The 54,855-nt window shown below is 71.3% G+C and carries 52 protein-coding genes, 1 tRNA gene and 2 pseudogenes; 35 read left to right on the forward strand and 20 right to left on the reverse strand.

Translation table 11 applies throughout. From position 1 onward, the window contains the following. Nucleotides 1-173: 173 nt before the first annotated feature. Nucleotides 174-1,520, reverse strand: a complete 1,347-nt coding sequence (murA, locus tag ACFVYS_RS00330; RefSeq protein ID WP_020132410.1) for a UDP-N-acetylglucosamine 1-carboxyvinyltransferase — start codon at nt 1,518-1,520, stop codon at nt 174-176. Between the two features lie 278 nt (nt 1,521-1,798). Here murA and ACFVYS_RS00335 point away from each other — a divergent pair, with 278 nt between their 5' ends. The 10 genes and pseudogenes from ACFVYS_RS00335 (at nt 1,799) to ACFVYS_RS00380 (ending at nt 12,439) form a co-directional block, all read left to right on the forward strand. Beyond that, nucleotides 1,799-2,371, forward strand: coding sequence for a YqgE/AlgH family protein (locus ACFVYS_RS00335; RefSeq protein WP_057600444.1), 573 nt, complete (start codon nt 1,799-1,801; stop codon nt 2,369-2,371). Between the two features lie 42 nt (nt 2,372-2,413). Beyond that, complete coding sequence (locus tag ACFVYS_RS00340) at nt 2,414-2,713, forward strand: DUF3039 domain-containing protein (protein WP_078616040.1); 300 nt, start codon at nt 2,414-2,416, stop codon at nt 2,711-2,713. 317 nt (nt 2,714-3,030) lie between these two features. Continuing rightward, nucleotides 3,031-3,183, forward strand: a pseudogene (locus ACFVYS_RS00345) (RNA-guided endonuclease TnpB family protein); the annotation flags it as partial. Between the two features lie 153 nt (nt 3,184-3,336). Beyond that, nucleotides 3,337-4,022 (forward strand): annotated as a pseudogene (locus tag ACFVYS_RS00350) (carbohydrate ABC transporter permease); the annotation flags it as partial. Between the two features lies 1 nt (nt 4,023). Then, nucleotides 4,024-5,679 (forward strand): beta-N-acetylhexosaminidase, encoded by a 1,656-nt coding sequence (locus ACFVYS_RS00355; protein WP_389497382.1) that lies wholly within the window; start codon nt 4,024-4,026, stop codon nt 5,677-5,679. A gap of 237 nt (nt 5,680-5,916) precedes the next feature. Beyond that, nucleotides 5,917-6,810 (forward strand): FAD binding domain-containing protein, encoded by an 894-nt coding sequence (locus tag ACFVYS_RS00360; protein WP_355701659.1) that lies wholly within the window; start codon nt 5,917-5,919, stop codon nt 6,808-6,810. After that, complete coding sequence (locus ACFVYS_RS00365) at nt 6,807-8,588, forward strand: 2Fe-2S iron-sulfur cluster-binding protein (RefSeq protein ID WP_389497384.1); 1,782 nt, start codon at nt 6,807-6,809, stop codon at nt 8,586-8,588. The genes ACFVYS_RS00360 and ACFVYS_RS00365 overlap by 4 nt, the downstream gene beginning before the upstream one ends. Further along, on the forward strand, nt 8,585-10,894 hold the full coding sequence (locus ACFVYS_RS00370) for a xanthine dehydrogenase family protein molybdopterin-binding subunit (protein ID WP_389497386.1): 2,310 nt from the start codon (nt 8,585-8,587) through the stop codon (nt 10,892-10,894). The genes ACFVYS_RS00365 and ACFVYS_RS00370 overlap by 4 nt, the downstream gene beginning before the upstream one ends. Further along, a complete protein-coding gene (locus ACFVYS_RS00375) occupies nt 10,891-11,019 on the forward strand; it encodes a hypothetical protein (protein ID WP_389497388.1) in 129 nt (42 codons plus the stop codon). Before ACFVYS_RS00370 ends, ACFVYS_RS00375 begins: the two co-directional genes overlap by 4 nt. A gap of 187 nt (nt 11,020-11,206) precedes the next feature. Continuing rightward, the gene (locus tag ACFVYS_RS00380) at nt 11,207-12,439 is read left to right on the forward strand and encodes an SUKH-4 family immunity protein (RefSeq protein WP_389497390.1); all 1,233 of its coding nucleotides are present in this window, start codon (nt 11,207-11,209) and stop codon (nt 12,437-12,439) included. A gap of 34 nt (nt 12,440-12,473) precedes the next feature. On the opposite strand, the gene ACFVYS_RS00385 is transcribed toward ACFVYS_RS00380, so the two are convergent. Further along, nucleotides 12,474-14,918, reverse strand: a complete 2,445-nt coding sequence (locus tag ACFVYS_RS00385; RefSeq protein ID WP_389497392.1) for a lamin tail domain-containing protein — start codon at nt 14,916-14,918, stop codon at nt 12,474-12,476. Between the two features lie 341 nt (nt 14,919-15,259). Between ACFVYS_RS00385 and ACFVYS_RS00390 the strand changes: the two genes are divergently transcribed. Beyond that, nucleotides 15,260-16,189, forward strand: coding sequence for an alpha/beta hydrolase family protein (locus ACFVYS_RS00390; protein WP_389497394.1), 930 nt, complete (start codon nt 15,260-15,262; stop codon nt 16,187-16,189). Nucleotides 16,190-16,255: 66 nt separating this feature from the next. Continuing rightward, nucleotides 16,256-16,666 (forward strand): hypothetical protein, encoded by a 411-nt coding sequence (locus tag ACFVYS_RS00395; RefSeq protein ID WP_389497396.1) that lies wholly within the window; start codon nt 16,256-16,258, stop codon nt 16,664-16,666. Between the two features lie 66 nt (nt 16,667-16,732). Here ACFVYS_RS00395 and ACFVYS_RS00400 read toward each other — a convergent pair. Then, nucleotides 16,733-16,804: transfer RNA gene (locus ACFVYS_RS00400), tRNA-Cys, on the reverse strand. Nucleotides 16,805-17,023: 219 nt separating this feature from the next. On the opposite strand from ACFVYS_RS00400, the gene ACFVYS_RS00405 reads away from it, so the two are divergent. The 6 genes from ACFVYS_RS00405 to ACFVYS_RS00430 all read left to right on the forward strand — a co-directional run bounded on the left by ACFVYS_RS00405 (nt 17,024) and on the right by ACFVYS_RS00430 (nt 23,220). Then, nucleotides 17,024-18,523, forward strand: a complete 1,500-nt coding sequence (locus tag ACFVYS_RS00405; protein ID WP_389497398.1) for an MFS transporter — start codon at nt 17,024-17,026, stop codon at nt 18,521-18,523. A 42-nt stretch (nt 18,524-18,565) separates the two neighbouring features. Next, nucleotides 18,566-18,763: a hypothetical protein gene (locus ACFVYS_RS00410; protein ID WP_142264566.1), complete on the forward strand. Its 198-nt coding sequence runs from the start codon at nt 18,566-18,568 to the stop codon at nt 18,761-18,763. Next, on the forward strand, nt 18,763-19,131 hold the full coding sequence (locus tag ACFVYS_RS00415; protein ID WP_389497400.1) for a type II toxin-antitoxin system death-on-curing family toxin: 369 nt from the start codon (nt 18,763-18,765) through the stop codon (nt 19,129-19,131). Before ACFVYS_RS00410 ends, ACFVYS_RS00415 begins: the two co-directional genes overlap by 1 nt. Before the next feature lie 204 nt (nt 19,132-19,335). Continuing rightward, nucleotides 19,336-21,138, forward strand: a complete 1,803-nt coding sequence (locus ACFVYS_RS00420; protein WP_389497402.1) for a DEAD/DEAH box helicase — start codon at nt 19,336-19,338, stop codon at nt 21,136-21,138. 439 nt (nt 21,139-21,577) lie between these two features. Further along, nucleotides 21,578-22,228, forward strand: coding sequence for an IclR family transcriptional regulator (locus ACFVYS_RS00425; protein ID WP_020132430.1), 651 nt, complete (start codon nt 21,578-21,580; stop codon nt 22,226-22,228). A gap of 200 nt (nt 22,229-22,428) precedes the next feature. Beyond that, nucleotides 22,429-23,220, forward strand: coding sequence for a PDZ domain-containing protein (locus ACFVYS_RS00430; protein WP_389497404.1), 792 nt, complete (start codon nt 22,429-22,431; stop codon nt 23,218-23,220). A gap of 7 nt (nt 23,221-23,227) precedes the next feature. Here ACFVYS_RS00430 and ACFVYS_RS00435 read toward each other — a convergent pair whose 3' ends face one another. The 7 genes from ACFVYS_RS00435 to ACFVYS_RS00465 form a co-directional block, all read right to left on the reverse strand. Next, a complete protein-coding gene (locus ACFVYS_RS00435) occupies nt 23,228-23,416 on the reverse strand; it encodes a hypothetical protein (protein WP_389497406.1) in 189 nt (62 codons plus the stop codon). Nucleotides 23,417-23,491: 75 nt separating this feature from the next. Next, a complete protein-coding gene (locus tag ACFVYS_RS00440; protein WP_389497408.1) occupies nt 23,492-24,070 on the reverse strand; it encodes an ArsR/SmtB family transcription factor in 579 nt (192 codons plus the stop codon). Between the two features lie 118 nt (nt 24,071-24,188). Beyond that, a complete protein-coding gene (locus ACFVYS_RS00445) occupies nt 24,189-25,070 on the reverse strand; it encodes a glycine betaine ABC transporter substrate-binding protein (RefSeq protein ID WP_389498003.1) in 882 nt (293 codons plus the stop codon). 83 nt (nt 25,071-25,153) lie between these two features. Beyond that, nucleotides 25,154-26,017 (reverse strand): ABC transporter permease, encoded by an 864-nt coding sequence (locus ACFVYS_RS00450; RefSeq protein ID WP_389497409.1) that lies wholly within the window; start codon nt 26,015-26,017, stop codon nt 25,154-25,156. Then, a complete protein-coding gene (locus ACFVYS_RS00455; protein WP_389497411.1) occupies nt 26,014-27,264 on the reverse strand; it encodes a betaine/proline/choline family ABC transporter ATP-binding protein in 1,251 nt (416 codons plus the stop codon). The genes ACFVYS_RS00450 and ACFVYS_RS00455 overlap by 4 nt, the downstream gene beginning before the upstream one ends. Beyond that, complete coding sequence (locus ACFVYS_RS00460) at nt 27,257-27,904, reverse strand: ABC transporter permease (protein ID WP_389497412.1); 648 nt, start codon at nt 27,902-27,904, stop codon at nt 27,257-27,259. The genes ACFVYS_RS00455 and ACFVYS_RS00460 overlap by 8 nt, the downstream gene beginning before the upstream one ends. A gap of 59 nt (nt 27,905-27,963) precedes the next feature. Continuing rightward, nucleotides 27,964-28,446 carry an Lrp/AsnC family transcriptional regulator gene (locus ACFVYS_RS00465; protein ID WP_142264559.1) on the reverse strand — a complete coding sequence of 161 codons (483 nt, stop codon included), beginning with the start codon at nt 28,444-28,446 and terminating at the stop codon, nt 27,964-27,966. Nucleotides 28,447-28,572: 126 nt separating this feature from the next. Between ACFVYS_RS00465 and hppD the strand changes: the two genes are divergently transcribed. Continuing rightward, nucleotides 28,573-29,718: a 4-hydroxyphenylpyruvate dioxygenase gene (gene hppD / locus ACFVYS_RS00470; RefSeq protein WP_389497414.1), complete on the forward strand. Its 1,146-nt coding sequence runs from the start codon at nt 28,573-28,575 to the stop codon at nt 29,716-29,718. A gap of 112 nt (nt 29,719-29,830) precedes the next feature. On the opposite strand, the gene ACFVYS_RS00475 is transcribed toward hppD, so the two are convergent. Further along, nucleotides 29,831-31,318 (reverse strand): tetratricopeptide repeat protein, encoded by a 1,488-nt coding sequence (locus tag ACFVYS_RS00475; RefSeq protein WP_389497416.1) that lies wholly within the window; start codon nt 31,316-31,318, stop codon nt 29,831-29,833. A gap of 98 nt (nt 31,319-31,416) precedes the next feature. Between ACFVYS_RS00475 and ACFVYS_RS00480 the strand changes: the two genes are divergently transcribed. Continuing rightward, on the forward strand, nt 31,417-32,787 hold the full coding sequence (locus ACFVYS_RS00480) for an FAD-binding oxidoreductase (protein WP_389497418.1): 1,371 nt from the start codon (nt 31,417-31,419) through the stop codon (nt 32,785-32,787). A 4-nt stretch (nt 32,788-32,791) separates the two neighbouring features. Here ACFVYS_RS00480 and ACFVYS_RS00485 read toward each other — a convergent pair whose 3' ends face one another. Further along, nucleotides 32,792-33,268, reverse strand: coding sequence for an SsgA family sporulation/cell division regulator (locus tag ACFVYS_RS00485; protein ID WP_389497420.1), 477 nt, complete (start codon nt 33,266-33,268; stop codon nt 32,792-32,794). A 272-nt stretch (nt 33,269-33,540) separates the two neighbouring features. Between ACFVYS_RS00485 and ACFVYS_RS00490 the strand changes: the two genes are divergently transcribed. Together ACFVYS_RS00490 and ACFVYS_RS00495 are read left to right on the forward strand one after the other, a co-directional pair. Next, nucleotides 33,541-35,349 carry an RDD family protein gene (locus ACFVYS_RS00490; RefSeq protein WP_389497422.1) on the forward strand — a complete coding sequence of 603 codons (1,809 nt, stop codon included), beginning with the start codon at nt 33,541-33,543 and terminating at the stop codon, nt 35,347-35,349. A 123-nt stretch (nt 35,350-35,472) separates the two neighbouring features. Further along, the gene (locus ACFVYS_RS00495) at nt 35,473-36,204 is read left to right on the forward strand and encodes an RDD family protein (protein ID WP_389497424.1); all 732 of its coding nucleotides are present in this window, start codon (nt 35,473-35,475) and stop codon (nt 36,202-36,204) included. Between the two features lie 72 nt (nt 36,205-36,276). Here the strand turns inward: ACFVYS_RS00495 and ACFVYS_RS00500 are convergent, their stop codons facing one another. Further along, complete coding sequence (locus ACFVYS_RS00500) at nt 36,277-36,636, reverse strand: hypothetical protein (protein WP_389497426.1); 360 nt, start codon at nt 36,634-36,636, stop codon at nt 36,277-36,279. A gap of 368 nt (nt 36,637-37,004) precedes the next feature. On the opposite strand from ACFVYS_RS00500, the gene ACFVYS_RS00505 reads away from it, so the two are divergent. Together ACFVYS_RS00505 and ACFVYS_RS00510 are read left to right on the forward strand one after the other, a co-directional pair. After that, nucleotides 37,005-39,353 (forward strand): immune inhibitor A domain-containing protein, encoded by a 2,349-nt coding sequence (locus ACFVYS_RS00505; protein WP_389497428.1) that lies wholly within the window; start codon nt 37,005-37,007, stop codon nt 39,351-39,353. Nucleotides 39,354-39,535: 182 nt separating this feature from the next. Then, nucleotides 39,536-39,892, forward strand: a complete 357-nt coding sequence (locus tag ACFVYS_RS00510) for a hypothetical protein (protein ID WP_389497430.1) — start codon at nt 39,536-39,538, stop codon at nt 39,890-39,892. Nucleotides 39,893-39,936: 44 nt separating this feature from the next. Here the strand turns inward: ACFVYS_RS00510 and ACFVYS_RS00515 are convergent, their stop codons facing one another. The 4 genes from ACFVYS_RS00515 to clpS all read right to left on the reverse strand — a co-directional run bounded on the left by ACFVYS_RS00515 (nt 39,937) and on the right by clpS (nt 43,242). After that, the gene (locus ACFVYS_RS00515; RefSeq protein WP_389497432.1) at nt 39,937-40,359 is read right to left on the reverse strand and encodes a Mov34/MPN/PAD-1 family protein; all 423 of its coding nucleotides are present in this window, start codon (nt 40,357-40,359) and stop codon (nt 39,937-39,939) included. Between the two features lie 144 nt (nt 40,360-40,503). After that, nucleotides 40,504-41,937, reverse strand: coding sequence for an amino acid permease (locus ACFVYS_RS00520; protein ID WP_389497434.1), 1,434 nt, complete (start codon nt 41,935-41,937; stop codon nt 40,504-40,506). A gap of 319 nt (nt 41,938-42,256) precedes the next feature. Then, complete coding sequence (locus ACFVYS_RS00525; RefSeq protein WP_389497436.1) at nt 42,257-42,865, reverse strand: DUF2017 domain-containing protein; 609 nt, start codon at nt 42,863-42,865, stop codon at nt 42,257-42,259. An 11-nt stretch (nt 42,866-42,876) separates the two neighbouring features. Further along, nucleotides 42,877-43,242: an ATP-dependent Clp protease adapter ClpS gene (clpS, locus tag ACFVYS_RS00530; protein WP_389497438.1), complete on the reverse strand. Its 366-nt coding sequence runs from the start codon at nt 43,240-43,242 to the stop codon at nt 42,877-42,879. A gap of 89 nt (nt 43,243-43,331) precedes the next feature. Here clpS and ACFVYS_RS00535 point away from each other — a divergent pair, with 89 nt between their 5' ends. The 6 genes from ACFVYS_RS00535 to ACFVYS_RS00560 all read left to right on the forward strand — a co-directional run bounded on the left by ACFVYS_RS00535 (nt 43,332) and on the right by ACFVYS_RS00560 (nt 48,073). Continuing rightward, nucleotides 43,332-44,678, forward strand: coding sequence for a nicotinate phosphoribosyltransferase (locus tag ACFVYS_RS00535; protein WP_389497440.1), 1,347 nt, complete (start codon nt 43,332-43,334; stop codon nt 44,676-44,678). Nucleotides 44,679-44,775: 97 nt separating this feature from the next. Further along, nucleotides 44,776-45,360, forward strand: a complete 585-nt coding sequence (locus ACFVYS_RS00540; RefSeq protein WP_389497442.1) for an isochorismatase family protein — start codon at nt 44,776-44,778, stop codon at nt 45,358-45,360. A gap of 79 nt (nt 45,361-45,439) precedes the next feature. Continuing rightward, nucleotides 45,440-46,516 carry a LacI family DNA-binding transcriptional regulator gene (locus tag ACFVYS_RS00545; RefSeq protein WP_389497444.1) on the forward strand — a complete coding sequence of 359 codons (1,077 nt, stop codon included), beginning with the start codon at nt 45,440-45,442 and terminating at the stop codon, nt 46,514-46,516. Nucleotides 46,517-46,608: 92 nt separating this feature from the next. After that, a complete protein-coding gene (locus tag ACFVYS_RS00550; protein ID WP_020132206.1) occupies nt 46,609-46,704 on the forward strand; it encodes a putative leader peptide in 96 nt (31 codons plus the stop codon). A 123-nt stretch (nt 46,705-46,827) separates the two neighbouring features. Then, complete coding sequence (locus ACFVYS_RS00555) at nt 46,828-47,106, forward strand: MoaD/ThiS family protein (RefSeq protein WP_389497445.1); 279 nt, start codon at nt 46,828-46,830, stop codon at nt 47,104-47,106. A gap of 16 nt (nt 47,107-47,122) precedes the next feature. Next, nucleotides 47,123-48,073: a PLP-dependent cysteine synthase family protein gene (locus ACFVYS_RS00560; protein WP_389497447.1), complete on the forward strand. Its 951-nt coding sequence runs from the start codon at nt 47,123-47,125 to the stop codon at nt 48,071-48,073. A 4-nt stretch (nt 48,074-48,077) separates the two neighbouring features. On the opposite strand, the gene ACFVYS_RS00565 is transcribed toward ACFVYS_RS00560, so the two are convergent. Further along, the gene (locus ACFVYS_RS00565; RefSeq protein ID WP_389497448.1) at nt 48,078-48,560 is read right to left on the reverse strand and encodes a type II toxin-antitoxin system PemK/MazF family toxin; all 483 of its coding nucleotides are present in this window, start codon (nt 48,558-48,560) and stop codon (nt 48,078-48,080) included. Nucleotides 48,561-48,820: 260 nt separating this feature from the next. Between ACFVYS_RS00565 and ACFVYS_RS00570 the strand changes: the two genes are divergently transcribed. Continuing rightward, nucleotides 48,821-49,573: an MBL fold metallo-hydrolase gene (locus ACFVYS_RS00570; RefSeq protein WP_327183306.1), complete on the forward strand. Its 753-nt coding sequence runs from the start codon at nt 48,821-48,823 to the stop codon at nt 49,571-49,573. An 82-nt stretch (nt 49,574-49,655) separates the two neighbouring features. On the opposite strand, the gene ACFVYS_RS00575 is transcribed toward ACFVYS_RS00570, so the two are convergent. Together ACFVYS_RS00575 and ACFVYS_RS00580 are read right to left on the reverse strand one after the other, a co-directional pair. Then, nucleotides 49,656-50,906 (reverse strand): PTS transporter subunit EIIC, encoded by a 1,251-nt coding sequence (locus ACFVYS_RS00575; protein WP_389497450.1) that lies wholly within the window; start codon nt 50,904-50,906, stop codon nt 49,656-49,658. 171 nt (nt 50,907-51,077) lie between these two features. Then, the gene (locus ACFVYS_RS00580) at nt 51,078-52,376 is read right to left on the reverse strand and encodes a PTS transporter subunit EIIC (RefSeq protein WP_389497452.1); all 1,299 of its coding nucleotides are present in this window, start codon (nt 52,374-52,376) and stop codon (nt 51,078-51,080) included. A gap of 185 nt (nt 52,377-52,561) precedes the next feature. Here ACFVYS_RS00580 and ACFVYS_RS00585 point away from each other — a divergent pair, with 185 nt between their 5' ends. From ACFVYS_RS00585 to rdgB, 4 genes are all read left to right on the forward strand, one after another. Beyond that, on the forward strand, nt 52,562-52,795 hold the full coding sequence (locus tag ACFVYS_RS00585) for a glucose PTS transporter subunit EIIB (RefSeq protein ID WP_020132213.1): 234 nt from the start codon (nt 52,562-52,564) through the stop codon (nt 52,793-52,795). 105 nt (nt 52,796-52,900) lie between these two features. Next, nucleotides 52,901-53,638, forward strand: a complete 738-nt coding sequence (rph, locus tag ACFVYS_RS00590) for a ribonuclease PH (RefSeq protein ID WP_054240207.1) — start codon at nt 52,901-52,903, stop codon at nt 53,636-53,638. Nucleotides 53,639-53,753: 115 nt separating this feature from the next. Further along, nucleotides 53,754-54,170 carry a hypothetical protein gene (locus ACFVYS_RS00595; RefSeq protein ID WP_389497454.1) on the forward strand — a complete coding sequence of 139 codons (417 nt, stop codon included), beginning with the start codon at nt 53,754-53,756 and terminating at the stop codon, nt 54,168-54,170. Nucleotides 54,171-54,207: 37 nt separating this feature from the next. Next, on the forward strand, nt 54,208-54,810 hold the full coding sequence (gene rdgB / locus ACFVYS_RS00600) for an RdgB/HAM1 family non-canonical purine NTP pyrophosphatase (RefSeq protein ID WP_389497456.1): 603 nt from the start codon (nt 54,208-54,210) through the stop codon (nt 54,808-54,810). Nucleotides 54,811-54,855 lie beyond the last annotated feature (45 nt).

Raw genomic sequence — 54,855 nt, forward strand, 5'->3', positions numbered from 1 at the left:
AAGGCCGTTCCGGGCCGGGGTGAGGTGGTGGGGGTCAGCCGAGTGCTTTGCCCGGCAGCTCGACCTTCGCGCCCAGCTCCACGAGCTTCTCCATGCTGTGCCTGCCCGGGGGGCGACCCCCGGACCCCCGGCCGGGAGCAAGGCCGTTCCGGGCCGGGGTGAGGTGGTGGGGGTCAGCCGAGTGCTTTGCCCGGCAGCTCGACCTTCGCGCCCAGCTCCACGAGCTTCTCCATGAAGTTCTCGTAGCCGCGGTTGATGAGGTCGATGCCGTGGACCCGGGAGGTGCCCTGGGCCGCGAGGGCGGCGATCAGGTACGAGAAGCCGCCGCGGAGGTCGGGGATGACCAGGTCGGCGCCCTGGAGCTTGGTGGGGCCCGACACGACCGCCGAGTGCAGGAAGTTGCGCTGCCCGAAGCGGCAGTCGGAGCCGCCGAGGCACTCGCGGTACAGCTGGATGTGGGCGCCCATCTGGTTGAGCGCGGAGGTGAAGCCCAGGCGGGACTCGTAGACCGTCTCGTGGACGATCGAGAGGCCCGTGGCCTGCGTCAGGGCGACGACCAGCGGCTGCTGCCAGTCCGTCTGGAAACCGGGGTGGACGTCCGTCTCCAGCGCGATGGACTTCAGCTGGCCGCCCGGGTGCCAGAAGCGGATGCCCTCGTCGTCGATCTCGAAGGCGCCGCCCACCTTGCGGTAGGTGTTCAGGAACGTCATCATCGAGCGCTGCTGGGCGCCGCGGACGTAGATGTTGCCCTCGGTCGCCAGCGCCGCGGAAGCCCAGGAGGCGGCCTCCAGACGGTCCGACAGGGCGGCGTGGTTGTAGCCGCCGAGCTTGTCGACACCGGTGATGCGGATCGTGCGGTCGGTGTCCATCGCGATGATGGCACCCATCTTCTGGAGCACGCAGATGAGATCCTCGATCTCCGGCTCCACGGCCGCGTTCGCGAGCTCGGTGACGCCCTCCGCCAGGACGGCCGTCAGCAGTACCTGCTCGGTCGCGCCGACCGACGGGTACGGCAGCACGATCTTCGTGCCACGCAGCCGCTGCGGGGCCTCCAGGTACTGGCCGTCCTCCCGCTTCTCGATCTTCGCGCCGAACTGCCGCAGCACGTCGAAGTGGAAGTCGATGGGCCGGCCGCCGATGTCGCAGCCGCCCAGGCCCGGGATGAACGCGTGGCCGAGGCGGTGCAGGAGCGGGCCGCAGAACAGGATCGGAATCCGGCTCGAACCCGCGTGGGCGTCGATGTCGGCGACGTTGGCGCTCTCCACGTAGGTCGGGTCGAGCACCAGCTCGCCCGGCTCCTCGCCCGGCCGGACCGTCACACCGTGCAGCTGGAGCAGGCCGCGGACGACCCGCACGTCACGGATGTCCGGAACGTTGCGCAGCCGACTCGGCTCACTGCCCAGCAGGGCGGCGACCATGGCCTTGGGTACGAGGTTCTTCGCACCGCGGACACGGATCTCGCCCTCGAGCGGGGTGCCGCCGTGGACAAGCAGTACGTCGTCAGAGCCGTTGACGGTCATGTATCTCGCGTTCCATGGATGGTGGATTGGGGCAAGGGCCGTTGGTGTCGGGGGCAGGGCCAGATGAGACAGAGTAATCGCCGTCGACCCCTGTCCCGTAAGCCCAGGGACCACCCAGGTACGTCATAGCTGTGTCACAACACGAACCGTTTCCCACCGGGCACATGGGGTCACCACCGCCCGCCCCGCGGGCCTGTGCGCCCGGACAGCGCCCGTGCGCGTCCCGTGTGCCCGCATTGCCTCCCCACTTCACGGGAAGATGCGGGATCATGTCTGGCATGACCGAGGTGTCCTCGCTCACGGGGCGGCTGCTCGTGGCAACGCCCGCCCTGGCGGACCCGAACTTCGACCGTGCGGTGGTGCTCCTTCTCGACCACGACGAGGAGGGCTCCCTCGGTGTCGTCCTCAACCGGCCCACCCCGGTGGGCGTGAGCGACATCCTGGAGGGCTGGGCGGATCTCACCGGTGAACCCGGTGTCGTCTTCCAGGGCGGCCCGGTGTCCCTCGACTCGGCCCTCGGGATCGCCGTCATCCCCGGTGGCGCGGCCGTCGACGGCACCCCGCTCGGCTGGCGCCGGGTGCACGGCGCGATCGGCCTCGTCGACCTGGAGGCCCCGCCGGAACTCCTGGCCTCGGCCCTCGGTTCCCTGCGGATCTTCGCCGGATACGCGGGCTGGGGTCCGGGCCAGCTGGAGGACGAGCTGGGCGAGGGCGCCTGGTACGTCGTGGAGTCCGAACCGGGCGATGTCTCCTCGCCGTCCCCCGAGAGACTCTGGCGCGAGGTGCTGCGCCGCCAGCGCAGCGAACTCGCGATGGTGGCGACGTATCCGGACGACGCTTCGCTCAACTGACGGGTGTGAGCTTCGGTACCCGGCTTCAGTACCCTTGGCGCCATGAGCACTCTTGAGCCTGAGACCCAGCCCCAGCGAGGCACTGGGACGGGGACCCTCGTGGAGCCGACGCCGCAGGTGTCGCACGGCGACGGGGACCACGAGCGCTACGCCCACTATGTCCAGAAGGACAAGATCATGGCGAGCGCCCTCGACGGGACGCCCGTCGTGGCGCTGTGCGGCAAGGTCTGGGTGCCCGGCCGCGACCCGAAGAAGTACCCCGTCTGCCCCATGTGCAAGGAGATCTTCGAGTCGATGGCCGGCGGCGGAGACGACAAGGGCAAGGGCGGCGACAAGAAGTAGCCGTAGGGACTCGTAGGGGCTTTGCGAGGCCCCCGGGGCGCGATGTGACGCGCCCCGGGGGCCTTTGGTCTCTGGCACGTCTGGGTTGACCGGCCCGTCTGGCGCGCCATGCCGCGTTCCGTCACCTTTGGCGCGAGAGCTTATGTGAACGCACGTTCCGGTGATCGCTGGTCGGGGTGGTGGCCGTGGAGGCCGGTCATGCTCGGTACACCTGCCGGCTGCGCGTGTCGTCCGCAGCCCGCGCCGCCCTGGCTGCGGAGTGGGATCGGTGCCTGTGGGTGTGGAACGAATGCGTCGCCATGGCGTGGGGGCCCCAGCCGCTGGGTGAGCGCACCTACACCTGCACTGCGTGCGGAAACGTGTCCCCACGGGACAAGAACTCCGCACGCGTCATGCTCGTCCGGGCTGGTCTAAACCCGGCTGGCGCCGATGGCGGAAGACCTCCTGGAGAGCTGCTCCAGGAGGCGGCCCGAGCCAGGAATCCCTTTCCCTTGGGGAGGGGAGGGATTCAGAGAGTGGTTGAGACCTCTTGCAGGCGGGCTCATGTAGCCCCTAGCCTCCGACGTGTTGTGCAGATCGAATCAGCCGTTGCGTATGTTGCAACACTCGAAGGATCGCTCCGCACGCTCGCGCCCTCGCTGGATTCCTGGGCGCGTCCTCGGGCAGCAGCAATTCGGCCGCTACTTCCTCAACAGCCTGGTCGTGGCGGGCGCCGTGCTGATCGCCTCCGGGGTGATCGCGTTTCTCGCCGCGACCGCCGTGACCCGATTCCGGTTCCGCTTCCGCACCACCCTGCTGATCATGTTCCTGGTGGCCCGGATGGTGCCCGTGGAAGCGCTGACGATCCCGTTGTTCTTCCTCATGCGGGACTTCGGCCAGTTGAACACCCTGGGGTCCCTGATCCTGCCTCACATCGCCTTCTCGCTGCCCTTCGCGATCTGGATGCCGAGAGGGTTCGTGAAAGCGGTTCCGGAGGCACTGGAGGAGGCCGCGTACCTCGACGGGGCGAGCCGTACCCGCTTTCTGTGGCAGATCCTTTTTCCCGCTCGTCCTGCCGGGTCTGGTGGCCACGAGCGTGTTTTCCTTCACCTCCGCCTGGAACGACTTCCTGTTCGCCAAGTCCTTCATCATCAGCGACACCTCGCAGTCGACCCTGCCGATGGCCCTGCTGGTCTTCTACGAGCCGGACGACCCCGACTGGGGCGGTGTGATGGCGGGTTCCACGGTCATGACGATTCCGGTTCTGGTGTTCTTCGTACTCGTTCAGCGACGGCTGGTCTCCGGACTGGGCGGAGCGGTAAAGGACTGATGTGACTTCTGCATTCGACCTCATCGACCTCGTCCCCGCGCCGTGTGCCGTCGACGGCCCCGGGCGCCGCGGTGTCCACATCGACGAGAACACCACCCTGTGGGCCGCGCCCGGCACGGAGGGCACCGAACGCTGGCTGCGCGCCACCCTCGGCGCCGCCTTCGGGGTGCCCCTGCGACCCGGCCCGCAGGACGTCCGAGACTCCGTACAGCTGTCTCTGGACGACACGATGGAGCCCGAGGCGTACAAGCTGAGCGTCCTCGCGAACCAGGGCATCGAGATCCGCGGCGGAAGTCCGGCCGGCGTCTTCTGGGGCGCGCAGACGCTGCGCCAGCTGCTCGGCCGGCACGCCTTCCGGCGCGCCCCGGTGCGGCCGGGGATCACCTACGGCGTCCCGCACCAGATCATCGAGGACGCGCCCCGCTTCCGCTGGCGCGGCCTCATGCTCGACGTCGCGCGGCACTTCATGCCCAAGGACGGCGTTCTGCGCTACCTGGACCTGATGGCGGCGCACAAACTCAACGTCTTCCACTTCCATCTGACGGACGACCAGGGCTGGCGGATCGAGATCGAGCGGTATCCCCGGCTGACCGAGGTCGGTTCCTGGCGGGCGCGCACGAAATTCGGCCACCGGGCCTCACCGCTGTGGGACGAGAAGCCGCACGGTGGCTTCTACACGCGGGACGACATCCGGGAGATCGTCGCCTACGCCGCCGAGCGGCATATCACCGTGGTCCCCGAAATCGACCTCCCCGGCCACTCGCAGGCGGCGATCGCCGCGTATCCGGAACTCGGCAACACCGATGCCGGCACCGCATCCGCCGAGGGGGGTACCGCCCTCCCCGTCTGGGACACCTGGGGGATCAGTCCCCACGTACTCGCCCCCACCGACAACACCCTGCGCTTCTACGAGGGGGTCTTCGAGGAACTGCTGGAGCTGTTCCCCTCGGAGTTCATTCACGTCGGGGGTGACGAATGCCTCAAGGACCAGTGGCGGCAGTCGCCGGCCGCGCAGGCCCGCATCAGGGAACTCGGACTCGCCGACGAGGACGAGCTCCAGTCCTGGTTCATCCGGCACTTCGACAAGTGGCTCTCCGCGCGCGGGCGTCGGCTCATCGGCTGGGACGAGATCCTGGAGGGCGGGCTCGCGGACGGGGCGGCCGTGTCGTCCTGGCGTGGCTACGCGGGCGGGATCGCCGCCGCGCGGGCCGGGCACGACGTCGTGATGTGTCCCGAGCAGCAGGTGTACCTGGACCACCGGCAGGACGGTGGCGCGGACGAGCCCGTGCCGATCGGGTTCGTGCGCACCCTGGAGGACGTCTACCGCTTCGAACCCGTTCCCGCGGAGCTGACACCGAAGGAGGCGGGGCATGTGCTCGGCACGCAGGCCAACCTGTGGACCGAGGTGATGGAGGACTCCGCGCGCGTGGACTACCAGGCCTTCCCCCGGCTCGCGGCCTTCGCCGAGGTCGCCTGGAGCGCCCTGCCCGCCCCTCAGGAGCGGGACTTCGCCGACTTCGAGCGACGGATGCAGGCGCACTACGAGCGGCTCGACGCGCTGGGCGTCGGCTACCGCCCGCCGGCCGGCCCCAGGCCGTGGCAGCGGCGGCCGGGTGTCCTGGGGCGCCCCATCGACGGCCCGCCCCCGAACCGGTGATACCGCCCGTCCTGGATAAACCCCGGCACGGCCCCCGAAGAGTGGCAATTCACGCGCACCGGTGATGCCGTACGAAAACGGACCATCTATCCGGTGAGGTGGGCGAATGCCTCCTAGCGGACCCCCGCGTTCGGGTGTTGCGAAGATGTGCCAGAGTTGCCACGTCCGCCCTGTCAGCACGTACCGTACGGCAGCACAGGTGGGACCAGGTGGGGCAGCGGGAAGGGGCAGCCGGTTTTGACCACGCACGCACCGCAGGCGGGGCAGGCCGTCACGCTGCCCACGACGCTGGACGAGGCCGTGGCGGCTCTTGCCGCCATGCCCGCCGCCGTGCCCGTGGCCGGCGGCACCGACCTGATGGCCGCCGTCAACTCGGGGCAGCTCAGGCCCACCGGACTGGTCGGCCTCGGCCGCATCAGCGAGATCCGCGGCTGGCAGTACCAGGACGGCCACGCGCTGCTCGGCGCCGGGCTCACCCACGCGCGGATGGGCCGCCCCGACTTCGCCGCCCTGATCCCGGCGCTCGCCGCGGCCGCGCGCGCCGCCGGCCCACCGCAGATCCGCAACGCGGGCACCCTCGGCGGCAACATCGCCTCGGCCGCACCCACGGGCGACGCGCTGCCCGTGCTGGCCGCGCTGGAGGCGACCCTGATCATCGTGGGTCCGGGCGGGGCTCGCCGTGAGATGCCGGTGTCGCACCTGCTGGCCGGCATGGAGATGCTGCGCGGCGGCGAGCTCATCGGGTACGTGCGCGTGCCGCTGCTGCACGCCCCGCAGATCTTCCTGAAGGCGACCGGCCGCACCGGTCCGGGCCGCGCGGTGGCCTCCGTGGCGCTGGTCCTCGACCCCGCCCGGCGCGGTGTCAGGTGTGCCGTCGGGGCCATAGCGCCGATGCCGCTGCGGCCGCTGGAGGCCGAGCAGTGGGTCGCCCGGCTCATCGACTGGGACAACAGCCGCACCATCGTCCCCGAGGCGCTGACCGCCTTCGGGGAGTACGTCGCCGCCGCCTGCATCCCCGACCCGGTGCCGGGCGTGGACGGCTCCGTACCGGAACTTCCGCCCGCCGTACTGCACCTGCGGCGCACCGTCGCCGCGCTGGCCCGACGAGCACTGGGGAGGGCGCTGTCGTGAGCGACGACCAGCACGGACCCGGACACGGACACGGACAGGAAGACGGGCAGGGCCAGGGCGCGCCGCAGGGCGGCGGCCGCTGGGACCCGTTGCCCCAGGGGGACTACGACGACGGCGCGACCGCCTTCGTGAAGCTCCCCGAGGGCGGCATCGACGCCTTCCTGGCCTCCCGCGGCGACAGCCCGCTGGCCGCCCCGGGCCACGGGTACGTGCCGCCGCAGATAGCGGTGGCGCCTCCCACGGACGGCACCGGAACCTGGGCGGCCCCGGCAGGCGGCTCCGACTGGCCGCCTCCGCAGGACACCCCGCAGACGGTGGGCGACGACCGGTTCACGTACCACCCCGGCGCGACCGGCCAGTGGGCCTTCGAGGACACCTCCGGGCCGTCGGGCGCACCGCGGTCCGCGCCCGGCCACGACGTGACGGGCCAGTGGTCGATCCCCGTCGCGGGCGGCGACCTGCCCGACGAGTCGGGCGAGTTCACCACCTCGTCCCTGGTCGAGCAGTGGGGCGGCACGCCCCCGGCCACCCTGCCCGGCGGCGCGTCCGCGCCCTGGGCGACGGAACCGGCAGGACCGACGGACCACGGCATGCCGGACCAGGCGTGGGGGCAGCACCCCGACGAGCCCGGCGCGGCCGTGCGGCCGGCGACGGACCTGTCCGCGTTCGGGCACGCGCCGGAGCACGGCCCGGTGGCGGTGGACCCCGACCGGCACCACCCCACCGCCGAGCACACCGGGCAGCACACGCACCCGACCGGGACGTTCGCGCCGGAAATCTCCGCAGAGGCGTACACGGTGGCGCCGAACGGGCCCCTGGAGGCCGCCGAGCGAGACGCTCAGCGGGCCGCTGAGGCCGAGCGGACCGCCGAGGCGGCCGAGGACGCCGGGCACGCCCACGAGGCCGCTCACGAGCCCGCTGAGGCCGCGCACGGCCCCGCGGAGCCGCCCGCCGAACCCGGAGCCGCGCGCGGCCCGGCCGAGGAGCCCGAGGACCGGTCCAGCGCGGACACCGCGCACGATCCCGAGGCGGACGCGGCCCCCGACACCGCCACCCCGCGGTCCACCGAGGCCGCCGAGTCCGACGGGCCCGCGGAGCAGACGGAGGAGACGGACGACGCCCCGGCGCCGTTCCACGAGGAACACCCCCTCGCCGGCTACACGCTGCGCGTCAACGGCTCCGACCGCCCCGTCACCGACGCCTGGATCGGCGAGTCGCTGCTCTACGTCCTGCGCGAGCGGCTCGGCCTCGCGGGCGCCAAGGACGGCTGCTCGCAGGGCGAGTGCGGGGCCTGCAACGTCCAGGTGGACGGGCGGCTCGTCGCCTCCTGCCTGGTCCCGGCCGTCACCACCGCCGGCAGCGAGATCCGTACCGTCGAGGGCCTCGCCGTCGACGGCCGGCCCTCCGACGTGCAGCGGGCGCTCGCCAAGTGCGGTGCCGTGCAGTGCGGCTTCTGCGTGCCCGGTATGGCGATGACCGTGCACGACCTGCTGGAGGGCAACCCCGCCCCCACCGAACTCGAGGCCCGCCAGGCCCTGTGCGGCAACCTGTGCCGCTGCTCCGGCTACCGGGGCGTCCTGCGGGCCGTCCAGGACGTCGTCGCCGAACGCGAGGCGGTCGCCGCCGCCGACGCCGAGACGGACGGCGACGAGGCACGTATTCCGCACCAGGCGGGACCGGGCGCCGGAGGCGTCCACCCGTCGGCGTTCGAGAACCCTGCACAGCCCCACCCGCATGACCCGGCATACGGACAGGGCCAGGACGGAGGCCAGGCGTGAGCAACGAGACAGTCACCGCGACGACGCCCGTGGATCCCGCCCCGGCCTCCGAGCCGATCCCGCACGGCCTCGGCGCCTCCTTGCAGCCCGCCGACGCGCGCGCCAAGACGGAGGGCACCTTCCCGTACGCCGCCGACCTGTGGGCCGAGGGCCTGCTGTGGGCCGCCGTACTGCGCTCACCGCACCCGCACGCGCGCATCGTGTCCATCGACACGTCACACGCGCGGGAGATGCCCGGCGTCCGGGCCGTCGTCACCCACGAGGACGTCCCCGGCCGCGCCCTGCACGGCCGCGGCAGGGCCGACCGCCCGGTGTTCGCCTCCGACGTCGTACGTCACCACGGCGAGCCCATCGCGGCCGTCGCCGCCGACCACCCCGACACCGCGCGGATGGCCGCCGCGGCCGTCATCGTCGAGTACGAGGTGCTCGACCCGGTGATCGACCCCGAGCAGGCCTTCGAGGCCGAGGCGCTGCACCCCGACGGCAACCTGATCCGGCACATCCCGCTGCACCACGGCGACCCGTCCGCGGCCGGCGAGATCGTCGTCGAGGGCCAGTACCGCATCGGCCGCGCCGACCCCGCCCCGATCGGCGCCGAGGCCGGCCTCGCCGTGCCCCGTCCCGACGGCGGCGTGGAGCTCTACCTCGCCTCCACCGACCCGCACACCGACCGGGACACCGCCGCCGCCTGCTACGGCCTCGAACCCGAGCGCGTGAAGATCGTCGTCACCGGGGTGCCCGGCGCCACCGCCGACCGCGAGGACCAGGGCTTCCAGCTCCCGCTCGGCCTGCTCGCGCTCAAGACCGGCTGCCCGGTGAAACTCACGGCCACGCGCGAGGAGTCCTTCCTCGGCCACGCCCACAGACATCCGACGCTGCTGCGCTACCGCCACCACGCCGACGCCGACGGCCGGCTGGTGAAGGTCGAGGCGCAGATCCTGCTGGACGCCGGCGCGTACGCCGACACCTCCGCCGAGGCCCTGGCCGCCGCCGTCTCCTTCGCCTGCGGCCCCTACGTCGTCCCGAACGCCTTCATCGAGGGCTGGGCGGTCCGTACGAACAACCCGCCGTCGGGCCATGTGCGCGGCGAGGGCGCGATGCAGGTCTGCGCCGCCTACGAGGCGCAGATGGACAAACTGGCGAAGAAGCTCGGCATCGACCCGGCGGAGCTGCGGCTGCGCAACGCCATGGCGACCGGGGACGTCCTGCCGACCGGCCAGACGGTGACCTGCCCGGCCCCCGTGGCCGAACTCCTCCAGGCCGTCCAGGACTTCCCCCTCCCGGCACTCCCCAAGGACACCCCCGAGGAGGACTGGCTGCTGCCCGGCGGCCCCGAGGGCGCGGGCGAACCGGGCGCGGTGCGCCGCGGCGTCGGCTACGGCCTCGGCATGGTGCACATGCTGGGCGCGGAGGGCGCCGACGAGGTCTCCACGGCGACCGTGAAGGTCCAGGACGGGGTCGCGACGGTCCTGTGCGCGGCGGTGGAGACGGGCCAGGGCTTCACGACGCTGGCCCGCCAGATCGTCCAGGAGACGCTCGGCGTCGACGAGGTGCACGTGGCCCCCGTCGACACCGACCAGCCGCCCGCGGGCCCCGGCTGCCGGGGCCGCCACACCTGGGTCTCGGGCGGTGCGGTGGAGCGTGCGGCGAAGATGGTCCGCACACAGCTGCTCCAGCCCCTGGCGCACAAGTTCGGCATGTCCACGGAACTGCTCCAGATCACGGACGGCAAGATCACCTCGTACGACGGCGTCCTGTCGACGACCGTCACGGAGGAGATGCGCGGCAAGGAGCTGTGGGCGACGGCCCAGTGCCGCCCGCATCCGACCGAGCCGCTGGACGCGGCCGGCCAGGGCGACGCCTTCGTCGGCCTCGCCTTCTGCGCGATCCGCGCGGTCGTGGACGTCGACATCGAGCTCGGCTCGGTCCGGGTCGTCGAACTGGCGGTCGCCCAGGACGTCGGCCGCATCCTCAACCCGGCGCAGCTCACCGCGCGCATCGAGGCCGGTGTGACGCAGGGCGTCGGCATCGCGCTCACCGAGAACCTCCGCACGCCGCGCGGCCTGATCCGCCACCCCGACCTCACCGGCTACGCGCTGCCCACGGCCCTGGACGCCCCGGACATCCGGATCGTCAAGCTGATCGAGGAACGCGACGTGGTCGCCCCGTTCGGCGCGAAGGCCGCCAGCGCGGTCCCGGTGGTCACCTCGCCCGCCGCCATCGCCTCCGCCGTACGGGCCGCGACGGGCCGCCCGGTGAACCGGCTGCCGATAAGGCCCCAGGCGGCGGTGGTGACGGACCGGTGAGCGAGCCCGAACCGGATTCCCGGCAGTACGAACCCCCGCCGAGCGTGGGCAAGCTGCTGGGCTGGATCGTGCTGTTCGTGGTGGCGGCGGTGGTCGTGGTGCTCGGCGGCGTGTACCTGACCTGAGGGGCGATCGGGCCAAGAGGGAACTCGCGGGGCTCCGCCGGCGTCTGTCAGTGCGAGACCGGTGTCGGGTGTGCTGGGTGCTTGTCAGGGTGCAGGGCGCTGTCGCTGGTCAGAGCCGTTGTCAGTGGTGCCGCATAGGCTGCGGAGCAGTGGGACGGCGCACGCAACTTTCCGCACGGGGGACCCGATGGGCACGACCAGGACCACCACGACCAGGACCACCGCCACGACGACGATCATCTTCACCGAGGACGAGCTGTACCCGTACGTCACGCACGCGCCGACGCGCCGCTGGCTCACCGGCCCCGGCCTGCCCGCGACTCCGGGCGACGCCGGCCTGCTGACGTTCGAGGCGCTGCGCACGGACGGCCTGCGCACGGTCGGGGACTCCACGGGCGACCCCGACGGCCGCCTGGCGGCGGAGCTGCGCGACCGGCTGGTGATAGGCGGACTCCTGGGCGCCGACGGCCGGGAGACGGAGTCCGTCCTGCTCGACGGGATGACGGGCGAGATCTCCACGACGTACTTCCTGCACGACCGCCCCGACCTGATGGACCTCCGCCCGCTCGCGCCCTCCCTGGAGAAGCTGGTGCGCTTCGCGACGGCGGTGGACGAACTGGCGGCCCTGCGCGGCCAGTTCGCCTGCTACGCGAGCCGGCTCGGGCCGAAGGCGGTGGCGCAGGCGTCACGGCAGCTGCTGGCCGTCTTCGAGGAGGGCGCGAGGGACACGGGCGGCGCGTCCGGCCCCTTCTGGAAGCTGGCCGCGGTGATCCGCCCGCTGGCCCTGGTGGCGGGTCCGGGCACGGCGTCCGGCCTGGCCCTGGATCTGCCGGTCCGGCTCCTGGACGAGGAGTTCGGCTCCGGCGAGGTCGTCCGCTTCGAGGACGTCGACTGCCCGAGGGCGCTGACGCACGGCCCGACCCGCCGCTTCCTGCGCGAGGTGGGCCTGCCGGAGCAGGTCGTCTGGTTCTCGCTGGAGACGGACATGCCGCTCCAGACCCTCGCCGAGTACTACGCGGACGGCCGCGGCGGTGTCCTCACCGAGGAGCTGCTGCCCGCGAACGCCGACCGGCTGATCCGCCTGGGCCATCTCCTCGGGGACACCAGCCTCGTCGTCGACGGCGCCACGGGCGCGGTGCTGAGCTGGAGCGAGCCGGACCTCGGCCTGCGCCCGCTCAACGCCGACATCTCGACGCTGGCGTTCACCCTCTGGCTGATACGCCGTGAGCGGGCCCTGGACGCGGTGCACCGGCTGACCCAGGCCTACGACCAGCTCGCCGAGACGATGTCCCGCACACTGGCCGCCGTCGACCCCGTCGCCTGCGACCCGACCCCGGTGCCGGCCGTCCCCACGGACGACGGCCGGCGGTACTGGCCGGGCGTCTTCGAGGACGAGGCGGGCGGGGGCCTGTACGCGTAGCCCCGCGCCCGCACCGGCTCTTCTGCTCCGCGGGTCAGCCCCTGCGGCAGCGGCTGACGTCGATGCGTACGACCTGCGGGTCGTGATCGCTGGCCTGGTCGGCGAACTCGGCGTTGATGTGCACCACGTCGTAGTCGTAGTGCGTGACGGCCGGGCTCGTGAGGATGTGGTCCAGGGCCTGTGAGTTGCCGTCGTAGACGTAGGTGTAGCGCTCGGTGGCCGGCAGGGTGGTGATCAGCGGCTTGAGGACCTTGTCGGCCGTGAGGGTGGTGACGGTCCCGGAGAACTCGTAGTCGTTGAGGTCGCCGAGCACCACGGTCTTGGCGTTCCTGTCCGCCGCCAGCAGGGACTTGACGAAGGTGTTCACCTCGGCCGCCTGCGCCTGGCGCTGGGTCTCGGAGCTGCGCGACGGCGGCTGGTAGCGGCCGTGCAGGGGCTGGTCGCCGCCCTTGGAGGTGAAGTGGTTGGCGATCACGAAGACCGTCTCACCGTGGAAGACGAACTCGCCGACCAGCGGTTTGCGGCTGTTGTCCCAGGCGTCGGAGGCCGGGTCGATGCGTCCGGGGGAGGCGGTGAGCTTCGGGCCCTTCCTGGTCTTCACCACGCCGGTGGCCGTGACGGCGTCACCGCCGGCCCGGTCGGTGAAGGAGACCCGCTTGGGGTTGAACAGGAAGACCTGGCGGATGTTGCCGCCGGGCTCGCCGCCGTCCTGGTTGTCGGTGGGGGCGATGTAGCGCCACTGGTAGCGGGGGCCGCCGGCGGCGCGGATGGCGTCGGTGAACCGCTTCAGGGTCGCCTCGGAGGTGACGGTGCCGTCGTTGGCGGCGCCGTTGTCGTCCTGGATCTCCTCCAGGGCTACGACATCGGGGGAGTTGAGGTTGACCGCGACACCGTGCGCGAGCCGGTCGATCTTCTCCTGGGCGTCCAGCGCGTCCAGGTTCTCCACGTTGTACGTGGCGACCGCGAGCTCGTCGCCCTTCTGCCGGCGGGTCACCTCCGGCTTCAGCCCGTTGTCGACCAGGGCGCCGAGCTGCGTGGCCTGGACGTTGTAGCCGCCGTAGGTCGAGTAGTCGAGCGGCCCGGTGGTGGTGCCGGACAGTTCGTCGCCGACGTCGGCGGAGGGGAAGGGGGCGGTGGTGTCGAGCGACATGACCTCCAGCCGGCCGGTGTTCGGCTGGTCGTAGGAGGAGTAGAGCGTCCCGCCGCGGGTCGTGGCGTTCTCGTCCGGCTTGACGGTCACCCACAGCTCGCCGTACGCGTCGCTCGCGCCGACGACACGGGCGTCGGAGAACGTGACCCGCATGCCCTCCGTCGACTCGTAGAAGTCCTGGGCGTACACGCCCGGTTCGAGGGCGAGCGACTCGATGCTGCCGCCCCCGGCGGTGGGGATGTACGCGCCGGGAACGCTGGTGGCGTCCACGGCGACGGCGGCGGGCAGCGCGTTGCCGCTGGACAGCACGGTCGCGGTCGGCGCGGCGAGCTCGGTGACCGACTGGCTGGTGCTGCTCGGGTAGTACTCACTGACCTTGCCGCTGACCAGCACGGAGTCGCCGACGCCGACGGTGGGCGTGGCGGACCCGGTGTACACGAACACGCCCTCGCTGGTGCGGGAGTCGGCGTCCGCGGCCGGATCCTGGATCCAGTACCCCTTGGACCCGGAGGTCCGCACCCCGGTGACGATGCCCGGCACCCGGCTGACGGTCTGCCCGGCGAGCGGGGAGAGCCGGGTGGTGCCCTGGATGTCGTGGACGCGGACGGTGCCGGGCGTGGTCGGATCGCCGCCGCCGTCTCCGCCGTCCCCGCCGTCATCCCCCGAACCGGGGCTCTGTCCTGCGGAGTTGACGGGCGCGGGGGTGCCGGCCGACAGGTCGGCGGCGTTGTCGTCGGTGTCGCCCAGGGTGGCGCCCCGCGCGACGGCGGCGCTGTTCGAGGCCCCGGTGGCCGGCCCGCTGCCCTCCCGGACGAGGGCGCTGCCGTAGCCGACCAGGTCGACGATCCGGCTGTCGGCGGCGCAGTCGGCGGCGGTCTTGCACGTCAGGGCGGTGGTGCCGGAGACGAGCGCGACGGTGCCGCTGGTGGCGCTCATCGCGACGGACCCGGTGGCGTCGGCGGTGGGCAGCGTGGTGCTCCCCCCGGTCCCGGCGGCCTCGGCGACCAGGAAGCGCCCGCCGGGGGCGACGGACCCGTTCAGCGCGGTCACCTGCCACAGCGAGGACGCCGACGGCGCACCCGGCAGGTACTGCACGCTGTACCCGGCCAGGTCGTAGGCCGCCGACCCCGCGTTGCCCAGCTCGACGAAGTCCCGGGTCAGGGTGGCCCCGGAGTTGCCGCCACCGCCGTACACCTCGGAGATCACCGCGGTGGCGGACGGCGTCGCGTAGGCGGCGGGCAGCGAGGTGATGGCGAACGCGCTCGCCACACCCACGGCTATGAGCGCGTAGGCGGCACGGCGGGGTCTGTTTCCTACGGGTCTGGACACGCTGGAGGTCTCCTCGTACGTCGTGTACGGCCGATGGCGGTGTGGGGGAGTCGGCTCAAGTTACGCGCGTAGAGAGGGGCTTGTTAAGGGGGCGTAGGTTAAATCGGGGGAACGGAAAGGTGTGTTGCCCCGATGGGGGAGTCCGCCGGGGGAGTTCGCGCCGCCGAGACGAGGAGACAGGCCCGATGCCGACGGATCCGCTCCCACGTGACGTCACTTTCCCGAGCGGGCCGGTGCGGCTGGCAGGTTCGCTGACGGTGCCGGGCGGCGGCTCGGGGTGCCCGGGCGCGGCTACAGCGGCTGAGGCGGCTGCGACCACGGCTGAGGTGGCTACGGCGGACGTGACCACGGCAGGTGTGACCTCGGCAGGTGTGGCCATGGCGGGCGTGCCCCGGGTCGACTCGGCCCTGGGGGGTGTCGTCATGGTCGGTGGGTCCGGGCCGTCGGACCGGCACAACGACACGTACTTTCCGCCCATCCGCCGACACCTCGTGGACGCCGGTCTCGCCGTGTTGTCCTACGACAAGCGCGGTGTCGGCGGATCGTCCGGCGAGTGGCGTGACGCGACCCTGGACGACCTGGCGGCCGACGCGGTCGCCGCGCTGGGCTTCCTCCGCGCGCAACCCGGCGTACGGCCGGAGGCGGTGGGCCTGTTCGGCCACAGCGAGGGCGGCTGGGTCGTGCTGCGCGCGGCCACCACCGCCCGGGACAGCCCGGCCTGGGTGATCACCAACAGTTGCCCCGGGGTGACTCCGGCCGCCCAGGAACGTCACGCGCTGTCCCGCGCCCTGCGTGAGCGGCAACCAGCGCGGCCGGACGTCGACGTCGACGGCTCCCTGGCCCTGTTCGACCGCCTCGTCGAAGCGGGCCGCAGGGACGCCGACTTCACGGAGGCGACACGCCTCGTCGAATCCACGGGCCGGGCGGTCTCGTTGGGCGACTACTGGGCGGGAGTGGACGAGCGCCTCTGGGAGTTCCTCAAACGCAAGCAGGACCATGACCCCGTCCCGGACACGCTGCGTCTGCGCTGCCCGCACCTGGCGATCTTCGGCGGCGCGGACCCGCTGGTACCCGTCGCCGAGAGTATCCGCCGGTTCGGCACCGCGGCCTGCCGCCCCGGCCGCCACCCCCGGGCAACGCTGACCACAGAGGTGTTCCCCGGCGCCGACCACCGCCTCCACACGGCCCACGGCACCCGCCCGGCACCCGGTCACCTCACCTGCCTGACCCGGTGGATCAGGGGCCGCGCGGCCGGCCTTCCGCTCCCGTAGCACGCACCCGAGTGGGCGAATAGGCTGGTCGTGGGGGGTCGGCATGGTTCGATCCGAGGAGCTTCCATGAGGAAGAACGGAAAGGGCGCCTGGCGCGCGACGGGGATCGTCACCGCACTCGCCACCGCCGCCGCGATCGCCTCCGTCGCACCGGTTCAGGCTCAGTCCACCGCTCAACTGTCAGCGTGGGTCAGCGACGGCTGGGGCGGCGGCACCATCACCAGCCAGCCCGCCGGCATCCACTGCCACCAGACGGCGTGGGACCCGTACGCGACCGACCCGGAACCGCAGCCCTACCCGACCGGCACCTGTACCGCGAGTTTCGAGGTCGGCACGACGGTCACCTTCACCGCCACCCCCGACTCGGGTTCGTACGTCAACGACGGCCCCACACCGAACCCCGTCACCATACGGACCGGCTACAACTTCACCTGGGTGATGTTCTGCCCGGACGGCGGCCTCTGCTCCGCAGGCTGACGACAGAGAGGGCGGCACCCCCTCCGGGGTGCCGCCCTTCTCGTTCTGCCTGGTCAGGCCAGTCAGAGGCCGTGGCGGGAATTGAACCCACGTGCCTCGCTTTGCAGGCGAGTCCCTAAGCCACTCGGGCACACGGCCAGGTCGGGAGTGGGGTGTTCGCCCCGTTCCGAACTTGGTACGTCGACCGTACGGGTGGGGGGAGGCGGGGCTCAAGGGGGACGCGGGGGCTGCAACGGGACTGCCACACGCCGTTCATGAAACGGGGGTGCGCGGTGGTGGTCGTAGGACCATCGTCCCGGGCGGGGACCCGTCTTCCGACAGGGGTCAATGTCGGTTGTGGACCTTACGCTGGCCCTCATGGCTGCCCTCGAACCCCGCGACACCGGTGTCGCCGACGAAGTCCTGTCCTCCGCCGCCTTGGAGCGTGCCGGCGAGAGCGGCGGGAGCGGCGAGCCCGGCGGGAGTGTGCTCGGGCGTTCCTATCGGGCCCTGACCATCGGGATCGTTTCCGTCGTGCTGCTCATCGCCTTCGAGGCGACCGCCGTGGGGACCGCGATGCCGGTGGCGGCGCGGGAGCTCGACGGGGTGGCGTTGTACGCGTTCGCGTTCTCCGGGTACTTCACCACCAGCCTGTTCGGGATGGTGTTCGCCGGGCAGTGGTCGGACCGGCGGGGGCCGCTCGGGGCGCTGGGCGGGGGCATCGCGGGTTTCGCGGCCGGGCTGCTGCTCTCCGGGAGCGCCGGGGGCATGTGGATGTTCATCCTCGGGCGGGCCGTGCAGGGGCTCGGCGGCGGGCTGGTGATCGTCGCCCTGTACGTCGTCGTCGGGCGGGCCTACCCGGAGCGGCTGCGGCCCGCGATCATGGCCGCGTTCGCCGCCTGCTGGGTGGTGCCGTCCGTGGTCGGGCCGCTGGCCGCGGGTGCGGTGACCGAGCAGCTGGGGTGGCGGTGGGTCTTCCTCGGGATACCCGCCCTCGTGGTGCTGCCGCTCGCGCTCGCGCTGCCCCAGATACGGCGGCGGGCGGGCGGCCCCGTGGAGGGCATGGCCGCGGGCCCCTTCGACCGGCGGCGGATCCGGCTCGCCCTCGGGATCTCCCTCGGCGCCGGACTGCTGCAGTACGCCGCCCAGGATCTGCGGCCGGTCTCCCTCGTCCCCGGCGCCGCGGGCGTCGCGCTGCTCGTGCCCGCCGTGCTCGGGCTGCTCCCGCGCGGCACCTGGCGGGCGGCCCGCGGGCTGCCGTCCGTCGTGCTGCTGCGCGGGGTGGCCGCGGGGTCCTTCGTCGCCGCCGAGTCCTTCGTGCCGCTGATGCTCGTGACGGAGCGGGGGCTGAGCCCGACCCTCGCCGGGTTCTCGCTCGCGGCCGGCGGGGCGACCTGGGCGCTCGGGTCGTGGGTGCAGTCACGGCCGTGGGCGGAGCCTTACCGGGAGCGGCTGATGGCGCTCGGGATGGTGCTGGCGGCCGCCGCGATCGCCACCGCGCCCGGTGTCCTGGTCCCTTCCGTGCCCGTCTGGACCGTGGCCGTGGCCTGGGGCTTCGGGTGCTTGGGGATGGGGCTGGTGATCGCCGCATCGAGCGTGCTGCTGCTGAAGCTGTCCGCCCCCGAGGAGGCCGGGGCCAACTCCGCCGCCCTTCAGATCTCGGACGGGCTGTCCAACGTGCTGCTGCTGTCCGCGGGAGGTGCCGCCTTCGCGGCGCTCGGCGGCGGGAGCGTGGCGCACACGGCCACGGCCACGGGCACGGGCGCGGCGTCCGCCGGGTCCCACCCGGCCGCCTTCGCCGCCGTCTTCCTGCCGATGGCGGCCGTCGCGCTGTTCGGGGCCTGGGTGACGACGCGGCTGCGGGCGGAACCGCGCTGAAACCATGTGGTACCGGCCGGTACCGTTCGGTACCGTCGACGCATGGCCGGACTGAACCTGCGCTTCACGGACGAGGAACTCGACGCCCTGCGGGAGCGCGCCCAGGCGGAGGGCCGCAGCATGCAGGCCTTCGCGCACGACGCGGTGCTCAAGGCCGTGCACGAGCACGCGCGGCTCTTCGAAGAGGCCGCCGAGCACGTGCTGCGGGCCAGCGCCGAGTTGAACCGCAGGCTCGCCTGATGCACTACGTCACGCTGCCCGAGCTGCTGAACCTCACCCGGCGGCTCGAGGCGGACGAGGTGCGCGACTACGGACTGCTGGACTCCGCCCTGGCCCGCCCCCGGTCGAGCGTGTTCGGGCAGGACGCGTACCCGGACGTGTGGCACAAGGCCGCGGCGCTGATGGAGTCCCTGGCCCGCAACCACGCTCTCGTCGACGGCAACAAGCGCATCGCCTGGTACGCGACCTGGGTCTATCTGCACCTGGCCGGTCATCCGCTGGACGTGGACTTCGATGTGGACGAGGCCGAGCGGTTCGTGCTGGACGTGTGCCAGGGCGTCCTCGACGTGCCCGGGATCGCGGCCCGGTTGCCGCGCTTCGCGCGCTGAGCCGGCGCCGCCCGTCTTCTGTGACCTGGGTCCCACCCGCCCACGACCCGGCCTTGTTCGCTCGTTGACGGCGTCGGGGCGCCGGTAGGGTGGCCCGGTTGTCATACACAGCCGAGAGCCGAGCCATCCACCCGCCAGCCGCCCCACCGCCCCGTCCGACGCGCTTCGCGCGGCCCCTCTGATTCGACCCCGAACCCGGAGACCGTGACTACCACCGCCGCTTCCTCCACCTCCCACTCCCACCACCTGTCACCGGCCTTCCCGGGCCGAGCCCCCTGGGGCACCGCGAGCAAGCTGCGGGCCTGGCAGCAGGGGGCGATGGAGAAGTACCTCCAGGAGCAGCCGCGCGACTTCCTCGCCGTCGCCACACCCGGCGCCGGCAAGACGACCTTCGCGCTCACCCTCGCCTCCTGGCTGCTGCACCACCATGTCGTGCAGCAGGTGACCGTGGTCGCGCCGACCGAGCATCTGAAGAAGCAGTGGGCGGAGGCGGCCGCGCGGATAGGGATCCGGCTGGACCCCGAGTACAGCGCGGGCCCGCTCAGCAAGGACTACCACGGCGTCGCCGTGACGTACGCGGGTGTCGGCGTCCGCCCGATGCTGCACCGCAACCGCAGCGAACAGCGCAAGACCCTCGTCATCCTCGACGAGATCCACCACGCCGGTGACTCCAAGTCCTGGGGCGAGGCCTGTCTCGAGGCCTTCGAGCCCGCGACCCGTCGCCTCGCGCTCACCGGTACGCCGTTCCGCTCCGACACCAATCCCATCCCTTTCGTCACCTATGAAGAGGGCAACGACGGGATTCGGCGGTCGGCCGCCGACTACACCTACGGGTACGGCTCAGCGCTCGCCGACCAGGTCGTCCGGCCCGTCATCTTCCTCTCCTACAGCGGCAACATGCGCTGGCGGACCAAGGCGGGCGACGAGATCGCGGCGCGGCTCGGCGAGCCGATGACCAAGGACGCGATCAGTCAGGCCTGGCGTACGGCGCTGGATCCGCGCGGCGAGTGGATGCCGAGCGTGCTGCGCGCCGCCGACCAGCGGCTCACCGAGGTCAGGAAGGCCATCCCGGACGCCGGCGCGCTCGTCATCGCCTCCGACCAGGAGTCGGCCCGCGCCTACGCCAAGCTGATCCGGGAGATCACCGGGACGAAGGCGACGCTCGTCCTGTCCGACGACACCGGCGCGTCCAGCCGCATCGACGACTTCAGCGGCAGCAACGACCGCTGGATGGTCGCGGTGCGGATGGTGTCGGAAGGTGTCGACGTGCCGCGGCTCGCCGTCGGGGTCTACGCGACGACCATCTCCACGCCCCTCTTCTTCGCCCAGGCCGTCGGGCGCTTCGTGCGGTCCCGGCGGCGCGGCGAGACCGCCTCCGTCTTCCTGCCGACCGTGCCCGATCTGCTCACCTTCGCCAACGAGATGGAGGTCGAGCGCGACCACGCCCTCGACAAGCCCAAGAAGGAGGGCGAGGAGGATCCGTACGCCGAGTCCGAGCAGGAGATGGACGAGGCGAACAAGGAGCAGGACGAGGACACCGGCGAGCAGGAGCAGTTCTCCTTCGAGGCGCTGGAGTCCGAGGCCGTCTTCGACCGGGTGATGTACAACGGCGCCGAGTTCGGCATGCAGGCCCACCCGGGCAGCGAGGAGGAGCAGGACTACCTCGGCATCCCGGGGCTGCTGGAGCCCGACCAGGTGCAGATGCTGCTCCAGAAGCGGCAGGCCAAGCAGATCGCGCACAGCAAGAAGCGGCCGGACTCCGAGGCCGATCTGCTGGAGCTGCCGGCCGAGCGGCGGCCGGTCGTCTCGCACAAGGAGCTGATGGAGCTGCGCAAGCAGCTCAACACGATGGTCGGGGCGTACGTCCACCAGAGCGGCAAGCCGCACGGTGTGATCCACACCGAGCTGCGGCGGGTCTGCGGCGGCCCGCCGAGCGCGGAGGCGACGGCGGGGCAGCTGCGGCAGCGCATCGCCAAGGTGCAGGAGTGGGCGACCCGGATGAAGTGAGGCCTCATCCGGGCCTCTGGCCTCATCCGGGCCTCTGGTGCGCGCCTGGTGCTCCTGGTAGGTCTGGTGCCCTTGGCTCCCTTGGTGCCCCTGGTGCCCCTGGTGCCCCTGGTGCCCCTGGTGCCCCTGGTCCCTGGCGAGGGGGCGCGAGCCACGACGTCACGCTCCGTACGTATCGGGATAAATGCAAGTAGTCCATACCGGCCACTGACCGGATTCTGGACGGAGCCTTCCGCTCAGCGAACCTGCTTCGCTACTGTCCCGCTACGCACACGCCCCGTGGCAGCGCCGCCGCGGAGCGCAGCCGTGAAGCGACTGGGCCCGGACACGCCGGGCCCATCTGTCGATCGGCGGCCTCTGAAGCGCGTCACTGACGGGACTCGGTGACGCATCCGCCGCGACGGAGGTTGCCGACCTCACCACTTAAGGAGTGGGCGTCGTGACCGCGGAGACCTCGCAGACGCTCGATCGAGGACTGAAGGTCCTCAAGCTGCTGGCCGATACCGACCACGGGCTGACCGTCACCGAACTTTCCAACAAACTGGGCGTCAACCGGACCGTTGTGTACCGGTTGCTCGCCACACTGGAGCAGCACGCACTCGTACGGCGTGACCTGGGCGGGCGAGCCAGGGTCGGCCTCGGGGTGCTGAGGCTCGGCCGCCAGGTGCATCCGCTGGTGCGGGAGGCCGCGCTGCCCGCGCTGCGTTCGCTGGCCGAGGACATAGGGGCGACCGCGCATCTGACCCTGGTGGACGGGACGGAGGCGCTCGCCGTCGCCGTCGTCGAGCCGACCTGGACGGACTACCACGTGGCGTACCGGGCCGGGTTCCGGCATCCGCTGGACCGCGGTGCCGCCGGCCGGGCGATCCTCTTCGCGCGGCAGAACCCGGCGCGGCCTGCGGACGAACCCGGCTACACGCTGACGCACGGGGAGCTGGAGGCCGGCGCGAGCGGTGCCGCGGCTCCGCTGCTGGGCGTGACCGGTGTCGAGGGCAGCGTGGGTGTGGTGATGCTGGCCGACGCGGTGCCCGAGCGGGTGGGGCCCCGGGTCGTGGACGCGGCGCGGGAGGTGGCGGAGGCACTGCGCTGACGCACCGCGCTGTCGCACCGCGCTGCGTCGTCGCACCGCGCATCCGCACCGCGTCGCCGCCGCGAGGGCGGCCTCGGGAGGGGCGGGGGGACGGCGAGGGCAGGGCGGGGGCAGACGGAGCCGGGCCTCGCGGTCGGCCGGAGGACATCCCGCCGCATCCAGCCGCGAGCCGGAACTCGTCGTCACGTTAGATTGACCTCGTGCTCTCACGCCTCTCACGCCCCAAGGCCCTCACCGTCTGCGCACTGCCGCTCGTGGCGCTGCTCGCGACGGCCGCGTTCGCGCCGCTGCCGTTCTCGGTGGCGCAGCCGGGCATGACGGCGAACGTCCTCGGTGAGAACAAGGGCAACCCGGTCATCACGATCACCGGCGCCCCCGTCCGGGACACGAGCGGGCAGCTGCGGATGACGACGATCGAGGCGACCAACCCCGACACGGACGTCAGTCTCCCCGACGTCGTCGACGGCTGGTTCCGTACCGACCAGGCGATCATGCCGCGCGACTCCGTCTACCCCAGCGGGGAGAGCACCAAGGAGATCGAGCAGCACAACACCGAGCAGATGCGGCAGTCCCAGGACGCCGCGACCGAGGCCGCGCTGAAGTACCTGGACCGCAGCGACGACGGCATCAAGGTCACCCTGAAGCTGTCCGACGTGGGCGGCCCCAGCGCCGGGCTGCTGTTCTCGCTCGGCATCGTCGACAAACTCGACGGCGACGGCAGCGGCGGCGACCTCACCGGCGGTCGCACGATCGCCGGCACCGGGACGATCGAGGCGGACGGCACGGTCGGCGCGGTCGGCGGCGTGGCCCTGAAGACGCAGGCCGCCCGGCGGGACGGGGCGACGGTGTTCCTGGTGCCGAAGGCCGAGTGCTCCGACGCCAAGTCCGAGCTGCCGAAGGGGCTCCGGCTGATCCCGGTCACCACCCTGAAGGGCACGGTGAGCGCGCTGACCGCCCTGGAGAAGGGGAAGGGATCGGTCCCGAGCTGTTAGCGGTCCGCTACCAGGCGACGGCCGGGTTGTTCGCCCCGGGCGCCGCGGCGAGCCGCAGCCCCACCTCCACGAGGGTCCAGCCGAGGCGGGTACGCAGTTCGCTCGGGCGCTTGGCCTCGGCGGCGAGTCGGTGGGCGTCGGCCTGGACGCGGAGCTCGGCGTTGCGGGACAGGGCGAGCTGGTGCTCGATGTACATGGCGGTGCCTCTCGGTCCGGTGCGTCGGTGGGTGGTGCTGGTCGGCGGGGTCGGCGGTGGCGTCGGTCGGCGGTGTCAGTCGGTGGCGATGGGGAAGGCGTGCGTGTGCACGCGGATCCGCTCGGTGCCGGCGTCGTCCGCGTCGGCGGCCAGGTCGCGGTAGCCGTTGATCAACTCGTGCATTCTGCCGATGAGTTCGCGGGTCTGCTCCGGGGTCAGCCGCAGCGTCGCGCTGCTCATGTCCCACACCCGGTTCCACTCCTCGGGCCAGGAGCCGCGGTTGCCCAGCCAGGTCGACAGCTCCCGCGTCTGGCCGGTCGCGACCTCGTGCAGATACATGTCGGCCGCGCCGCGCACGGCAGGGTCGGGATCCGTGAGCAGTTCGTCGTCGAAGGACAGGCCGTGGTGGGCCGCCTTCCACCACCGCTCCCGCCCCTTGCCCCGCTCGGGATCGTCCTCGACGAAGCCGTGGGCGGCGAGCTGGCGCAGGTGGTAGCTGGTGGCGCCACTGGACTCGCTCAGCCGTTCCGCGAGCTGCGACGCGGTGGCCGGGCCGTTCCGTCGCAACGTGTCGAGCAACTCCATGCGTAGGGGATGCGCGAGTCCGCGGAGCGAACGGGCATCGAGCTTGCGTACGTCGGGCTGTTCCGGCATACGCACGAAGGTAGCGTTGCAAAGAGTCCTTTGCAACGACTTCTTTGTAAGTTCCCTGCGGGAAGTTCCCCGCGTGCGTCCCTCGTCCCGTGCTCCGGCAAGTCCCCTGCGCGGTCGGCTACTTGACGAACCCCTCCTTCTTCATCCAGTCCAGTGCCACCTGGTGGGGATCCTCCCCGTCGACGTCCACCTTGGCGTTCAGGTCCTGGGCCACCGTGTTGTCCAGCTTCTTCGTTACCGGGTCGATGACCTTCGCGATCGCCGGCCACTTCTTCAGCGCCTTGGAGTTGATCACGGGGGCCGCGTTGTAGTTGGGGAAGAACTTCTTGTCGTCGTCCATCACCGCCAGGTTCATGGACTTGATGCGCCCGTCGGTGGTGAAGACCTCCCCGTAGGTGCAGGCACCCTTCTGGATCTGGGTGTAGATGATCCCGGTGTCCATCTGCGTGATCTGCGACGCCGACACGGACATCCCGTACGCCTTCTCCATGCCGGGCAGTCCGTCCGCCCGGTTGGCGAACTCGCTCTCCACGCAGAGCGTCACGGCCTTGGGGTCGGACTTCGACAGCGCGGCCACCTGCGACAGCGTCCTGGTGCCGTACTTCTTGAAGTTGGCCTGGTTCATGGCCAGCGCGTAGGTGTTGTTCAGCCTCGACGGAGGCAGCCAGGTCACGCCGTTCTTCAGGTCGGCGTCGTGCACGGCCTGCCACTGCGCCTGCGGATCGGTGATGGGCTCGCTGTTGCCCTGGTAGGTGATCCAGGCGGTCCCCGTGTACTCGTACATGGCGTCGGCGTCGCCGTTCCTGACCGCCTCGCGCGAGCCGATGGAGCCCTGGATGCCGGTGCGGTCCAGGACGTCCGCGCCGGCCGCCTCGAAGGCGATGCCCATCATCGCGCCGAGGATGAGGTTCTCGGTGAACGACTTGGACGTCACGGTGAGATCGGCGCCCTTGAGCGGCTCGCCCTGTCCGATCGACCCGGGCGAGACGTCGTCGACCATGGGGGAGCCGCTGGTGAGCCCGCATCCGGCCAGCCCGCAGCCGAGTGCCGCCAGCACCCCGGCGATCACCGGGCGGGAGCGCTTCACGAGTCCACCTCCAACCCCCGCGGCCGCAGCAGCACTTCCGCCAGTGAGGCCAGCCAGTCGACGAGCAGTGCCAGCGAGACGGTGAGGATCGAGCCCAGCACCAGCACCGGCATGCGCTGGTTGGTGATGCCGGTGGTGATCAGCACGCCCAGGCCGCCGCCCCCGCCGAAGGTCGCCAGGGTCGCGGTGCCGACGTTGAGGACGAGGGCCGTCCGTACGCCGGCCAGGATCAGCGGGACGGCCAGCGGCAGCTCGACCTTGCGGAGCACGCCCAGCGCGGACATCCCGATGCCGCGGGCCGCCTCCAGCAGCGTCGGGTCGTTCGACTTCAGGCCCGCGATGGTGTTGGCGAGCACCGGCAGGATCGCGTAGGCGATGATGCCGATCAGGGCGGCCTTCGTGCCCGTGCCCAGCCAGATCACCAGCAGGGCGAGCAGACCGATGGCGGGCGTCGCCTGCCCCATGTTGGCGACGGCCATCGCGAACGGTGTCGCTCTGCGCAGCGAACCCCGGGTCAGCAGGATGCCGAGCGGGATCGCGATGATCAGCACGAAGAAGGTGGAGATCACCGTGAGCTGCACCTGCTGCCACAGCGCCTTCGACACCTGCCCGTTCGACAACGCGTTCTCCGAGATCGGGTCCAGGTCCGCCTGCTGGAACCACAGCCAGGTCGCGAGCAGCAGGGCGACGAGGAAGGTGGGCAGGAAGGTCAGTTTCTGCCAGGTGAGGCGACGGCGGGGCGGCGCGGACGGCGGGGTCCTGGTCTCCTGCCGCCCGTCCTCGGTGTCGCCCCGCGGCCCGGGAGTCCCGTCCGGGCCGGCGCTGTCACCGGCGTTCTCGTGCAGGTCGGGGGTGCTCATGCCTTCGCCTCCCCGCCCGGGCCCTCCTGTTCCGCGTGCGTCTGCGCGGCCCGGGCCTCCTCCAGCTCGTGTTGGGCCTCCAGCGCCTCCAGCCGGTCGGCCTCCAGCAGCTCGTGCACGGAGTTCAGCAGCGTCTCCATGTCGACGACCCCGGTGTACTCGCCCCGCCGCCCGGTGACCGCGACCCGCCCGGTGTTGTCGGTCAGCACCGCCTCCAGCGCGTCCCGCAGGGTGGCGTCCCGGGTCACCGTGTCGCTGACCAGGGTTCCGGCCCGCGCCAGCGAGCCCCTGGCCCGCATCAGGTCCCCGCGGCGCAGCCACTTGTAGGGCCGTCCACGCTGGTCGAGGAGCAGGATCTCGTTCGTGCCGCTGGAGCGGAGCTTGTTGAAGATGGTCTGGAGCGGGTCGTCGACGGTCACCGTCGGGTAGTCGGTGATCTCCACGTCCCGTACCCGGCTCAGGTTGAGCCGCTTCAGCGCCGCCCCCGCCCCCACGAACCCGGACACGAAGTCGTCCGCCGGGTTGGTGAGGATCGCCTCCGGGGTGTCGAACTGGGCGATGTGCGAGCGTTCGCGCAGCACCGCGATCCGGTCGCCCAGCTTGATCGCCTCGTCGAAGTCGTGGGTGACGAACACGATCGTCTTGTGCAGCTCGTGCTGGAGCCGGATCAGCTCGTCCTGGAGGTGGTCGCGGGTGATCGGGTCGACCGCGCCGAACGGCTCGTCCATCAGCAGGACGGGCGGATCCGCCGCCAACGCCCGTGCCACGCCCACTCGTTGCTGCTGCCCGCCGGACAGCTGGCGCGGATAGCGGTTGTGGAACTCGCCGGGGTCCAGCCCGACCAGGTCGAGCATCTCCTCCACCCGGTTCCGGATCCGGGCCTTCGGCCAGCCGATCATCCTCGGCACGAGCGCGATGTTCTGCGCGACCGTCATGTGCGGGAAGAGCCCGGACGACTGGATCGCGTACCCGACCTTGCGGCGCAGCTTCACCGGGTCGATGTCGGTGACGTCCTCGCCGTCGATCCGGATCCGGCCGCCGCTCGGCTCGATCAGCCGGTTGATCATCTTCAGTGTGGTCGACTTCCCGCAGCCCGACGGGCCGACGAAGATGACGGTCTCGCCCGCCTTGATCTCCATGGTGACGTTGTCGACGGCGGGGTTGGGGTTGCCCGGATAGCGCTTGGTGAGGTTCACCAGCTCGATCGTCGCCCCGTGGGCGCCGCCCCCGGACTCGGTCTCAGACACGGATCCCCCTGGGAATCGTCAGCCGTCCGATGAGGACGTACGCGGCGTCGAACAGCAGGGCAAGGACGATGATCCCGAGCGTGCCCGCCAGGACCTGGTTGAGCGCGTTCTTGCTGCCGAGCGAGGCGATGCCACGGAAGATCTCGTTGCCCAGGCCGGGCCCGGAGGCGTACGCGGCGATGGCGGCGATGCCCATCAGCATCTGGGTCGAGACCCGGATCCCGGTCAGGATCGGCGGCCAGGCCAGCGGCAGCTCGACCCGCAGCAGCCGCATCGCCGAGGACATCCCGATGCCCTTGGCCGCGTCCACGAGCGTGGGATCGACGCCGCGCAGCCCCACGATCGCGTTGCGCACCACCGGCAGCAGTCCGTACAGGGTCAGCGCGATCACCGTCGGCGGTACGCCGAGGCCCACGAGCGGGATCAGCAGACCGATCATCGCGAGCGACGGGACGGTGAGGATCGCCGAGGTGCCGAGGGTGGCGAGGTTGCCCGCCCAGCCGCTGCGGTAGGTGACGACCCCGATCACGACGCCGATCACGGTCGCCATGAGCATGCACTGGAAGACGAGGCTGGCCTGCTGGTAGGCGTCGATGAGCAGCTGCTGGTGACGGTTGCCCAGGTACTCCCAGAAACTCACATGCCCTCACCGCCCCATGTCGACCTGACCCGGACCAGCTCCGGGTCAGGTCCGCTGGGTCAGGGCCTGTCCCGGTCGTCCTCGGCCGCCTGCTCCACCAGCGGGATGATCCGCAGCGGAACGGGGTTCTCCATCACGATCGCGGTGGAGGCCCGGACAATGCCATCAAAACCGACGACCAGGTCGATCACCCGCTGGAGATCGGCGTTGGAGCGGGCCACCAGCCGGCACAGCATGTCCCCGCTGCCCGTCGTGGTGTGCAGCTCCAGCACCTCCGGCACGGTCCCCAAGTGGGCCCGTACGTCGGCTCCTTGCCCCTGCCGGATCTGGAGCGTGGCGAACGCCGTGACCGGGTAGCCGAGCGCCGCCGGATCGACCTCGGGGCCGAATCCCCGGATGACTCCATTCGACTGAAGCCGGTCGAGCCGCGCCTGCACCGTCCCCCGGGCAACTCCCAGCCGCCGGGACATCTCCAGCACCCCCAGGCGCGGTTCCCGGGCCAGCAGCACGATGATCCGGCCGTCCAGTCGGTCGATCGCCATACCCGCCCGCCTCCGAGATGGTCACCCTGTACAGAAAGCCGGTCGAAACCGCCGGACCACTGAGCACATTGCCCAGCGATGAAGCGAACTATTGCGCACCTTGCTGCCCGGCGCGAGGCTTCGGCTATGACGCAGACCACACACCACACTCCCGACACCGCCCGGCAGGCCGACCCCTTCCCGGTCAAGGGAATGGACGCGGTCGTCTTCGCCGTGGGCAACGCCAAACAGGCGGCGCACTACTACTCCACCGCCTTCGGCATGAAGCTGGTCGCCTACTCCGGACCGGAGACCGGCAGCCGCGAGACCGCCTCGTACGTGCTCACCAACGGCTCGGCCCGCTTCGTCCTGACCTCCGTCATCAAGGCCGCCACCAGCCAGGGCCACTTCCTCGAGCGGCACGTGGCCGAGCACGGCGACGGCGTCGTCGACCTGGCCATCGAGGTCCCCGACGCGCGGGCCGCGTACGCCTACGCGATCGAGCACGGCGCCCGCTCGGTCGCCGAGCCGTACGAGCTGAAGGACGAGCACGGCACCGTCGTCCTCGCCGCGATCGCCACCTACGGCGAGACCCGCCACACCCTCGTCGACCGCTCCGGCTACGACGGCCCCTACCTCCCCGGCTTCGCCCCCGCCGAGCCGATCGTCGAACCGCCCGCCCACCGCACCTTCCAGGCGATCGACCACTGCGTGGGCAACGTCGAACTCGGCCGGATGAACGAGTGGGTCGGCTTCTACAACAAGGTCATGGGCTTCACGAACATGAAGGAGTTCGTGGGCGACGACATCGCCACCGAGTACAGCGCCCTGATGTCGAAGGTCGTCGCGGACGGCACGCTCAAGGTCAAGTTCCCGATCAACGAGCCCGCCATCGCCAAGAAGAAGTCCCAGATCGACGAGTACCTGGAGTTCTACGGCGGCGCCGGCGTCCAGCACATCGCGCTCAACACCAACGACATCGTGCAGACGGTACGGACGATGCGGGCGGCCGGGGTCCGGTTCCTCGACACCCCCGACTCCTACTACGACACCCTCGGCGAGTGGGTCGGCGACACCCGCGTCCCCGTCGAGACCCTGCGCGAACTGAAGATCCTCGCCGACCGCGACGAGGACGGCTATCTGCTCCAGATCTTCACCAAGCCGGTCCAGGACAAGCCGACCGTCTTCTTCGAGATCATCGAACGGCACGGCTCGATGGGCTTCGGCAAGGGCAACTTCAAGGCCCTGTTCGAGGCGATCGAGCGCGAGCAGGAGAAGCGCGGCAACCTGTAACGACGCTGATCACCCGTGACGCGTCGACCGGGAGGGCGGCGGTGCGGGAGGGCGCGGTGCGGGAGGGCGGCGGTGCGGGAGGGCGCGGTGCGGGAGGGCGGCGGTGCGGCCCCTACTCGGGCAGCTCGGCCGGGGCCGGCTCGGCGCCCAGCCGGGCCACCGCCGCCCGGGCCACCGGCCCGAGCAGCGGCGAGAAGTACGGGTTGATCCGCAAGGCCTCCTGGAGGTGACGCCGGGCCGGCCCCGGCATCTCCAGCGCCCGCTCGATCATGCCCCGGTGGTACATGTACGGCGCGCTGTGCATGGCGCCCCCGTGCACCCGGTCGGTGGTGATCAGGGCGAACTTCAGCGCCTCCTTGTCGTCCCCGGCCCGGTGCAGCGCCCAGCCCAGCGCGTCCGCGACCGCGATCCCCGGCTGCAGCCGCCACTCGGCCCGCAGCCGCCGTACCGCCGAGGCCGGATCCCCGTGGTCGGCCTCGAACCGGCCGAGCACCAGCTCCCCGTCCACCCCGCCCGCCGCGTCCTGCCGCACCCGGTCCCGCAGCAGGTCGTACTGCACGCGCGCCGCCTGCGTGAGCCCCAGCGACTCGTACAGCTCGCCCAGCTCCAGCGCGTAACCCGGCGACGGCTGCTTGGCGAGCGCCACCTGGTACGCGTTCAACGCCTCCGAGGTCCGCCCCAGAGCCGCCAGCGCCCGCCCCTGCCCGGCCTGCGCGGCCCGCTGGTCGGGGTCGATCCTGACCGCCTCCTGGAAGTGCCGCAGGGCGTCCGCCCGCTCACCGCGCTCCCAGGCGAGCTGCCCCGCCCGCTCCAGCCAGGCCGCCTGCTCGGCGGGGGAGGAGGCACCGGCCGCCGCGTCGGCCAGCGCGGCCTGCGCGTCCTCACGCCAGCCCCGGTCCCAGTAGACGCCCGCCGCCCGGGCCCGCACGGCAGGACCGGAGTGCAGCGCCGTCAGCGAGTCGAGGGCCTTGCGGGCCTTCTTGTAGTCGCCGAGCCCGGTGTAGGCGTCGATCAGCTGCGGATACGTCGTCCAGCGCTTCGGCGCCAGCCTGCGCGCGGCCTCGCCGAAGGACAGGGCCGCCCGGAAGTCACGGCGCGCGTTCGCCAGCGCGGCCAGCCCGTCGAGGGCGTCGGCGTTGGCCTTCGGGCGCACCTTCAGCGAGGTACGCAGCGCCCGCTCGGCCTTCGGGTACAGGGCGGCGGCGTCGGCGGTGCGCCGGCCCTGCTCGACGTAGGCCGTGCCCAGCACCGCCCAGGACCGCGCGTCCCGCGGATGCGCCCGCACCCGGCTCTCCCGCTCGTCGATCAGCACCGCCAGATCCGGCAGCGAGGCCGGCACCCCCGCGCGGACCGCCGTGCCCGCCTGCGCCCCCGGAGCCGGCGCGGGCGCCCGACGCACCTCCGGCTCACCGCCGGGCAGGCACAGCAGCACTCCGCCGCCCAGCGCGAGACACCCCACGAGCGAGCCGACGAGCAGCTGCCTGCGCAGCCGGGAAACCTTGCCGGGGGCCGCGGGAGCCGCGTCGCCCGCGGCGGCCTCTTCGGGGGCGGTGCGCTCTTCGGTGGCGCGCTCCGCGTTCTCCATGGCGCTGTTCTCCATGGCGCTCACTGTGCGTCAGTACGACGACCGTATGACGTCAGCCGAAGGGTCGGGCGGACGGGGTTCACACCGATGGCCCCGGGTGCGAACCTGTGATCATGAGCCGTCACCTCGTCGACCGTCTGCTCGTCGGCCTGCCTCCCGAGGCCGTCCTCACCGACCCGGACATCACGGGCTCCTACGCCCACGACATGGCCAGTTTCTGCCCGGCCGGCACCCCCGCCGCGGTGGTGCTGCCGCGCACCGTCGAAGAGGTCCAGCACGTCATGCGCACGGCGACCGAGCTGCGCGTCCCGGTCGTCCCGCAGGGCGCCCGCACCGGACTGTCCGGGGCCGCCAACGCCTCCGAGGGCTGCGTCGTCCTCTCCCTGACGAAGATGGACCGGATCATCGAGATCAACCCGGTCGACCGGATCGCCGTGGTCGAACCGGGCGTCGTCAACGCGGCGCTCTCCCGCGCGGTCGGCGAACACGGCCTCTGCTACCCGCCCGACCCCTCCAGCTGGGAGATGTGCACGATCGGCGGCAACATCGGCACCGCGTCGGGCGGGCTGTGCTGCGTCAAGTACGGGGTGACGGCCGAGTACGTCCTCGGCCTGGACGTCGTGCTCGCCGACGGCCGTCTGATGACGACCGGCCGCCGCACGGCGAAGGGCGTCGCCGGATACGATCTCACCCGCCTGTTCGTGGGCTCGGAGGGCTCGCTGGGCATCGTCGTCCGGGCGGTCCTCGCCCTCAGGCCGCAGCCGCCGCGGCAACTGGTGCTGGCGGCCGAGTTCGCGTCCGGGGCCGCCGCCTGCGACGCGGTGTGCCGGATCATGGCCGGCGGACACGTCCCGTCCCTCCTCGAACTCATGGACCGTACGACGGTCAGAGCCGTCAACGACCTGGCCCACATGGGGCTCCCGGAGACCACCGAGGCCCTGCTGCTGGCAGCCTTCGACACCCCCGACCCGGCCGCCGACCTCGCCGCCGTCGGCGCGCTGTGCGAGGCGGCCGGCGCCACCCAGGTGGTCCCCGCCGACGACTTCGCCGAGTCCGAACTCCTGCTCCAGGCACGGCGGTCGTCGCTCGTCGCCCTGGAGGCCGTCAAGGGCACGACGATGATCGACGACGTGTGCGTGCCCCGGTCCAGGCTCGGCGAGATGCTCGAGGGCGTCGAACGCATCGCGGAGAAGCACCGGCTGACCATCGGGGTCGTCGCCCACGCGGGCGACGGCAACACGCACCCCACGGTCTGCTTCGACGCGGCGGACCCCGACGAGTGCCGACGCGCCCGCGACTCCTTCGACGAGATCATGGGCCTCGGCCTGGAACTCGGCGGCACCATCACCGGCGAGCACGGCGTGGGCGTGCTGAAGAAGGAGTGGCTGGCACGCGAGATCGGCCCGGTGGGCGTGGAGATGCAGCGGGCGGTCAAGGCGGCCTTCGACCCCTTGGGCATCCTCAACCCCGGCAAACTCTTCTGACGCCTCACTCGCCGTCCACGGACTCGTCCGACGGCCACGGGTCGCACAGCCACAGGTCGTCCGCGGGAGTCGGGGCGAGCAGCTCGGCCAGACCGTCGTCGAGGCCGAGCCGCTCGCCCTCGGTCCCCGGCGGCACCACCCGCAGCGTCCGCTCCAGCCAGGCCGACACCTGCGCCGCGGGCGCCTCGAGAAGCGCGTCCCCGTCGGGCGAGCTCAGCGCCATCAGCACGACGCTGCGCCCCTCCACCTTCGTCGGCCACACCCGCACGTCCCCGTGCCCGCACGGCCGGAACACGCCCTCCACGAGCAGTTCACGGGCGAACGTCCAGTCGACCGGGTGCTCGGAGGTGATGTGGAAGGCGACGTGGACGGCGAACGGGTCGTCGCTGCGGTAGCCCAGCCGGGCCGGGACCGGGATGCTGCGCTCCGGCGACAGGATCAGCTTGAGCTCCAGTTCGCGTTCCACCACGGTGTGCTGCATGTCGGTTCCCCTCTCGAGACGGACCTCGCGCGGACCCGCGGTGGGCCCGTACGAGTGGAGAGGGGCCCGGCCCGGAACCATTACGCGGGTTCGGAGAACTTTTTTCGGCGCGTTCCGGCCCCGGGCTTCGGCGGGCGTTCCGAACGTGTGAAGAGCGTGCACGGGGTTGCCCGGAAAGGGGCGGGTCCGACAGGACTGGCAGTGGGGCTTGCGTCGGTCTGATAGATGTGGAGCCCCCCATCCCACCCCCGAGCAGATACGGGACGACGGACATGAGCGCCCCAACCCCGGCACCCGGCGACGACAGGCCCCGCGAGGGGTACTACCCGGACCCGTCCATCCCTGGATACGTCCGGTACTGGAACGGTGCCTCCTGGGTACCGGGCACCAGCCGGCCGGCGCCCTCCGACGGCCGCCCGCTCACGCCCCCGCCCGGCTCGCCGCCGGCCTCCGTGGAGGAGACCGGCCCGCACTTCTTCGACGAGGACCCGGCACCGGCGGACCCGTACGGCGGCCGTCCCGAGCCCGCCTCCGCGTGGGGCGCCGACCGCGCCCACCAGTCCGGCTTCGGCGGCGACCAGGACCGCCGGGTCTCCTGGGGCGCCCCGCAGGGCGCCGACCCGAGGGTGCCCTCGCCCGCCCCTGCGCCGCCCGAGGGCCTGTCCACGAGCACGGACGGCACGTCGACGATCCCGCCCGCGGAACCGGAGGACGGTGCCGGCGCCGGGGACGTGGTCTCCGGGGGCACGTTCGTCTTCCGCCGGCCGACGGCGGGCGGCGGCGCCGCTCCCGCGTCGGGTACGTCCGGCGCCCCGGGGATCGTCCCCGACGAGGGCACGGTCACCTTCCGCGCGCCGGCCCCGCGCACGGGCCACCAGGACGGCGCGTCCGGCGCGCGGCCGACGGGCACGCCCCGCCCGGCGGCCAACGCGCCCGCGTTCCCCGCCGCCGCCCAGGGCCCCGGCCCCGCGCCGGCCCCCGGGACCCCTGGAGCCCCTGGGACGCCTGGGTTCGGCGAGTCCGCCTCAGCCGCGCCGGGCGCTTCCGCGGCCTTCGGCGCGCAGGGTCCGGTCGGGGCGCCGGCCGGCCCCGGCGCGGCCCCCGTCAAGCCCGGCTTCGGGGCCGGTACGGCGGCCGCCGAGCGTGCGACGGCGGGTCAGACCCCGGGCGTCCCGGCCCCGCAGGGCCCGGCGCACGTCGCGGCCGCCGTACCGGCGCCTGCCCCCGCTCCCGCCTCCTCGTCCGCCCCCGCGCCCGCCCCCGCGCCCGTTCCGGCCCCGGCTCCGGTTCCGCAGGGCCCCGCGGGGTTCCCGGCCGCGCCGCCCGGTGCTCAGCCAGGCGCGCAGCCCGGCGCCCCGGCGCCCGCGTCCGCTTCCCTCCCCGGCCCCCAGCAGGGCGCTCCGAGCGTGCCCCAGCAGGCCGGCGGCCCGCAGGCGCAGCCCCCGCAGGGTGCCGTGCCGATGGCCGCAGGGCCCGGCGGCGGGCAGTCCTCGTGGGCGCAGCAGGTGCACCAGCTCGCGGGAGCCGAGGACGGACCCGTCACGCCCTGGAAGCCGCCGGTCGACGACATCTTCCAGGCCGCCGCCCGGCGGGCGTCCGAGGCCCGTCCCGCGGGCCTCGGCAAGCGGCTGGCCGCCCGGCTCGTGGACACGCTCGTCGTCGCGGCCGTCACCGCCGCCGCCGCCGTGCCGCTGGGCGTGAAGGCCCTCGACCATGTGACCGCGAAGGTCGACGCCGCCAAGCTCACCGGAGAGACCGTCACCGTCTGGCTGCTGGACGGCACGACGTCGGTGTACCTCGGGATCGTCCTCGCCGTGCTGCTGGTCTTCGGGATCGTGTACGAGGCCGTGCCGACCGCGAAGTGGGGCCGCACGCTGGGCAAGAAGCTGTTCGGTCTGCAGGTGCGGGACATCGAGGGCGGCGAACCCCCGTCCTTCCGGGCGGCGCTGAGCCGCTGGCTCGTCTACAGCGTGCCCGGTCTGCTCGTCGTCGGTGTGGTGGGCGTCGTATGGGGCCTGTTCGACAAGCCGTGGCGGCAGTGCTGGCACGACAAGGCGGCCCACACGTTCGTCGCCGGCTGACCCGCACCCCCGCACCCCGCACCCCGTACGCCCGTACCCCGCGCCTCCGTACTCCGGCGCCCCGTCCCCCGGACGGCCGCTCGCCGGATGCGGAGTCCGCGGGTTCGCGATCGACTCGGGGGCATGACCACCGAACCGCCCCCCGGCTCCGGCGGCGGCGAGCCGCCGGAGGACGACCCGTTCAGGAAGCGGCCCCCGCGGCAGGAGCCCCCGCAGCCCCCGTACGGTCAGGGCCCGCCCCCGCCCGGGGCGGGGCAGGGCTCGCCGTACGACGCCTCGCACGATCCTTACGGCAGTGGGCCGGGCGGGCCGCCTCCCTACGGCGGAGGCCCGTACGGCGGCGGCCCGTACGGCGGTGGTCCGCAGGGCGGCGACCACGGCGGCTACCCGGCCGACCCGCTCTCCGGGATGCCCCCGCTCGCCGACAGCGGCAAGCGCACGCTGGCCCGGATCATCGACATGATCCTCGTCTTCATCGTGGTGAGCCTGCTGGCCTGGGCCTTCGGGGTCGCGCAGTACACGGTGGATGCGGACGACATCGAGTTCGGCAAGACCTTCGGGCGGGAACTCCTCGCCGCGATCCTGTACGTCGCGTACGACACGATCCTGACCGCCAAGTCGGGCCAGACGCTGGGCAAGAAGTGGCTCGGCATGCGGGTGGCCAACCTCGACAACGGCTCCACGCCCTCCGCGCAGACCTCGCTGATCCGCGCCCTGGTGCTGTGGGTGCCGTTCGCGTTCTGCTGCGCCTGTGTGTGGACGGCGATCTGCGGCGGCTGGAGCTTCTTCGACAAGCCCTACAAGCAGGGTCTGCACGACAAGGCGGCCAAGACGGTGGTGGTCAGCACGCGGTGAGCCGACCGCGCCCGCGGAACGGACGCAGGGCCCGCACCTCGTGGTGCGGGCCCTGCGTCATGCGCACGTGGGTCAGGGGGCCGTGGGCTCCCGGACGGGCTCGGATGCGGCGGAGACCGAGGCCCGGACCGACGCGTGCACGGGGGCGCGCGCGGGCACGGTGACGGGCTCGGGCCGGCTCGCGGGCACGCTCGCCGTGGAGCGGGCCGCGGGTCGGATCACGGAACGGGTCGTGGAGCGGGCCACGGGGGCCCTGGACGGCTTCGGCACCGGCACCGTCATGGCGACGAACACGCCGAGCGCGACCGCGGCGACGACGACGACCGCGATGCCGGGGCCCGAACTCGTCTGTGACAGCAGCAGCATGGCGAGCGTCGAGCAGATGACGGTGCAGGAACCGTACGTGAGCTGTGCGACAGTCGGACGAGGCATGGCAATCGGTGTCCTCGGAAGCGGGGGCGGTCTCGACTCTAATCGCCTGCATGCCCGAGCGGGACGAGCGGTAAGCGTGACCTAACCCACGGTGCCGGTGCACAGGGGGCGCACGGAGTCATGACGTCCATCAAGTGGACTGTCCCGCGCGCCTGTCGAGGCCTCCGTCACGTTACAGTCGCATGTCCGCAATGCGAACACCCACTCCCAATAATGCAGTTGACTTGTCCAAGTCAAGGTCTGTCTTTTCTCGTAAACCAGTAGTCAAATGGCGTCACTTGACTACACGCGTATAACAGCGCGCGGACCTTCCTTGACAGGGATCCCCCCTTTCCGCGCGTCCGGACGCGTGCGTGGGAGGACATCAAGTGACCAGTAGATCCTGGACGTTCAGGACGGCCGCCACGGTCGTCGCCCTTGCGGCGGCCTCGGCGACGTTCTCGACGTTCGCCGTGGCACAGGCCGCCGACAACACCTCGGCGAAGGCCCCGGCGGTGGACCGGCAGGACCCGCAGCCGGCCAAGGCCAAGGAGCACGACTTCGACGGCCCGCTCAGCAAGACCCAGGAGGCGCAGCGCGAGGAGGCCCTGAAGCAGGTCATATCCGGCGAGGCGTCGGTGAAGGACCGGGACGGCTCGAAGGTCGTCCAGCTCAAGAGCCGCAAGGGCGACAGCAAGTACGTCGAGCTCGGCCGCGAGAAGACCGACAAGATCTTCACGATCCTCGTCGAGTTCGGCGACCAGGTCGACAGCCGCTACGGCGGCACGGCCGGCCCGCTGCACAACCAGATAGCCGCGCCGGACCGCGCCAAGGACAACTCCACCGCCTGGCAGGCGGACTACAACCAGAAGCACTTCCAGGAGCTGTACTTCGGCACCGGCAAGAACACCGAGTCGCTCAAGAAGTACTACGAGAAGCAGTCCTCGGGCCGCTACTCGGTCGACGGCGAGGTGACCGACTGGGTCAAGGTCCCCTACAACGAGGCCCGGTACGGCTCCAACGACGCCTCCACCGGCGCCTGGTACGCGGTCCAGGACGGCGTCAACGCCTGGGTCGCCGAGCGTGAGGCGGCCGGCGCCACCGCCGCCGAGATCAAGGCGGAGCTGGCCGAGTTCGACCAGTGGGACCGCTACGACTACGACGGCGACGGCGACTTCAACGAGTCCGACGGCTACATCGACCACTTCCAGATCGTGCACGCCGGTGAGGACGAGTCCGCGGGCGGCGGCGCCCAGGGCGAGGACGCCATCTGGGCGCACCGCTGGTACGCCTTCGGCACCGACGCCGGCTCCACCGGCCCGGACACCAACAAGCTCGGCGGCGCCCAGGTCGGCGACACCGGCATCTGGGTCGGCGACTACACCATCCAGCCGGAGAACGGCGGACTCGGCGTCTACGCGCACGAGTACGGCCACGACCTCGGTCTGCCGGACGAGTACGACACCTCCGGCGGCGGCGAGAACTCCACCGGCTTCTGGACCCTGATGTCCTCCGGTTCCTGGCTCGGCACCGGCAAGGAGGCCATCGGCGACCTTCCCGGCGACATGAACGCCTGGGACAAGCTCCAGCTGGGCTGGCTGGACTACGACGTGGCCGCGGCGGGCAAGAAGTCCACCCACACGCTCGGCGTCGCGGAGTACAACACCAAGAACGCCCAGGCCCTCGTGGTCCAGTTGCCGGAGAAGGAGGTCACCACCGAGGTGGTCGCCCCGGCCCAGGGCGCCACGCAGTGGTGGAGCGGCAGCGGCGACGACCTGCGCAACACCCTGACCCGCGCGGTCGACCTGACCGGCAGGACGTCGGCCTCGCTGTCCCTGGACGGCTGGTGGGACATCGAGCAGGACTACGACTACCTGTACACCGAGGTCTCCACCGACGGCGCCAACTGGACGCCGGTCGACGGCACCCTGGCCGACGGCTCCGCGATCCCGCGCGACGGCAGCGGCAAGCCCGCCCTCACCGGCACGGTCGACGCCTACCAGAAGCTGACCTTCCCGCTGAACGCCTACGCGGGCCAGAAGATCAGCGTCCGCTTCCGGTACGCCACCGACGGCGGCGTGGCCCAGAAGGGCTTCGCGGCCGACGAGATCACGGTGACGGCGGACGGCGCCACGCTGTTCTCCGACAACGCGGAGAGCGCGGACGCGGCGTGGACGGCGACCGGCTTCTCCCGGATCGGCGCGTCCATCACGGACGACTACGCCCAGTACTACATCGCCGAGAACCGCCAGTACGTGTCGTACGACAAGACCCTCAAGGTCGGCCCGTACAACTTCGGCTTCTCGACGACCCGGCCCGACTGGGTGGAGCACTACGCCTACCAGAACGGCCTGCTGATCTGGAAGTGGGACACCTCGCAGGCGGACGACAACACCAGCCAGCACCCGGGTGAGGGCCTGATCCTTCCGGTCGACTCGCACCCGACCGCGCTGAAGTGGGCCGACGGCTCCGCGATGAACGCTCGTCTGCAGAGCTTCGACTCGCCCTTCAGCCAGTACCGGACGGACGCGATCACGCTGCACAAGGCGGACGTCGCGGTCAAGATCAAGTCGCGTCCGGGTGTGCCGGTCTTCGACGACGGCAAGTCCACGTACTACGACGCGACGACCCCGCTCGCGGGCGTCAAGGTCACTGACACCAACACCTCGATCAAGATCGTCAGTGAGCCGCTCAGCGGTTCGACGATCAAGGTGAAGGTCGGTCCGTCGACCAAGTAGTCGACGTTCTAGCAGGTCAGACGCGTATCGGCGGCAACCCCTCTGGCGGGTTGCCGTCGATCGTGTTTAGGTGCCTCCTGTGCCCTTCTTATTGACACCTGCATCGACACAGACATCGACAGCGACCTCGGCGCCGGCCCCGGCGACGACCTCGATACCGACGCGCACGGGGGTGTGACCGCATGGCCGCAGGAGGCTTCTGCAAGCTGCCCGACGGCATGGTGGTGGTGGCGTTGAACCTGCCCAGCCCCACCGCCCGAGAGGGCCTCCCGGGCCCCTCCACGGACGTCCGCGTGCTGGTCCACGCCCAGAACCGGGCCCGAGCCCTGACCAGGCTCCGCAACCTGGGCCTGCGGGCCGTCTACCTGCGCGGCAACGCGGCGCCGCCCACCCCGGACGAGGTCACGGCGGTGCTCCACCACCCGGACGGCCTGATCTGGCGCACGGCCCCAGGCATCGGTGTCCCGCTCGGCGTCGTGGCCGTGCCGGAGCTGTGGCGCCCCATCCGCTCGCTGCTGCGGGGCACGGCGGCGGCGTAGGCGCGGGGGAGACACCGGAGGGCCACCGCAACGCGGTGCGCGCCTCAGTACGCCTCGACCACCCGTACGTCCTCCTCCGTGACCACCGCGTCCACGATGCGGAACGAGCGGAACTGGAACTCGCCCCCGCCGTCCGTGTCCGCCGTCGACACCAGCACGTAGTGCGCGCCCGGCTCGTTGGCGTACGAGATGTCCGTGCGGGACGGGTACGCCTCCGTGGCCGTGTGCGAGTGGTAGATGATCACCGGATCCTCGTCGCGGTCGTCCAGCTCGCGGTAGAGCTTGAACAGGTCGCCCGAGTCGAACTCGTAGAACGTGGGCGACATGGCCGCGTTCAGCATCGGGATGAAACGTTCCGGGCGGTCCGTGCCCGCCGGACCCGCGACCACGCCGCACGCCTCGTCGGGGTGGTCCTTGCGCGCGTGGGCGACGATCTGGTCGTACAGGGCCTGGGTGATGGTCAGCATGGTCGCCAGGATAAGCAAAGGGGCCGTCCCGTACCGAGGAGTGGTACGGAACGGCCCACATCGCGGACGTCCTGAGCGGCTGCCGCAGGGAGCGCCACGAGTGCTCCCTGCGGCCGGACGTCCCGGGGATGGTCGACGGGTCGGTCAGCCGACCTTCTCGAACTCCGGCTCGCGCCGTTCGGTGATCTCCGGGTTGCGGCCCTTCAGGACCGCCCAGCCGATGCCGAGCGCGACCGCCCAGCCCGCCATCACGTACAGGCAGATCCGGGAGTCCGCGTCGTACGCGATCAGGCCGGTGACGAAGAGCAGGAAGACGATGGCCACCCAGCTGAACGCCGAGCCGCCCGGGGCCGGGAAGGACGAGGCGGGCAGCCGGCCCGCGACGACCGCGCGGCGGTACAGGACGTGGCTGATCAGGATCATCAGCCAGGTCCAGATGCCGGCCGCGGTGGCCACCGAGGTGACGTAGCCGAAGGCCTTCTCGGGGACGACGTAGTTCAGGATCACGCCGATGCCCATGAACAGCACCGAGACCGTGATGCCGAAGGCGGGGGTCTTCGTCGACGACAGCTTGCGGAAGACCGCGGGAGCCTCGCCGCTGTCGGCCAGGTTCCGCAGCATCCGGCCCGTGGAGTACATGCCCGAGTTGCAGGAGGACAGGGCCGCCGTCAGCACGACGAAGTTCACGATGCCGGCGCCCGCAGGGATGCCGATCTTCGCGAACGCCTCGACGAACGGGCTCACGCCCGGCGCGAACTCCGTCCACTTCACGACGCAGAGGATGACCGTGAGCGCGCCGACGTAGAACAGCGCGATCCGCCACGGCAGGGTGTTGATCGCCTTCGGGAGGGTCTTCTCCGGGTCCTGCGACTCGCCGGCCGTGACGCCGACCAGCTCGACCGCGAGGTAGGCGAACATGACGCCCTGCAGGGTCATCAGGGACGAGCCGACGCCCTTGGGGAAGAAGCCGTCGAAGGCCCACAGGTTGGAGACCGCGGCCGTGTCGCCGGCGCTGCTGAAGCCGAAGGTGAGGACACCCAGGCCGATGACGATCATGCCGATCAGCGCGGTGACCTTCACCATCGAGAACCAGAACTCCAGCTCACCGAAGAGCTTCACGGAGATCAGGTTGACCCCGAACAGGATCACCAGGAAGACCAGCGCGGTCACCCACTGGGGGACGGCCGGGAACCAGTAGTTGACGTAGATCGCGGCGGCCGTCAGCTCGGCCATGCCGGTGACGACCCACATCAGCCAGTACGTCCAGCCGGTGAAGTAGCCGAAGAACGGGCCGAGGAACTCGCGCGAGTACTCCGCGAAGGAGCCCGAGACCGGGCGGTAGAGCAGCAGCTCGCCCAGCGCCCGCATGATGAAGAAGATGATCCCGCCCGCGAGGGCGTACATCAGGATGAGGCTGGGGCCGGCCTTGGCGATGTTCGCCCCGGCGCCCAGGAAGAGCCCGACGCCGATGGCGCCGCCGATCGCGATCATCTGGACCTGGCGGCTGCCGAGTCCGCGTTCGTATCCCTCTTCGGGAGTGTCAGTGACAGCGGTGTCAGTGACCTTCTCAGAGGTCATGTGTGGTGCGCCTTTCTCCATGCCGAACCGGGCCTCTCGTCGGCCTCGGATCGGGTTTCGATCCCCCCGGATTGATGGAGCGATGCCTGGCCGGCGATCAACCGGCTCGGTGGCGCACCCGGCCGAACATACGGGTGGTGTTCGCCGGGCGGTCGTGAAGATTTATCACGCCCGCAATATTGATCACCCGGGTGGGCTGTGGCGCACGACACAAGAAGAAGCGGATGAACGAGACACAAAGAGGACACTCCCGGCCGTCGCGTTGACGCGATCGTTATCCGGATTTGAGCGTCCTCTGAGCGAACAAAAAGCGAATGTATCAGGGCAGAAGGGTCGTCACGAGGGTCTCCTGGAGCCCGCCCAGCCACAGGTACGCCATCACCATCGGCTTGCGCGGGTCCTCGTCCGGCAGCCGGTAGAGGAGGTCGGTGTCGTCCTCGTCGGTGATCTCCAGGCGGGAGCCGATCGCGAGGCGCAGGTCGTTCAGCGCGCGGAGCCACTGCTGGGACTCCTGCGGCGTCAGCTTCAGCACCGCCCCGCCCGCGCCGGCCGCCTCGGAGGCCAGCGCGTCCAGCGAGCGGATCACCGTGAGGGCGTTCTCGCGCTTGCCGGCCCGCAGGTCGTTCTCGGTGTAGCGGCGGAACTCGGCGGAGTGCGCCTTCTGCTCGCCCGCCCGCTCGGGGCCCGGAGTGCCCTCCGGGTCGGTGTAGGCGTCCGGGAAGAGGCGGCGCAGCACCGGGTCGGCGGGAGGCTCGCTCGGCCCGTCGGCGAAGAGCTCGGCGAGCGGGTCGTCGGGGGCGTCCTCGGCCGGGCCGGGGCCGATGAGCTCCAGGAGCTGCACGGCCAGCGACCGGATGATGGAGATCTCGACGTCGTCGAGTGCGACGGCCGCGCCGCCGCCGGGGAGCGGTTCGAAGTGTCCAGGCATAGGAGGGGAGGCTACTTCCGGTCCTGCTGGAGGGTGGCCCACAGGCCGTATCCGTGCATCGCCTGCACGTCGCGCTCCATCTCCTCGCGCGAACCGCTGGAGACGACGGCCCGGCCCTTGTGGTGGACGTCCATCATGAGCTTGGTGGCCTTGTCCTTGCTGTACCCGAAGTACGACTGGAAGACGTACGTCACGTAGCTCATGAGGTTGACCGGGTCGTTGTGCACGATCGTGACCCAGGGGACGTCCGGCTCGGGAACGGCGAAGACCTCGTCGGCTGCCTCGGTGCGTTCGATCTCTAGGGGAGCGGGTGACGTCACAAGCCCATGCTGCCACGCATCCGGGAAATCGTCACACCGACGAAAAGGGAGTAGCATCCATTGCCATGCTGCACACACCGGGGGACGACCCCCGGGCCCCCGGCCGCGCCTGGGGTAGCCGGAGAGTCACGGACTGGGTGAGGTAAGTGGACGTTGCGGACCTTGGGCTGCCGGTGGATGTTCCGTCGACGGCGCTCTTCACGGACCAGTACGAACTGACGATGCTCCAGGCGGCCCTGAAAGCGGGCACGGCCGAACGGCACAGCGTGTTCGAGGTCTTCACCCGGCGGCTGCCGGAGGGCCGGCGCTTCGGCGTCGTCGCGGGCACCGGGCGGGTCCTGGACGCCGTCGAGAACCTCCGGTTCGACGCGGACGTCCTCGGCTTCCTGCGCGAGCGGAACATCGTCGACGACGAGACTCTGCGATGGCTCGCCGGATACCGCTTCTCGGGTGACATCTGGGGCTACCCGGAGGGCGAGGTCTACTTCCCGGGCTCGCCGATCATGCGCGTCGAGGGCTCCTTCGCCGAGTGCGTGCTCCTCGAGACCGTGATCCTCTCCATCCTCAACCACGACTCCGCGATCGCGGCCGCCGCCTCCCGGATGTCCTCCGCCGCGGGCGGGCGCCCCCTGATCGAGATGGGCGCCCGCCGCACCCACGAACTGGCCGCGGTCGCCGCCGCCCGCGCCGCCTACATCGGCGGCTTCGCCACCACCTCCGACCTGGCCGCCGGCTTCCGCTACGGCATCCCCACCGTGGGCACCAGCGCCCACGCCTTCACCCTCCTGCACGACACCGAGCGGGACGCCTTCCGGGCCCAGGTCGACTCGCTCGGCCGGGGCACCACCCTGCTCGTGGACACGTACGACGTCGCCGAGGCCGTCCGCACGGCCGTCGAGGTCGCAGGACCCGAGCTCGGCGCGGTCCGCATCGACTCCGGCGACCTGCTCCTCGTGGCCCACCGGGTGCGCCAGCAGCTCGACGAGCTCGGCGCGACGGACACCCGGATCGTCGTCACCTCCGACCTCGACGAGTACGCCATCGCCTCACTGGCCGCGTCCCCCGTCGACGCCTACGGCGTCGGCACCCAGCTGGTGACCGGTTCCGGGCACCCGACCTGCTCGATGGTCTACAAGCTGGTCGCCCGCGCCGCGTCCGCCGACCCCGGGGCACCGCTGGTGCCGGTGGCGAAGAAGTCCTCCGGCGGCAAGACCTCCATCGGCGGCCGCAAGTGGGCGGCGCGCCGGCCCGACGCGTCCGGGGCGGCCGAGGCCGAGGTCGTCGGCACCGGCGCCGTCCCCGCCGCACTGGCCGACCACCAGCTGCTCGTCGAGCTGGTCAAGGGCGGCGAGGTCGTCGGCCGAGAGCCCCTGGACACCGTCCGCGACCGCCACATGGCGGCCCGCGCCGGCCTGCCCCTCTCCGCGACCCAGCTGTCGCGCGGGGAACCCGTCATTCCCACGGAGTATGTACAGGGCCTGTCGGGTAACTAGGGCGTGTGCCCGGCGCACACCGGGCGACGCCCCCTCCCGCGGGGCCGACAAAGTCTCTAGGCTCAATTACTTCACCCTCAGTCGAAGGACACCGACCATGCGCCGCGCCTTGATCGTCGTAGACGTGCAGAACGACTTCTGCGAGGGAGGCAGCCTCGCGGTGGCCGGCGGCGCCGACGTGGCCGCCGCCATCACCGAGCTGATCGGGCAGGCGCCCGCCGGATACCGGCATGTGGTGGCCACCCGCGACCACCACATCGCGCCCGGCGGACACTTCGCCGACAACCCCGACTACGTGCACTCCTGGCCCGCGCACTGCGTGGCGGGCACGGAGGGCGTCGGCTTCCACCCCAACTTCGCGCCCGCCGTCGCCTCCGGTGCCATCGACGCCGTCTTCGACAAGGGCGCCTACGCGGCCGCGTACAGCGGCTTCGAGGGCGCCGACGAGAACGGCGCCACACTGGGCGACTGGCTGCGGGACCGCCAGATCGACGAGGTGGACGTCGTCGGCATCGCCACCGACCACTGTGTACGCGCCACCGCCCTGGACGCGGCCCGCGAGGGCTTCCGCACCCAGGTCCTGCTGGACCTCACCGCGGGCGTGGCCAAGGAGAGCACCGAACGGGCCCTGGAGGAACTGCGCGCCGCCGGGGTGGAACTGACGGGCAAGCCGGTCGTCTAGGGCAGGCCCGGTCCCGGCGCGGCCCCCGCCCGACGGTTACCGTTTCCGCAAGGTGCACGCACAACTCGCCCCAACGGAGATGGTGTTGACGCAACGCTCGCACGTACGGCGGCCCACGCTCGAAGACGTCGCCCGGCAGTCGGGAGTCTCGAAGTCGACCGTGTCCCGGGTGATCAACGGGGAGGACCGGGTCCGGGCGGAGGTCGTCGACCGGGTCCGCAGGGTGATCTCCGAGCTGGGATACGTCCCCAACCGGGCGGCCCGGCAGCTCGTCACCCACCGCACGAACGCCGTCGCCGTGGTCGCCGCCCAGCCCGAGAACCGGCTCTTCATCGACCCCTTCTTCGACCTCCTCCTGCGCGGCATCCGGCGCGAACTCGCGCTCCACGGCGCCCAGGCCGTCCTGCTGTTCCTGGAGGAACCCGACGACTACGCCCGCGTGGCCGACTACCTCGGCGGCGGCCACGTCGACGGCGCGATCCTGTTCTCCCTGCGCCCCGGCGACCGGCTGGCCGAGATCATCGACCGGCTCGGCCTCCCGGCGGTGTTCGGCGGCCGCCCGCTGCTGCGCGACGGTGACCCCGTGCGGCCCGGCCAGGCCCATGTCGACGGCGACAACCGCGGCGGCGCCCGGCTGGCCGTCCAGCACCTGGTCGCCCTCGGGCGGCGGCGGATCGCGACCGTCACCGGGCCCTACGACCAGGAGAACTCCGCCGCGGACCGGCTGGCCGGGTACCGGGACGTGCTGCGCGACGCCGGCTCGCCGTCCCTCGTCGAGCGGGCCGACTACACCCGGCAGGGCGGCGCCGACGCCATGGCCGCACTGCTGGACCGCCACCCCGGCCTCGACGCCGTGTTCGTCGCCTCCGACCTCATGGCGTCCGGCGCCCTGCAGACCCTGCGGGAGCGCGGCCGCAGGGTCCCCGAGGACGTGGCCGTCGTCGGCTTCGACGACCTCACCTCCATCGCCGAGACGACCGACCCGCCGCTCACCACCGTTCACCAGGACATCGAGGAGATGGGCCGGCTGATGGCCCGGCTGCTGCTCGCCCGGGAAGCCACCCCGGCCGGGCCGCCGCAACGGTCACCGGACGGGGTGCCGGACGGGCCTTCCGTGATCGTCCCCACCCGCCTGGTGCGCCGCGCGTCGGCCTAGCGGCACGGTGGCATCTCACTCCCCGGCCGCATACCGTCCGCGATGTGGGATCACATTCCAGGAGCCGGACCGGGAATCGATACGATGAGCCCATGGTTCTGAACGACGTGAGCGAGAAGACGCCGGGCGCACTGCTCGTGGCGCGGCTGCACGTCGACCTGTGCAGGCTCGCCAGCGCCATCTGTTGACGCACCACCCGCCGCCGTACGGCCGTGAGCCGATGGGGGTACGCCCGCGCGAGCGCAGCCGAGCGTGGGGGAGCCACACACGCACGAACCCGCGCCCACACCTTCCGACAGGAGCCCTGAGCCATGGCCATCGAGGTCCGCATCCCCACCATCCTCCGCCAGTACACCGACGGTCAGAAGGCGGTGGAGGGAAACGGTGACACCCTCGCCGACCTGTTCACCGACCTCGAGACCCGGCACACGGGCATCCAGGCCCGCATCGTGGACGACGGAAAGCTGCGCCGCTTCGTCAACGTGTACCTGAACGACGAGGACGTCCGATTCGTCGACGGCATCGACACCAAGCTGACCGACGGCGACACTGTGACCATCCTGCCGGCCGTGGCCGGCGGCATGGCCTGATCGGCCGCCGGACCCCATGCGCTACGACTCCCCGCTGGCCGCGGTGGGCAACACCCCTCTGGTGCGCCTGCCGCGGCTCTCGCCGTCCGCCGACGTCCGCCTCTGGGCGAAGCTCGAGGACCGCAACCCCACCGGCTCCGTCAAGGACCGCCCCGCCCTGCACATGGTCGAGCAGGCCGAGAAGGACGGCCGCCTCACCCCCGGCTGCACCATCCTGGAACCGACGAGCGGCAACACCGGCATCTCCCTCGCCATGGCGGCCAGGCTCAAGGGCTACCGCATGGTCTGCGTGATGCCCGAGAACACCTCGCAGGAGCGCCGGGACCTGCTCGCCATGTGGGGCGCCGAGATCATCTCCTCCCCGGCCGCGGGCGGCTCCAACACCGCGGTCCGCGTCGCCAAGGAACTCTCCGCCGAGCACCCCGACTGGGTGATGCTCTACCAGTACGGCAACCCCGACAACGCGGGCGCCCACTACGCCACCACCGGCCCCGAGATCCTCGCCGACCTCCCGTCCATCACCCACTTCGTCGCCGGCCTCGGCACGACGGGGACGCTGATGGGCGTCGGCCGGTTCCTCCGCGAGAACAAGCCGGACGTGAAGATCGTCGCCGCCGAGCCGCGCTACGACGACCTGGTCTACGGCCTGCGCAACCTCGACGAGGGCTTCGTACCCGAGCTGTACGACGCCTCCGTCCTCACCACCCGCTTCTCGGTCGGCTCGGCGGACGCCGTGACCCGCACCCGCGAACTCCTCCAGCAGGAGGGCATCTTCGCGGGCGTCTCCACGGGCGCGGCCCTGCACGCGGCGATCGGCGTCGGCAAGAAGGCGCTGAAGGCGGGGGAGAGCGCCGACATCGCGTTCGTCGTCGCCGACGGCGGCTGGAAGTACCTCTCCACGGGCGTCTACACCGCGGCCACCACGGAGGAAGCGATCGAGACCCTCCAGGGCCAGCTCTGGGCGTAGGGTTTCAGGTAGCCAGGTGACGGACCTGGTCCCACAGGACCGGGTCCACCACACCCACCCTGCGCCGGAAGTCGCTCACCCGGATCTGGCGCAGCTCGTCCGTCTCCAGGAAACTCGGCCGCCCCTGCGCGTCCCCCACGGCACCCGGCGGCAGCGGGATCACCCCGGCCCGCTCGTCGTGGTACTTGCTGGTGATCTTCGCGACGGTAGCGCGGTCACCGCGCACCATGAGCACCAGGCACGGCCGGTCCTTCATTCCCGGGCCGTCCTCGAACGGCACGTCCGCCCACCAGATCTCCGCCGGCTGGGGACGGTCGGCGACGCCGTGCCCCCGGGTCGACCGGCCGGAAGGCCGCCCCGTCGTCCGGCCCGGCGGCCGGGTCCTGCGCCGCTTCGGTCGGCGGCCCCGCCCCCAGCCGTCCACGAGCGTCGCGACCAGCGCGAGCAGTATCACCGCCGCGAGCGCGAGCCACCAGGACGTGTCCATACGACGACGTTACCGGCGTGCGAGCGCCGCCGCGCGCCCCATCATCACTTCACATGCCCCCGGTCCAGCCGAACCGGTGACACCACAGGTGAGTTCGCCCACAACGGCCCCTGGCGGAGGAGCGACCCGGGGTTTTGCGCCTTACGCTCGACGCACCGCACGACCCCCGTCGCCCCATTTAACGATCATTCGTTCCACGATCCGTCCCCCGGACCTCACCCGGTACTTCTCGGTTTCCCGCCAGCGGAGGTTTCGCCTTCATGAAGCTCACCGTCGTCGGCTGCTCGGGGTCGTTCCCGTCCGCGGAATCGGCCTGCTCGAGCTACCTCCTCGAGGCCGACGGCTTCCGGCTGCTTCTCGACATGGGCAACGGCGCCCTGGGCGAGCTGCAGCGCCACTGCGGTCTCTACGACCTCGACGCGATCTTCCTGAGTCATCTGCACGCCGACCACTGCATCGACATGTGCGCCTACTTCGTCGCGCGCTACTACCGGCACGACGGCGGCCGCTGCGACCCCATCCCGGTCTACGGCCCGGAAGGCACGGAGCACCGCCTGACCACGGCCTACGCCGACACCCCGTCGGCCTCCTCCATGAGCGAGGTCTTCGACTTCCACACGGTCAAGCCGTCCACCTTCGACATCGGCCCGTTCACCGTGCACACCGAACGCGTGGCGCACCCGGTGGAGGCCTACGGCATCCGCGTCGAACACGGCGGCAGGTCGCTGACCTACTCCGGCGACACCGGCATCAGCCCCGCGCTGGAGGACCTCGCCCGCGACACCGACCTCTTCCTGTGCGAGGCCGCCTTCACGCACGGCAAGGAGAACATCCCCGACCTGCACCTCAACGGCCGCGAAGCCGGCGAGACGGCGAGCAGGGCGGGCGCGAGGAAGCTCGTACTGACCCACATCCCGCCGTGGACCGACCCCCGGGTCAACCTGGCGGACGCCCGCGCGGTGTTCGACGGCCCGGTGGAACTGGCCGCGCCACGGATGACGTACGAGATCTAGAGCCGACGCCACGCAGAAGGCCCCCGGAGCGGTTCAGGGCTCCGGGGGCCTTTCGCATGTCCTGCGCGGGCGTGCTGCGCGCCTACGCCTTGGTGAGGTCCTCGAGCTCCTCCTCGGGCTCACGGCCCGGGGTGGGGAGGTTGAACTTCGTGATGGCGAAGCGGAAGACGACGTAGTACACGGCGCCGAACACCAGGCCGATCGGGATGATCAGCCAGGGCTTGGTGGCCAGGTTCCAGTTCAGCGCGTAGTCGATGAAGCCCGCGGAGAAGGTGAAGCCGGCGTGGACGCCCAGGGCCCAGGTGATCGCCATGGACAGGGCCGTCAGCACCGCGTGGATCGCGTACAGCAGCGGCGCGATGAACATGAACGAGAACTCGATGGGCTCGGTGACACCGGTCACGAAGGAGGTCAGCGCGAGCGAGATCATCATGCCCAGCACGGCCTTGCGGCGCTCGGGGCGGGCGGTGTGCGCGATGGCCAGGGCGGCGGCCGGCAGACCGAACATCATGATCGGGAAGAAGCCGGACATGAACTGGCCGGCCGTCGGGTCACCGGCGAAGAAGCGGTTGAGGTCGCCGTGGACGACGTCGCCGGCCGCGTTCGTGAAGTCGCCTATCTGGAACCAGGAGACGGTGTTCACGAACTGGTGCATGCCGACCGGGATCAGCGCGCGGTTGATGAGACCGAACAGACCCGCGCCGAACGCGCCGAGGCCCGTCATCCACTCGCCGAAGTTCGAGATGACCTCACCGATCGGCTCCCAGACCAGACCGAAGAAGACACCCATCAACGTGCCGACGAACGCCATGATGATCGGCACCAGACGGCGGCCGTTGAAGAAGCCGAGCCAGTCCACCAGCCTCGTGCGGTGGAACCGCTGCCAGATCACGGCGCCCAGCAGACCCATCACGATGCCGCCGAGGACACCGGGGTTGTTGTAGGTCGCGGCTATGTCCGCACCCGCCTGGACCTTGGCCTCGGCGACCGGGAACGCCTTCAGTACGTTGCTGTAGACCAGGAAGCCGACCAGCGCGGCCAGCGCCGTGGAGCCGTCCGACTTCTTGGCGAAGCCGATGGCGACACCGATACAGAACAGCATCGGCAGGTTGTCGAAGATCGCACCGCCGGCCGTCGCGAACACCGCCGTGACCTTGTCGGGCAGGTGCAGCTTGTCGTGCACGTCGGCCTGGCCGAACCGGAGCAGCAGGCCCGCCGCCGGCAGCACGGCGATCGGGAGCTGAAGGCTGCGGCCGACCTTCTGAAGACCCTGCAAAAGACCGGATCCCCACTTCTTCGCGGGGGCCGCCGGGGGCGCGGTGGCGGTGCTCATGGACTTCCTCCATCGGGTGGTGGTCTACACCACTCAGTGGTGTAGACCATGTTGTAGCACGATGAAGGTGGCATAAGGAACCCACGATTCGCGTAATCGTGGTATTACGCTCGGCTACGCCCGACGGCCCCCCGCCCGACCCCCTGCCCACGCCCCCGAACCGGCCCCCGGCTAAGCCTTGGTGACGTCCTCCCGCTCCTCCTCCGGCTCCCGCCCGGGGGTCTTCAGATCGAACTTCGTGATCGCGAAACGGAAGATCGCGTAGTAGACGACCGCGAAGCACAGCCCGATCGGGATGATCGCCCACGGCCGCGTCGCCAGATTCCAGTTGATGACGTAGTCGATGAGCCCGGCGGAGAAACTGAAACCGTCGTGCACGCCCAGCCCCCACGTCACCGCCATCGACGCCCCCGTCAGCACCGCGTGCACCGCGTACAGCAGCGGCGCCACGAACAGGAACGAGTACTCGATCGGCTCGGTGATACCGGTCACGAACGACGTCAACGCCACGGACAGCATCAGACCGCCGACCTCCTTGCGGCGGGACGGCCTCGCACAGTGCGTGATCGCCAGCGCCGCCGCGGGCAGCGCGAACATCATGATCGGGAAGAAACCCGAGGTGAACTGCCCCGCGTCCGGGTCGCCCTGAAGGAACATGTTGATGTCGCCGTGCACCACCGTGCCGTCCGGCTTCGTGAAACTGCCGAACTGGAACCAGATGGGCACGTTCAGGAACTGGTGCAGGCCGATCACCAGCAACGCCCGGTTCGCGACACCGAAGATGCCCGCACCCCAGGCGTCCAACCCGTCCAGCCAGTCGCTGAAACTCTCCAGGGCGTCACCGATCGGCGGCCAGACCCACAGACACAACGCGGCGAACGCGATCGCCACGAACGCCATGATGATCGGCACCAGACGACGGCCGTTGAAGAACCCGAGCCAGTCCACCAGCTTCGTGCGGTGGTACCGCTGCCAGAAGTACGCCGTCAGCAGCCCCACGACGATCCCGCCGAAGACCCCCGGATTCTGGTACGCGAGGGCCCCCACCGTATTGTCGGTCGCCTGGCACCCGATGTTCGGGATCACCTTCGAACCCGGCCCGCAGTCCTCCGGGAACTGCCGCAGCACGTTGTAGTAGACGAGGAAGCCCGCCACCGCCGCCAGCGCGGTCGAACCGTCCGCCTTCTTCGCCATGCCGATGGCCACGCCGACGCAGAACAGCAGCGGCAGCCCGAGGGAGCTGTCGAGCAGTGCCGCGCCCGCACCCGCCATCACCTTCGCCACGTTCGTCCAGCCGAGCCCCTCGTCCCCGAACATGTCAGGCTGGCCGAACCTGTTGAGGATGCCCGCGGCCGGCAGCACCGCGATCGGCAGCTGAAGACTGCGCCCCATCTTCTGCAGGCCCTGGAACGCGTTGTGCCAGCGCCGGCGGGCCGGGCTGATCTCGGTCTCGGCGCTCTCGGCACTCATCGTTTGGCGACCGCCTGTCAGGTGGTGTAGACCAGCTACGGACGATTGGGTTGCTGCGACGTCATCACTGACGTCATCCTTCGGCACGCCCGGCACAATCGCTCGCGAAGTTGGGCCAACTGTGGGTTACTGCGAAAAAGCGGTTCACATCGCGGTTCGCATCAGGGAATTCAGGGAGACGGAACATGGCCACCAAGGCTGAGAAGATCGTCGCCGGACTCGGCGGCCTCGACAACATCGAAGAGATCGAAGGCTGCATCACCCGGCTGCGCACCGAGGTCAACGACGCCTCACTCGTCGACGAAGCCGCCCTGAAGGCCGCCGGCGCCCACGGCGTCGTCAAGATGGGCACCGCGATCCAGGTCGTCATCGGCACCGACGCCGACCCCATCGCCGCCGAGATCGAAGACATGATGTGAGCCACCCCGCTCACTCCTGAGCGCCCCTCCCGGACGCTCACCGAAGGGGCTCCTCCCAGCACCGTGGGAGGAGCCCCTTCCGCAGGTACGGCTAGGCTCAGCGCCATGTCTCGAATCGACGGCCGCACCCCCGAACAGCTCCGCCCCGTCACCATCGAACGTGGCTGGAGCAAGCACGCCGAGGGCTCCGTCCTCGTCTCCTTCGGCGACACGAAGGTCTTCTGCACCGCCTCCGTCACCGAAGGCGTCCCCCGCTGGCGCAAGGGCAGCGGCGAGGGCTGGGTCACCGCGGAGTACTCCATGCTCCCCCGCGCCACCAACACCCGCGGCGACCGCGAGTCCGTCCGCGGCAAGATCGGCGGCCGCACCCACGAGATCTCCCGCCTCATCGGCCGCTCCCTGCGCGCCGTGATCGACTACAAGGCACTCGGCGAGAACACCATCGTCCTCGACTGCGACGTCCTCCAGGCCGACGGCGGCACCCGCACGGCGGCCATCACCGGCGCGTACGTCGCGCTGGCGGACGCCATCACGTGGGCCCAGGGCAAGAAGCTCATCAAGGCCGGCCGCCAGCCCCTCACCGGCACGGTCAGCGCGGTCTCGGTCGGCATCGTCGCAGGAGTCCCGCTCCTCGACCTCCGCTACGAGGAGGACGTCCGCGCCGAGACCGACATGAACGTCGTCTGCACCGGCGACGGCCGCTTCGTCGAGGTCCAGGGCACCGCCGAGGCCGAGCCGTTCGCCCGCGAGGAACTCAACTCCCTGCTGGACCTGGCCGTTCTGGGCTGCACGGAACTGACTGTCCTCCAGCGCACGGCACTTGATACGGTCCTGGAAAAGTAAAGAGCACCCCAAGGAGGACGGCGGGCGGGAGCAACCACCCCGCCCGTCACGGCGTCTTGGGCAGTACGTATGTCAACGGGGGCCTTCCTGGGCCTGACAAGGGGAGGAACCACTTATGTCCACGGCCGCGAGCCGACGCCCGCAGCGGCGTCGTCGTACCGTCATAGCCGCCACTACGGCGGCCGTCGCCCTCACCCTGGGGCTGACGGTGACCGGCTGCGACGCAGTCAACAAGGCCCTGGACTGCGTCCAGACCGCCGACTCCATCGCCGACAGCGTCACCGACCTCCAGCAGGCCGTGGAGAACGCCGCGAACGACCCCACGCAGACGGAGGAGTCGCTGACCTCCATCGAGAACAACCTCGACAAGATCGGCGACAAGACGGACAACGCCGACGTCAACAAGGCGGTCGACGACCTCCAGGCCGCCGTCGCCAACGTCCGCACCGCCGTCGAGAACGGCGACAACACCCCCGACCTCAGCCCCGTCACCGACGCGGCGGGCGAACTGACGAAGGTCTGCACCCCGTAGGGCCGGGCCGGCCGAGGCGGCCGGGATACTGGTGGGCATGACCCGCCTGATCCTCGCCACCCGCAACGCCGGAAAGATCACCGAACTGAGGTCGATCCTCGCCGACGCAGGCCTGCCCCACGACCTCGTCGGCGCGGACGCCTACCCCGACATCCCCGACGTCAGGGAAACCGGCGTCACCTTCGCCGAGAACGCGCTGCTGAAGGCCCACGCCCTCGCGCAGGCGACCGGGTTCCCGGCCGTCGCCGACGACTCCGGCCTCTGCGTCGACGTGTTGAACGGCGCCCCGGGCATCTTCTCCGCCCGCTGGGCCGGGAAGCACGGCGACGACCGGGCCAACCTGGACCTGCTCCTGGCCCAGCTCTCCGACATCGCCGACGAACACCGGGGCGCCCACTTCGCCTGCGCGGCGGCCCTGGCCCTCCCGGACGGCACGGAACGGGTCGTCGAGGGCCGCCTCACCGGCACCCTCCGCCACACCCCGACCGGCACCAACGGCTTCGGCTACGACCCGATCCTCCAGCCGGACGGCGAGACGCGCACCTGCGCGGAACTGACGGCGACGGAGAAGAACGCGATCAGCCACCGGGGGAAGGCCTTCCGGGGGCTGGTGCCGGTGGTGCGGGAGCTGCTGGGCTGAGCCGGACACGGAAACGGCCTGCGATCGATCCTTCGATTCGCAGGC

Source organism: Streptomyces sp. NPDC058295 (assembly GCF_042880655.1).
Lineage (GTDB): Bacteria > Actinomycetota > Actinomycetes > Streptomycetales > Streptomycetaceae > Streptomyces > Streptomyces coriariae.

Excerpts from the sequence above, each read along its gene's own strand:
- murA (WP_020132410.1), bottom strand. The coding sequence starts at position 1,520 with ATGACCGTCAACGGCTCTGACGACGTACTGCTTGTCCACGGCGGCACC.
- ACFVYS_RS00335 (WP_057600444.1), top strand. The coding sequence starts at position 1,799 with ATGACCGAGGTGTCCTCGCTCACGGGGCGGCTGCTCGTGGCAACGCCC.
- ACFVYS_RS00340 (WP_078616040.1), top strand. The coding sequence starts at position 2,414 with ATGAGCACTCTTGAGCCTGAGACCCAGCCCCAGCGAGGCACTGGGACG.
- ACFVYS_RS00380 (WP_389497390.1), top strand. The coding sequence starts at position 11,207 with ATGGGCACGACCAGGACCACCACGACCAGGACCACCGCCACGACGACG.
- ACFVYS_RS00395 (WP_389497396.1), top strand. The coding sequence starts at position 16,256 with ATGAGGAAGAACGGAAAGGGCGCCTGGCGCGCGACGGGGATCGTCACC.
- ACFVYS_RS00405 (WP_389497398.1), top strand. The coding sequence starts at position 17,024 with ATGGCTGCCCTCGAACCCCGCGACACCGGTGTCGCCGACGAAGTCCTG.
- ACFVYS_RS00410 (WP_142264566.1), top strand. The coding sequence starts at position 18,566 with ATGGCCGGACTGAACCTGCGCTTCACGGACGAGGAACTCGACGCCCTG.
- ACFVYS_RS00415 (WP_389497400.1), top strand. The coding sequence starts at position 18,763 with ATGCACTACGTCACGCTGCCCGAGCTGCTGAACCTCACCCGGCGGCTC.
- ACFVYS_RS00435 (WP_389497406.1), bottom strand. The coding sequence starts at position 23,416 with ATGTACATCGAGCACCAGCTCGCCCTGTCCCGCAACGCCGAGCTCCGC.
- ACFVYS_RS00440 (WP_389497408.1), bottom strand. The coding sequence starts at position 24,070 with ATGCCGGAACAGCCCGACGTACGCAAGCTCGATGCCCGTTCGCTCCGC.
- ACFVYS_RS00445 (WP_389498003.1), bottom strand. The coding sequence starts at position 25,070 with ATGGTCGACGACGTCTCGCCCGGGTCGATCGGACAGGGCGAGCCGCTC.
- ACFVYS_RS00450 (WP_389497409.1), bottom strand. The coding sequence starts at position 26,017 with ATGAGCACCCCCGACCTGCACGAGAACGCCGGTGACAGCGCCGGCCCG.
- ACFVYS_RS00465 (WP_142264559.1), bottom strand. The coding sequence starts at position 28,446 with ATGGCGATCGACCGACTGGACGGCCGGATCATCGTGCTGCTGGCCCGG.
- hppD (WP_389497414.1), top strand. The coding sequence starts at position 28,573 with ATGACGCAGACCACACACCACACTCCCGACACCGCCCGGCAGGCCGAC.
- ACFVYS_RS00475 (WP_389497416.1), bottom strand. The coding sequence starts at position 31,318 with ATGGAGAACAGCGCCATGGAGAACGCGGAGCGCGCCACCGAAGAGCGC.
- ACFVYS_RS00480 (WP_389497418.1), top strand. The coding sequence starts at position 31,417 with ATGAGCCGTCACCTCGTCGACCGTCTGCTCGTCGGCCTGCCTCCCGAG.
- ACFVYS_RS00485 (WP_389497420.1), bottom strand. The coding sequence starts at position 33,268 with ATGCAGCACACCGTGGTGGAACGCGAACTGGAGCTCAAGCTGATCCTG.
- ACFVYS_RS00490 (WP_389497422.1), top strand. The coding sequence starts at position 33,541 with ATGAGCGCCCCAACCCCGGCACCCGGCGACGACAGGCCCCGCGAGGGG.
- ACFVYS_RS00495 (WP_389497424.1), top strand. The coding sequence starts at position 35,473 with ATGACCACCGAACCGCCCCCCGGCTCCGGCGGCGGCGAGCCGCCGGAG.
- ACFVYS_RS00500 (WP_389497426.1), bottom strand. The coding sequence starts at position 36,636 with ATGCCTCGTCCGACTGTCGCACAGCTCACGTACGGTTCCTGCACCGTC.
- ACFVYS_RS00510 (WP_389497430.1), top strand. The coding sequence starts at position 39,536 with ATGGCCGCAGGAGGCTTCTGCAAGCTGCCCGACGGCATGGTGGTGGTG.
- ACFVYS_RS00515 (WP_389497432.1), bottom strand. The coding sequence starts at position 40,359 with ATGCTGACCATCACCCAGGCCCTGTACGACCAGATCGTCGCCCACGCG.
- ACFVYS_RS00520 (WP_389497434.1), bottom strand. The coding sequence starts at position 41,937 with ATGACCTCTGAGAAGGTCACTGACACCGCTGTCACTGACACTCCCGAA.
- ACFVYS_RS00525 (WP_389497436.1), bottom strand. The coding sequence starts at position 42,865 with ATGCCTGGACACTTCGAACCGCTCCCCGGCGGCGGCGCGGCCGTCGCA.
- clpS (WP_389497438.1), bottom strand. The coding sequence starts at position 43,242 with ATGCTACTCCCTTTTCGTCGGTGTGACGATTTCCCGGATGCGTGGCAG.
- ACFVYS_RS00540 (WP_389497442.1), top strand. The coding sequence starts at position 44,776 with ATGCGCCGCGCCTTGATCGTCGTAGACGTGCAGAACGACTTCTGCGAG.
- ACFVYS_RS00545 (WP_389497444.1), top strand. The coding sequence starts at position 45,440 with ATGGTGTTGACGCAACGCTCGCACGTACGGCGGCCCACGCTCGAAGAC.
- ACFVYS_RS00550 (WP_020132206.1), top strand. The coding sequence starts at position 46,609 with ATGGTTCTGAACGACGTGAGCGAGAAGACGCCGGGCGCACTGCTCGTG.
- ACFVYS_RS00555 (WP_389497445.1), top strand. The coding sequence starts at position 46,828 with ATGGCCATCGAGGTCCGCATCCCCACCATCCTCCGCCAGTACACCGAC.
- ACFVYS_RS00560 (WP_389497447.1), top strand. The coding sequence starts at position 47,123 with ATGCGCTACGACTCCCCGCTGGCCGCGGTGGGCAACACCCCTCTGGTG.
- ACFVYS_RS00565 (WP_389497448.1), bottom strand. The coding sequence starts at position 48,560 with ATGGACACGTCCTGGTGGCTCGCGCTCGCGGCGGTGATACTGCTCGCG.
- ACFVYS_RS00570 (WP_327183306.1), top strand. The coding sequence starts at position 48,821 with ATGAAGCTCACCGTCGTCGGCTGCTCGGGGTCGTTCCCGTCCGCGGAA.
- ACFVYS_RS00575 (WP_389497450.1), bottom strand. The coding sequence starts at position 50,906 with ATGAGCACCGCCACCGCGCCCCCGGCGGCCCCCGCGAAGAAGTGGGGA.
- ACFVYS_RS00580 (WP_389497452.1), bottom strand. The coding sequence starts at position 52,376 with ATGAGTGCCGAGAGCGCCGAGACCGAGATCAGCCCGGCCCGCCGGCGC.
- ACFVYS_RS00585 (WP_020132213.1), top strand. The coding sequence starts at position 52,562 with ATGGCCACCAAGGCTGAGAAGATCGTCGCCGGACTCGGCGGCCTCGAC.
- rph (WP_054240207.1), top strand. The coding sequence starts at position 52,901 with ATGTCTCGAATCGACGGCCGCACCCCCGAACAGCTCCGCCCCGTCACC.
- ACFVYS_RS00595 (WP_389497454.1), top strand. The coding sequence starts at position 53,754 with ATGTCCACGGCCGCGAGCCGACGCCCGCAGCGGCGTCGTCGTACCGTC.
- rdgB (WP_389497456.1), top strand. The coding sequence starts at position 54,208 with ATGACCCGCCTGATCCTCGCCACCCGCAACGCCGGAAAGATCACCGAA.